The organism is Luteimonas sp. KH_071 (genome assembly GCF_057838005.1).
Genome location: NZ_CM174458.1, coordinates 2,900,030 through 2,957,700 on the forward strand (window position 1 = coordinate 2,900,030; position 57,671 = coordinate 2,957,700).

Annotated in this window: 49 protein-coding genes, 1 other RNA gene and 2 pseudogenes (2 of these 52 running past the window's edge); 24 read left to right on the plus strand and 28 right to left on the minus strand. The window is 66.8% G+C overall.

The window, feature by feature from the left end:
• The 8 genes from AC3IRM_RS13360 to AC3IRM_RS13395 form a co-directional block, all read right to left on the minus strand.
• On the minus strand, positions 1-363 hold the 5' portion of the coding sequence (locus tag AC3IRM_RS13360; protein WP_489203576.1) for a DUF4381 family protein. 102 nt of this gene lie to the left of the window's left edge; the window shows 363 of its 465 coding nt (coding positions 1-363); the start codon lies at positions 361-363; its stop codon lies beyond the left edge, outside the window.
• Positions 363-1,274 carry a DUF58 domain-containing protein gene (locus AC3IRM_RS13365; RefSeq protein WP_489203577.1) on the minus strand — a complete coding sequence of 304 codons (912 nt, stop codon included), beginning with the start codon at positions 1,272-1,274 and terminating at the stop codon, positions 363-365. Before AC3IRM_RS13365 ends, AC3IRM_RS13360 begins: the two co-directional genes overlap by 1 nt.
• Positions 1,271-2,263, minus strand: coding sequence for an AAA family ATPase (locus AC3IRM_RS13370; protein ID WP_489203578.1), 993 nt, complete (start codon positions 2,261-2,263; stop codon positions 1,271-1,273). Before AC3IRM_RS13370 ends, AC3IRM_RS13365 begins: the two co-directional genes overlap by 4 nt.
• Before the next feature lie 150 nt (positions 2,264-2,413).
• Complete coding sequence (locus tag AC3IRM_RS13375) at positions 2,414-4,315, minus strand: type IV pilus secretin PilQ (RefSeq protein WP_489203579.1); 1,902 nt, start codon at positions 4,313-4,315, stop codon at positions 2,414-2,416.
• Between the two features lie 14 nt (positions 4,316-4,329).
• Positions 4,330-4,848, minus strand: coding sequence for a pilus assembly protein PilP (locus AC3IRM_RS13380; protein WP_489203580.1), 519 nt, complete (start codon positions 4,846-4,848; stop codon positions 4,330-4,332).
• Between the two features lie 23 nt (positions 4,849-4,871).
• On the minus strand, positions 4,872-5,543 hold the full coding sequence (locus tag AC3IRM_RS13385) for a type IV pilus inner membrane component PilO (protein ID WP_489203581.1): 672 nt from the start codon (positions 5,541-5,543) through the stop codon (positions 4,872-4,874).
• On the minus strand, positions 5,540-6,190 hold the full coding sequence (locus tag AC3IRM_RS13390; RefSeq protein ID WP_489203582.1) for a PilN domain-containing protein: 651 nt from the start codon (positions 6,188-6,190) through the stop codon (positions 5,540-5,542). Before AC3IRM_RS13390 ends, AC3IRM_RS13385 begins: the two co-directional genes overlap by 4 nt.
• On the minus strand, positions 6,190-7,248 hold the full coding sequence (locus AC3IRM_RS13395) for a pilus assembly protein PilM (RefSeq protein WP_465073482.1): 1,059 nt from the start codon (positions 7,246-7,248) through the stop codon (positions 6,190-6,192). Before AC3IRM_RS13395 ends, AC3IRM_RS13390 begins: the two co-directional genes overlap by 1 nt.
• Positions 7,249-7,452: 204 nt before the next feature.
• On the opposite strand from AC3IRM_RS13395, the gene AC3IRM_RS13400 reads away from it, so the two are divergent.
• Both AC3IRM_RS13400 and AC3IRM_RS13405 read left to right on the plus strand, forming a co-directional pair.
• On the plus strand, positions 7,453-10,002 hold the full coding sequence (locus AC3IRM_RS13400) for a penicillin-binding protein 1A (RefSeq protein WP_489203583.1): 2,550 nt from the start codon (positions 7,453-7,455) through the stop codon (positions 10,000-10,002).
• Positions 10,003-10,147: 145 nt separating this feature from the next.
• The gene (locus AC3IRM_RS13405) at positions 10,148-10,780 is read left to right on the plus strand and encodes a hypothetical protein (protein ID WP_489203584.1); all 633 of its coding nucleotides are present in this window, start codon (positions 10,148-10,150) and stop codon (positions 10,778-10,780) included.
• A gap of 34 nt (positions 10,781-10,814) precedes the next feature.
• Here the strand turns inward: AC3IRM_RS13405 and AC3IRM_RS13410 are convergent, their stop codons facing one another.
• The 11 genes from AC3IRM_RS13410 to AC3IRM_RS13460 all read right to left on the minus strand — a co-directional run bounded on the left by AC3IRM_RS13410 (position 10,815) and on the right by AC3IRM_RS13460 (position 22,526).
• Positions 10,815-11,276: a hypothetical protein gene (locus tag AC3IRM_RS13410; protein ID WP_489203585.1), complete on the minus strand. Its 462-nt coding sequence runs from the start codon at positions 11,274-11,276 to the stop codon at positions 10,815-10,817.
• A 233-nt stretch (positions 11,277-11,509) separates the two neighbouring features.
• Positions 11,510-12,811, minus strand: coding sequence for a citrate synthase (locus AC3IRM_RS13415; protein WP_489203586.1), 1,302 nt, complete (start codon positions 12,809-12,811; stop codon positions 11,510-11,512).
• A gap of 263 nt (positions 12,812-13,074) precedes the next feature.
• Positions 13,075-13,326: a type B 50S ribosomal protein L31 gene (locus AC3IRM_RS13420; RefSeq protein ID WP_232134337.1), complete on the minus strand. Its 252-nt coding sequence runs from the start codon at positions 13,324-13,326 to the stop codon at positions 13,075-13,077.
• A gap of 82 nt (positions 13,327-13,408) precedes the next feature.
• Positions 13,409-14,344: a nucleoside hydrolase gene (locus AC3IRM_RS13425; RefSeq protein WP_489203587.1), complete on the minus strand. Its 936-nt coding sequence runs from the start codon at positions 14,342-14,344 to the stop codon at positions 13,409-13,411.
• A 400-nt stretch (positions 14,345-14,744) separates the two neighbouring features.
• Positions 14,745-15,350: a response regulator gene (locus AC3IRM_RS13430; RefSeq protein WP_489203588.1), complete on the minus strand. Its 606-nt coding sequence runs from the start codon at positions 15,348-15,350 to the stop codon at positions 14,745-14,747.
• 242 nt (positions 15,351-15,592) lie between these two features.
• Positions 15,593-17,701 (minus strand): ATP-dependent DNA helicase RecG, encoded by a 2,109-nt coding sequence (recG, locus tag AC3IRM_RS13435; protein ID WP_489203589.1) that lies wholly within the window; start codon positions 17,699-17,701, stop codon positions 15,593-15,595.
• Between the two features lie 16 nt (positions 17,702-17,717).
• Positions 17,718-18,101, minus strand: a complete 384-nt coding sequence (locus AC3IRM_RS13440) for a RidA family protein (protein ID WP_489203590.1) — start codon at positions 18,099-18,101, stop codon at positions 17,718-17,720.
• Between the two features lie 63 nt (positions 18,102-18,164).
• Positions 18,165-20,339, minus strand: coding sequence for a RelA/SpoT family protein (locus AC3IRM_RS13445; RefSeq protein ID WP_489203591.1), 2,175 nt, complete (start codon positions 20,337-20,339; stop codon positions 18,165-18,167).
• A gap of 152 nt (positions 20,340-20,491) precedes the next feature.
• Positions 20,492-20,794 carry a DNA-directed RNA polymerase subunit omega gene (gene rpoZ / locus AC3IRM_RS13450; RefSeq protein ID WP_159680144.1) on the minus strand — a complete coding sequence of 101 codons (303 nt, stop codon included), beginning with the start codon at positions 20,792-20,794 and terminating at the stop codon, positions 20,492-20,494.
• Between the two features lie 106 nt (positions 20,795-20,900).
• Positions 20,901-21,545, minus strand: a complete 645-nt coding sequence (gmk, locus tag AC3IRM_RS13455; protein WP_489205927.1) for a guanylate kinase — start codon at positions 21,543-21,545, stop codon at positions 20,901-20,903.
• 120 nt (positions 21,546-21,665) lie between these two features.
• Positions 21,666-22,526: a YicC/YloC family endoribonuclease gene (locus tag AC3IRM_RS13460; protein ID WP_489203592.1), complete on the minus strand. Its 861-nt coding sequence runs from the start codon at positions 22,524-22,526 to the stop codon at positions 21,666-21,668.
• Between the two features lie 107 nt (positions 22,527-22,633).
• Between AC3IRM_RS13460 and rph the strand changes: the two genes are divergently transcribed.
• The 7 genes from rph (at position 22,634) to pepQ (ending at position 30,425) form a co-directional block, all read left to right on the plus strand.
• Positions 22,634-23,362 carry a ribonuclease PH gene (gene rph, locus AC3IRM_RS13465; RefSeq protein WP_489203593.1) on the plus strand — a complete coding sequence of 243 codons (729 nt, stop codon included), beginning with the start codon at positions 22,634-22,636 and terminating at the stop codon, positions 23,360-23,362.
• Complete coding sequence (locus AC3IRM_RS13470) at positions 23,359-23,766, plus strand: VOC family protein (protein WP_489203594.1); 408 nt, start codon at positions 23,359-23,361, stop codon at positions 23,764-23,766. The genes rph and AC3IRM_RS13470 overlap by 4 nt, the downstream gene beginning before the upstream one ends.
• On the plus strand, positions 23,763-24,368 hold the full coding sequence (gene rdgB / locus AC3IRM_RS13475; protein ID WP_489203595.1) for an RdgB/HAM1 family non-canonical purine NTP pyrophosphatase: 606 nt from the start codon (positions 23,763-23,765) through the stop codon (positions 24,366-24,368). The genes AC3IRM_RS13470 and rdgB overlap by 4 nt, the downstream gene beginning before the upstream one ends.
• 54 nt (positions 24,369-24,422) lie before the next feature.
• Positions 24,423-25,580 carry a radical SAM family heme chaperone HemW gene (gene hemW, locus AC3IRM_RS13480; RefSeq protein ID WP_489203596.1) on the plus strand — a complete coding sequence of 386 codons (1,158 nt, stop codon included), beginning with the start codon at positions 24,423-24,425 and terminating at the stop codon, positions 25,578-25,580.
• 182 nt (positions 25,581-25,762) lie between these two features.
• Positions 25,763-28,033, plus strand: a complete 2,271-nt coding sequence (locus tag AC3IRM_RS13485) for a DUF1631 family protein (protein ID WP_489203597.1) — start codon at positions 25,763-25,765, stop codon at positions 28,031-28,033.
• Positions 28,030-28,374, plus strand: a complete 345-nt coding sequence (locus tag AC3IRM_RS13490; RefSeq protein WP_489203598.1) for a PilZ domain-containing protein — start codon at positions 28,030-28,032, stop codon at positions 28,372-28,374. Before AC3IRM_RS13485 ends, AC3IRM_RS13490 begins: the two co-directional genes overlap by 4 nt.
• A 698-nt stretch (positions 28,375-29,072) precedes the next feature.
• Complete coding sequence (gene pepQ, locus AC3IRM_RS13495; protein ID WP_489203599.1) at positions 29,073-30,425, plus strand: Xaa-Pro dipeptidase; 1,353 nt, start codon at positions 29,073-29,075, stop codon at positions 30,423-30,425.
• Positions 30,426-30,506: 81 nt separating this feature from the next.
• On the opposite strand, the gene AC3IRM_RS13500 is transcribed toward pepQ, so the two are convergent.
• Positions 30,507-31,832: an aminopeptidase P N-terminal domain-containing protein gene (locus AC3IRM_RS13500; protein ID WP_489203600.1), complete on the minus strand. Its 1,326-nt coding sequence runs from the start codon at positions 31,830-31,832 to the stop codon at positions 30,507-30,509.
• Between the two features lies 1 nt (position 31,833).
• Positions 31,834-32,322, minus strand: coding sequence for a UPF0149 family protein (locus AC3IRM_RS13505; RefSeq protein ID WP_489205928.1), 489 nt, complete (start codon positions 32,320-32,322; stop codon positions 31,834-31,836).
• Positions 32,323-32,512: 190 nt separating this feature from the next.
• Here AC3IRM_RS13505 and AC3IRM_RS13510 point away from each other — a divergent pair, with 190 nt between their 5' ends.
• From AC3IRM_RS13510 to rpiA, 7 genes are all read left to right on the plus strand, one after another.
• Entirely contained in the window at positions 32,513-34,723 is a 2,211-nt protein-coding gene (locus AC3IRM_RS13510; RefSeq protein ID WP_489203601.1) for a putative bifunctional diguanylate cyclase/phosphodiesterase, read from the plus strand.
• Positions 34,724-34,754: 31 nt separating this feature from the next.
• On the plus strand, positions 34,755-34,976 hold the full coding sequence (locus tag AC3IRM_RS13515; RefSeq protein WP_489203602.1) for a TIGR02449 family protein: 222 nt from the start codon (positions 34,755-34,757) through the stop codon (positions 34,974-34,976).
• Entirely contained in the window at positions 34,973-35,272 is a 300-nt protein-coding gene (locus AC3IRM_RS13520) for a cell division protein ZapA (protein ID WP_489203603.1), read from the plus strand. The genes AC3IRM_RS13515 and AC3IRM_RS13520 overlap by 4 nt, the downstream gene beginning before the upstream one ends.
• A gap of 112 nt (positions 35,273-35,384) precedes the next feature.
• A non-coding RNA gene (gene ssrS / locus AC3IRM_RS13525) (6S RNA) lies at positions 35,385-35,569 on the plus strand.
• 55 nt (positions 35,570-35,624) lie between these two features.
• Positions 35,625-36,206 (plus strand): 5-formyltetrahydrofolate cyclo-ligase, encoded by a 582-nt coding sequence (locus AC3IRM_RS13530; RefSeq protein WP_489203604.1) that lies wholly within the window; start codon positions 35,625-35,627, stop codon positions 36,204-36,206.
• 10 nt (positions 36,207-36,216) lie between these two features.
• Entirely contained in the window at positions 36,217-36,696 is a 480-nt protein-coding gene (locus AC3IRM_RS13535) for an EVE domain-containing protein (RefSeq protein WP_489203605.1), read from the plus strand.
• Complete coding sequence (gene rpiA / locus AC3IRM_RS13540) at positions 36,693-37,343, plus strand: ribose-5-phosphate isomerase RpiA (protein ID WP_489203606.1); 651 nt, start codon at positions 36,693-36,695, stop codon at positions 37,341-37,343. The genes AC3IRM_RS13535 and rpiA overlap by 4 nt, the downstream gene beginning before the upstream one ends.
• Positions 37,344-37,547: 204 nt before the next feature.
• Here rpiA and rpoD read toward each other — a convergent pair whose 3' ends face one another.
• The 5 genes from rpoD to sucC all read right to left on the minus strand — a co-directional run bounded on the left by rpoD (position 37,548) and on the right by sucC (position 44,170).
• Positions 37,548-39,428 carry an RNA polymerase sigma factor RpoD gene (rpoD, locus tag AC3IRM_RS13545; protein WP_489203607.1) on the minus strand — a complete coding sequence of 627 codons (1,881 nt, stop codon included), beginning with the start codon at positions 39,426-39,428 and terminating at the stop codon, positions 37,548-37,550.
• A gap of 54 nt (positions 39,429-39,482) precedes the next feature.
• The gene (gene dtd, locus AC3IRM_RS13550) at positions 39,483-39,920 is read right to left on the minus strand and encodes a D-aminoacyl-tRNA deacylase (RefSeq protein WP_489203608.1); all 438 of its coding nucleotides are present in this window, start codon (positions 39,918-39,920) and stop codon (positions 39,483-39,485) included.
• 246 nt (positions 39,921-40,166) lie between these two features.
• The gene (locus tag AC3IRM_RS13555) at positions 40,167-41,804 is read right to left on the minus strand and encodes an NAD+ synthase (RefSeq protein WP_489203609.1); all 1,638 of its coding nucleotides are present in this window, start codon (positions 41,802-41,804) and stop codon (positions 40,167-40,169) included.
• A gap of 154 nt (positions 41,805-41,958) precedes the next feature.
• A complete protein-coding gene (gene sucD / locus AC3IRM_RS13560; RefSeq protein WP_180545043.1) occupies positions 41,959-42,831 on the minus strand; it encodes a succinate--CoA ligase subunit alpha in 873 nt (290 codons plus the stop codon).
• A 178-nt stretch (positions 42,832-43,009) separates the two neighbouring features.
• Positions 43,010-44,170, minus strand: coding sequence for an ADP-forming succinate--CoA ligase subunit beta (gene sucC, locus AC3IRM_RS13565; protein WP_489203610.1), 1,161 nt, complete (start codon positions 44,168-44,170; stop codon positions 43,010-43,012).
• Between the two features lie 173 nt (positions 44,171-44,343).
• Here sucC and AC3IRM_RS13570 point away from each other — a divergent pair, with 173 nt between their 5' ends.
• The 8 genes and pseudogenes from AC3IRM_RS13570 (at position 44,344) to coaE (ending at position 53,485) form a co-directional block, all read left to right on the plus strand.
• A complete protein-coding gene (locus tag AC3IRM_RS13570) occupies positions 44,344-45,966 on the plus strand; it encodes a sensor histidine kinase (protein ID WP_489203611.1) in 1,623 nt (540 codons plus the stop codon).
• Positions 45,967-46,237: 271 nt separating this feature from the next.
• Positions 46,238-47,381 (plus strand): annotated as a pseudogene (locus AC3IRM_RS13575) (sigma-54-dependent transcriptional regulator); the annotation flags it as partial.
• A 122-nt stretch (positions 47,382-47,503) separates the two neighbouring features.
• Positions 47,504-47,668, plus strand: a pseudogene (locus tag AC3IRM_RS13580) (helix-turn-helix domain-containing protein); the annotation flags it as partial.
• 387 nt (positions 47,669-48,055) lie between these two features.
• Positions 48,056-48,484, plus strand: coding sequence for a pilin (locus tag AC3IRM_RS13585; RefSeq protein ID WP_489203612.1), 429 nt, complete (start codon positions 48,056-48,058; stop codon positions 48,482-48,484).
• Positions 48,485-48,739: 255 nt separating this feature from the next.
• Complete coding sequence (gene pilB / locus AC3IRM_RS13590; protein ID WP_489203613.1) at positions 48,740-50,464, plus strand: type IV-A pilus assembly ATPase PilB; 1,725 nt, start codon at positions 48,740-48,742, stop codon at positions 50,462-50,464.
• Between the two features lie 226 nt (positions 50,465-50,690).
• The gene (locus tag AC3IRM_RS13595; protein WP_489203614.1) at positions 50,691-51,965 is read left to right on the plus strand and encodes a type II secretion system F family protein; all 1,275 of its coding nucleotides are present in this window, start codon (positions 50,691-50,693) and stop codon (positions 51,963-51,965) included.
• Positions 51,966-51,993: 28 nt separating this feature from the next.
• Positions 51,994-52,857: a prepilin peptidase gene (locus AC3IRM_RS13600; protein WP_489203616.1), complete on the plus strand. Its 864-nt coding sequence runs from the start codon at positions 51,994-51,996 to the stop codon at positions 52,855-52,857.
• A 13-nt stretch (positions 52,858-52,870) separates the two neighbouring features.
• On the plus strand, positions 52,871-53,485 hold the full coding sequence (gene coaE / locus AC3IRM_RS13605) for a dephospho-CoA kinase (protein WP_489203617.1): 615 nt from the start codon (positions 52,871-52,873) through the stop codon (positions 53,483-53,485).
• Positions 53,486-53,573: 88 nt separating this feature from the next.
• Here the strand turns inward: coaE and AC3IRM_RS13610 are convergent, their stop codons facing one another.
• On the minus strand, positions 53,574-54,518 hold the full coding sequence (locus tag AC3IRM_RS13610; protein WP_489203618.1) for a Nudix family hydrolase: 945 nt from the start codon (positions 54,516-54,518) through the stop codon (positions 53,574-53,576).
• Between the two features lie 513 nt (positions 54,519-55,031).
• Positions 55,032-57,671: the 3' portion of a preprotein translocase subunit SecA gene (secA, locus tag AC3IRM_RS13615; RefSeq protein WP_489203619.1), read on the minus strand. The gene runs 114 nt beyond the window's last position; only the last 2,640 of its 2,754 coding nucleotides appear in the window; its start codon lies beyond the right edge, outside the window; its stop codon occupies positions 55,032-55,034.

Below are 57,671 nucleotides of genomic sequence, written 5' to 3' on the forward strand. Positions count from 1 at the left end.
CTGCAACGCGGCGCCCACGCCGGTGGTGAATGGCGCTCCGGGCAGACCGGTGTCGAGGAACGACATCCAGTCTTCGCCTTGCAGACGATCCGCATCGGGACGATGACGACGCGCCGCGCGGCGCAGCAACGACGACATCGCGGCGATCCGGCCCGCCGCATCCGGCGCCGCAGCGACCTCTGCGTCGAACAGTCGCCGCCAGCGTCGCCGCTGCCATGCGCGGAACAGACGCCAGCCCACGACGGCGCACACCAGCACCAGGAGCGCGGCCGCCAGCCACCACCAGCCGACCGCCGGTGGCCACCACGAGGGCGCGGGCGGCTGGTGGATGTCGCGCAACACGAGGTCGGGCATGGCGGCCATCAGACCATCCGTCCACGCGCGAACGCCGGGAGCCAGGCATCGCTCGGTGCTGCGCTGGAGAGCGACTCGACACCGATGCGCGCACGCCGCAGATGTTCGATGGCGTCATCGCGCGGCGCATCGAAGGTGTCGCGCCAGCGCTCGCGCTGCGTGCCGACCGACAGGTCGAGATCGACCCGTCCGTCCGCGTTCGCGAAGCCCAGGCGTCCACGCGGTGGCACGCGTTCGAGCGGATCGTCGAGCAGCACGACCAGCGCATCACAGTGCGCTCCGACCGCCGCCCAGTCACGGGCCGGCACCGTTGTGACGCTGCCGGCATCCGCCAGCACCAGCAGCCGCGAACCGGGCCGCAACAAGCGCCGCGCGTGGTCCATCGCGACACCCAGTCCGGCATCGCCGTCCGGCGGTGCCGCATACCAGCGCGTGAGCGCATGCAACACCCGCAACGCGCCGCGTGTGCCACCGGCGGGCGGCACCGGCGCCTCGATGACCGAACCACGCAAGGCCGCGATGCGATCGCCATCGGCAGCCGCCGTCCACGCGGCGATCGCGCCTGCGCGTGCGGCCTGGGTGGATTTGAAGCGCACCCGCGTGCCGAAGTAGAGCGCTGCGGCCGTGTCGGCGACGATCAACGTCAGCCGCTCGCGCTCGCGCTGGAAGGTCTTGGTGTGCGGCCGTCCGGTCCGCGCGGTCACGCGCCAGTCGATATGCCTCGCATCGTCGCCCGCCACGTAGTCGCGTGACTCCGCATATTCCATCCCCTGCCCGCGCTGCGGCGACGGCGCCAGCGCACGCGCGCCGCTGCGCGCACGACGTACCACGCCACGCTGGCGTGCGAGGGGACGCAACGCGACGAGTTCCGCCAGTGAGGGACGGACGCCTCGCGCGGCTTCCGCGTCGGCCGGATTCACGGCAGCGGCACCCGCTCGAGCAGAGCCTGCACCAGACGCTCGCCGTCCCACCCCTCGGCCGTCGCTTCATAACTCGGCAGCACCCGATGGCGGAGTACATCAGGTGCGACCGCGCGTACGTCGTCGGGCGTCACGAAATCGCGTCCGGCGAGCCATGCGGTCGCACGTGCGCACCGTTCCAGCGCGATCGAGCCACGCGGGCTGGCGCCCCAGGCGATGCGGGCCGCCAGCGCAGGGTCGTAGCGGCCCGCGTCGCGTGACGCCAATACCAGTTCGACGAGATAGCGCTCGACCGCAGGCGCCACGTGCATTGCCAAAACCGCACGGCGCGCATCGAACAGCTGTGCCAGCGGCATGCGCTCGACCGTCGTCGATACGTCGTCGAGGTGCGCCAGCGCGCGATCACGCGCGAGTTGGAGAATACGGGTCTCGGTCTCCGCCTCGGGATAGCCCACGCGCACGTGCATCAGAAACCGGTCCAGCTGCGCCTCGGGCAGTGGAAAAGTGCCTTCCTGCTCGATCGGATTCTGGGTCGCCATGACCAGGAACAGGTCCGGAAGCCGATAGGTCTGCCGACCCACCGTCACCTGCCGCTCGCCCATCGCCTCAAGAAGCGCGGACTGCACCTTTGCCGGCGCCCGGTTGATCTCGTCGGCCAGCAGCAGCGGATGGAAGATCGGGCCGGCCTGGAACTCGAAACGCCCGTCCTGCGGCCGCCAGATCTCGGTACCGGTCAGATCCGCGGGCAACAGGTCGGGCGTGAACTGCACCCGCGCGAAGTCGGCGTCCAAACGAGCCGCCAATGCCCGCACCGCTGTCGTCTTCGCCAGCCCTGGCGCGCCCTCGACGAGCAGATGTCCATCGGCCAGCAACGCCACGAGCAGCCGCTCGACCAGAGCCGACTGCCCGATGATCTCATCCGACAACGCGTCGCGCAGCGCCACGAACCGCGTATGCAGGTCGCCCGCTGTTCCTTCATCCAGATTCATCGCCATTCTCGATCAGCGGCGCCCGTCGCGCAGAGGCCAGTTTGACCGGAACCCGCGCCGGTGGTTCACAACGCCAGCCAAACCGATGTTCCCGAAACGCGAACGGGGCCCGAAGGCCCCGTCGCTCTAGCACTTTTCCAGGTCAATCGATCAATTGATCGGGCGTTGCGCCACTCGCATGACCTTGGGGGTCACGAAAATCAGGAGCTCGGCCTTTTCCCTGGATCGACCACGACTCTTGAAGAGGTTGCCGATGATGGGCAGATCGCCCAGGAAAGGCACCTTGGACAGCGAGGCGCGATCGGCGAACTCGTACACACCGCCGATCGCAACCGTCTGGCCGTCATCGATCAGCACTGCGGTTGTGACGTTGCGCTTGCTGATCAGCGGCACGGTGCCGATGCCCGGATAGTTGACCTCACCCGTCACTTCGTCCTTCTTGATGTCCATTGCCAGGAAGACACGTCCGTCGTTGGTGATCGTCGGTGTCACCTTGAGTTCGAGCAAGACATCCTTGAACTCCACCGTCGGAATGCTGTTGCTCTGTCCGCCCGTGATGGTCAGATAGCCGATTTCCTGTCCCTGGCTGATCACAGCTTCACGCTGATTGCTGGTCACGACGCGAGGATTGGAGATCACCTCTCCGCGCTGCTCGGTTTGCAACGCCTGCAGTTCGACCGCCCAGTTGATCGTATTGCCGAGAATCGTGAACGCGAGCGAGGGGCCCGATTCGATCGGAAGATCGACGTTCAGACCAAGCGGCGCAAGCGGCCCACCGTCCTCGGTCGTACCCAAAGCACCGCCGATGTTGACGCGCTGCTTGCTGGCGCTGACTCCGAACCGGGCGCCAAGGTCACGCGCAAACGATTCGTTGGCAATGACGATCCGGGCTTCGATCACGACCTGGTCAACCGGCTTATCCAGCATGTTGACGAGTCGCTTCACCTCGGCCACTCGATTCGGAATATCAATGACGAGTAGCGTATTGGTCCGACGATCGAAGCTCAGACTGCCACGCGAGGACAGGAAACCACGCTGCTGAGACGCTCCGCCCGCTGCACCGGCGCCACCGCCGCTGCCCGACCCGCTCTTGCTCTCTTCGGTCAGCAGCTTCGCGATGTCTTCCGCATTGCCGTAGCTGATCGGGATGTACTCGGTGGTCATCTCCGCGCGCTCTTCGATCGCCAGGCGCGCGTCTTCCTTGGCCTGCTCGAACGCGGCGATCTCGCTCTGAGGCGCAACCCAGACCACATTGCCGCTGCGGCGCTTGTCCAAGGATTTGGCCTGCAGGACGATGTCCAGGGCCTGGTCCCACGGCACGTTCTGCAGGCGCAGGGTCACGTTGCCGGTCACGCTGTCGCTGGCGACGATGTTGAGGTTCGATTCGTCGGCGATCAGCTGCAGTACCGTGCGCACCGGCACGTCCTGGAAGTTGAACGTCACGGGCGCACCGCTGTAGGCGCGGACTTCCGACACGGTGGCCGAAGCAGCCTGGCCCATCGTCGCGGCCGTCGTCGCTGCGCCCACTGCACGCTCGGAGCCTGGGGCAGCTGTGCGCGGGATGATCTCGACGATGTAGTCGCGACCGCTCTGATAGGCCATCGGCTCGAAATCGCCGCGGGCACTGAGAACCACCTGCGAACCTTCCGCACCCTGACGGGCATCGATACGCTGCACCGGCGTCGCAAAATCCGTCACGTTGAGCGGACGCTGCAACGAGGCCGGCAGTGTTGCGCTGCCGAGGTTGATGACGACGTTGCCCCCCTGTGTGCGCAGATCGGGCGCGGCGCCATCGCCATCGAAACGCAGCACCAGCTTGCCGGACCCGCCGTCACCGCGCCGGAAGTCGATATCCGTCACAGCAACTGCGCCAGCCGGCTGTACGCCGGAGACGGATGCCTGCAACAGCGGCAGCATCGACGCATGCGTCGGTGCCTGCGCTGCGTGGGCGCCGCTGAACGTCGCCACCAGTCCTATGGCAAGACCGAGCGCGCCGGCACGCACCGTTTTCATCCGGCCCGACTGCAGGCTCCCCGCATTGCTCACGGTCATGTTGCTTCCCCTCATCATTGTTCGTTCAGCGCGAGCGAAGCCGGACGTTCCAACCAGCCGCCGGCGCCATCGGGCACGAGCTCGACGAGCTCGATGCGATTTTCATTGACCGAAGTGACGCGGCCATCGTTCTGTCCCAGGTAGTTACCCGGGGTAATGCGGTAGGTCACCTTGTCCGGCGCGAGCACCAGCCCGACGATGCGTCCGCCGGTGCCGATCGTCCCCACCATCGACATGCTGTCGAGCGGATATTGCTCGGTGATCTCTTTGCGACGATTCGAATCCGGTCGCGGACCGCTGCCGCCGCTGTCATCGGTAAAGGCATTGCTGAAGGGATCGCGGATGCCCTGGGCGGAGTATTCGAAGGTCTCGAACTGCTGCATCACCGGCAGCGGCTCGAGCGCGGGCGCAGGTCGCTGCTTGACCTCTTCTGCCCACACTTCGAGGTTGGGGGCATCCCCAGGCTCGCTGGTCACTCCTCGGCCGCAACCGGCAACCACCAGTGCCATGGCCAGCAGCGTGAAACCGCGCATGACTGTACCCGTCTGTACGACCATCACGGCGTGCCCTCCGTCGCCTGCGCGTCCTGGACCTGGGCCGCGGTCTCATCCTCGTCGAGATAGCGATAGGTCTTCACGGTGCCCGAAAGCTCGAGACTGGAGTTGGGTCCGATGGCCGCCAGCCCGTCGGCGGCTCCAGCGCGGGGCTTCAGCGAGATGTCGTGCATCGTCATGATCACCACGCGCGGCAACGATGCCACTCCACTCACGAACGCGCCGAACTGGTGGTAGGTGCCTACCATGCGCAGCGCGATCGGTTGCTCGGCGTAGAACTCGCGCGGCACTTCCTCTCCCGGCTTGAAGAGATCGTTCTGGATCCCCGTCGCGATCGCGGTCTGCGAGATGTCGACGATCAGGTCGGGCATCTCGGTCTTGCTCGGCAGCTGACGCAACATCTGCTGCAACTGCTGCTCCATCTGCGCCAGCTGCTGCTTGAGCGGCTCGAGATTCGCGGCCTTCCCCTGCTTGGTCTCGAAGTCCGCGCGCAGCGTCGCCTCCTGCGATTCCAGCCCCGTCAGCTCGTCGCCCTTCTCGCGGGTGATGACGTACCACAGCAGGAAAAAGATCAGCAGCCCCACCAGGATGCAAGCGCCGATCTTGTATTCGCGCGGCCACGAACCGGTGTTGTTGATGTCCAGCTCGCGGAGCGACACCTTCTTCTTGCTCACGACGCGGCTCCTTCTGCAGTGGGTGCGGCGACCGGCACCGTCTCCGGCACGGCATCGACCGGCGCAGACGGATCGGCGGCCTCTGCTGCCGCGGCTTCCTTGGCGGCCGGCGTCGACAGCTGCACACTCAAAGTGAAGGCATACGGCAGGCCCGGCACACCGTCCTGCGCTTCGATCACCGAAAGCTGCGGGCTGGTCATCCAGCCGGAGCCATCGAGCGAACGCATGTAGGTGCTCACGCGCGCATTGGATTGCGAGCGCCCTTCAAGCGTCAGCGTCTGACCTTCCTGCTTGAGCGAGGTGAGCAGCACACCGTCGGGAATCGTCCGCACGAGCTGGTCGAACAGGTGGACCATCTGCGAGCGGTTGCCCTGCAGTTCCTCGATCACAGCCTTGCGGGCCAGCAGGCGCGCGCGCTGCGACTCCAGTGCGTCGATCTCGGTGATCTGCGTGTCCACGGCGGCAATCTGCTGCTGCAGAAAAGCATTGCGTTCGTTCTGGCCGTCGATCTGCGCGTTGTAGTACATGTTCACAAGAAACCACAGCGCCACGCCGGCCGCCGCGGCGATGCCGACCATCACGCCGAATTCCTTCTGCCGCTGCTTGCGCCGCTCGGCGCGCCACGGAAGGAGATTGATCCTGGACATCAGTCGAAGCTCCTCAGCGCGAGGCCGCAGGCAATCATCAGTGCGGGGGCGTCCTGGGCGAGCGCATGTGCCTGCACGCGTGGTCCGAGCGTCATCTGCGCCAGCGGATTGGCGAGCACCGTCTGCACGCCCAATTGCTCTTCGACCATGTCGGCCACGCCGGGGATCGACGCGCAACCGCCGGCCAGCACCACCTGGTCGACGCGGTTGAAATCGCTACCTGCGTAGAAGAACTGCAGCAGTCGACTGACCTGCTGGACCATGGCTTCCTTGAAGGGCTCGAGCACTTCGACCTCATAGCTCTCGGGCAGACCACCCTGGCGCTTCGCCAAACCGGCCTCTTCGTAGCTCAGTCCGTAGCGCCGCATGACTTCGTCGGTGAGCTGCTTGCCACCGAACACCTGCTCTCGCGAATACAGACTGCGCCCGTTACGGAGCACGTTGAGCGTGGTCATGGTCGCGCCGACATCGACCAGCGCGACCACGCCGTCGACCGGCATGCTCAACGTGCCGGCGATCATCGCGAACGCGTTCTCGACCGCGAAGGCCTCTACATCGATCACCTTGGCGGTCAGGCCACCCAGCTCGAGTGCGGAGGCGCGCAGTTCGACGTTCTCCGAACGCGAGGCCGCGAGCAGCACCTGCACCATCTCGGCATTGCCCGGCATCGGCCCGAGTACCTCGAAGTCGAGGTTCACTTCCTCGATCGGATACGGGATGTAGTTGACCGCCTCGAGTTCAACCTGCGATTCCAGGTCGTCCTCGTCAAGGTCGGCCGGCATCGGGATCGTCTTGGTGATCACCGCTGAGCCGGCAACCGCGGCCGATGCGTGCTTGGCCTTGGTGCCCGAGCGCGACACCGCACGGCGAATCGCTTCGCCAACGGCCTCGACCTCGACGATGTTCTTCTCGACCACCGCGTTGGGCGGCAACGGCTCGACCGCGTAGTGTTCCACGCGGTAGCGATTGCCCTGGCGCGACAGCTGCAACAGCTTGACCGCAGTCGAGCTGATGTCGACGCCGATGACCGGCACCTGACTTTTTGTGATGAGCCCCACGGAATATCCCCTTTGCCACGGGCGTTTAGCCACGCCTCGTGTCCCGGCGCATTAAATAGCGGACTTTCCGGGTATTGGCAACACGCGTCGTCGATTCCGGGAAGCTGAACCGCCGACGGACGTAGCCGGCACCCTCGGCCTGCAAGCTGCGTTCCACACGGACGCACCGGCGCCTCGTGGACACCTCCCCTATACTTTGCCGCCATGAGCCCAGCCCCCACTTCGACGCCCAAGCCCCGCCCGTCCCGCCTTCGCCGCCTGCTGCGCTGGACCTTCGTCCTCGCCCTTGCGCTCGGCATTCTCGGTGCGATCACCGGCGGCATCCTGTACGCGGCAGTGGCATCCAAACTGCCCGACGTCGATTCGCTACGCGACATCGAAATGCAGGAGCCGATGTATGTCTATGCGCGGGACGGCCGGCTGATTGCCCTGTTCGGCGAGACGCGCCGATACCCGGTCGACATCGAAGACGTGCCCGACCGTCTGAAGCAGGCGTTCCTCGCAACCGAGGACGCGCGCTTCTACGAACATGGCGGCATCGACTACCGTGGCGTTGCACGCGCGTTGTGGCTGCTGGCTACGACCAGCGACCGCCGCGTGCCCGGTGGCTCGACCATCACCCAGCAGGTCGCACGCCAGTTCTTCCTGAGCTCGGAATACAGCTTCACGCGAAAGTTCGCCGAGATGCTGCTCGCACGGAAGATGGAGCAGAACCTGACGAAGGACGAGATCTTCGAGCTCTACCTCAACAAGAGCTTCTTCGGCAATCGCGCCTATGGCGTGGCCGCGGCGGCCGAGTTCTATTACGGCAAGTCGCTGGCCGAGCTCGACCTTGACGAGATGGCCTCGCTTGCGGCAATCCCGAAGTTCCCGTCGAGCGGCAACCCGCTCAGCAACCCGGAGCGCGCGAAAGAGCGTCGCGACGTTTATGTGCTCGCACGCATGCAGGAACTGGGCTTCATCAGCGCGCAGGAAGCCTCTGCCGCCCGCGCGGTCGAGATGCATGCGAGTCCGCACGAACGTCCGATCGAGGTCTTCGCGCCATACGTGGCGGAAATGGTGCGGCTGGAGATGATCGCCCGCTACGGTGGCGATGTCCTGACGCGCGGTTACCACGTCACCACGACGATCGACCCCACGCTGCAGGCGGGCGCCGAGTTGGCGGTCCGCAGCGGGCTGACCACCTACGACCGTCGCCATGGCTGGGTGAAGCCGGCAGACACCTTCGAGCTGGCGGCCGGCGAAGACACCGCAACCACGGCGCGCCGGCTGCGCGGCATCCCTCCGCAGGGCGGCATGTTGCCGGCCATCGTCGTCCGCAGCGGTGAAGGCACCGCCGATGTCGTACTCGCCGATGGCAGCGCTGTGACGCTCGACGCCGCGGCCAGCCGCTGGACCGGCAAGAATCCGGCCGCGCTGCTCACGCGCGGTGATCTGACCCGCGTGCGTCGCGTCGAGACCGCCGCCAAGGCGCCCGCGGACAGCGCGCCGGACGCTTTGCCGCCCCCGGTCATCACGTGGCAGCTCGAACAGTTGCCGCGCGCGCAGGCGACGCTGGTCTCGATGGAGCCCGATGATGGAGCCGTGCGCGCACTGATCGGTGGTTTCAGCTTCGCGGGCAGCAACTTCAACCGCGCCACGCAGTCGCGTCGTCAGCCGGGTTCGAGCTTCAAGCCCTTCATCTTCGCAGCTTCGTTCGAGAAGGGTTTCAATCCAGCGTCGATCGTGCTCGACGCGCCGGTGCTGTTCCGCATGCGCCGCGGACAGGACTGGCGCCCGCAGAATTCGGACGGACGCTTCGTCGGTCCGATGCGGCTGCGCGAGGCGCTGGTGCAGTCGCGCAACCTGGTGGCGGTGCGCCTGCTCGATGCGATCGGCGTCGATTACGCGCGCCGCTACATCAGTCATTTCGGATTCGAGGAATCGCAACTGCCACCGAATCTGTCGATCTCGCTCGGCACACCGTCGCTGACACCGCTCGACGTAACGCGCGGCTACGCGGTGTTTTCAAACGGCGGCTTCCGCGTGACGCCGTGGTTCATTGACGAGGTCCGTGACCGCGAGGGCACGCTCGTGTTCAAGGAGAACCCGGCCCGCGCGTGCCGCGGTTGCGATGCCGGCGGTGCGCCAGGACAGCCGTCGACGCCCGGGCATGTCGTGGACGGTTTCAATCTCGGCCCGGCCGCGGAACCGCGTGAGGTCACGGCCGCCCCGGCCGAGGCGCCGCCACCGCCCGAGCCGCGCGCGGATGGCGCAGCGCCGGTGATGGCGCCGCGCGCAATCGACGAGCGCGTGGCCTATCAGATGGTCTCGATGATGCGGGACGTCGTGCGTCGGGGCACCGGCACTGCCGCGCGGGCGCTCGAACGCGAGGACGTCGGCGGCAAGACCGGTTCGACCAACGACCATCGCGACGCCTGGTTCTCCGGGTTCGGCGGCAATCTGGTGACCTCGGTCTGGGTCGGGCGCGACGACAACCGCTCGCTCGGCTTCCGCGAATACGGCGGACGCGCTGCCCTGCCCATCTGGATCGATTTCATGCGCGTCGCGCTCGACGGTGTACCCGAAGCCACCAATGAACCGCCGGAAGGCATGGTCCGGGTTGCAGTCACGGCAGGCGGACGCCTGCTGCCCAGCGCATCGGAAGGCGGCATCATCGAATACGTCAAGGCCGAAGATCTGGACCGCATGGAGTCCGAGATCGATCTGCGGATCGACGACGTACCGGCAGAGGAAGCGTTTGACATCTTCTGAGGCAACCCGCACGTGGGCCGACGCGCCATGCGCCGTCGGCCTTGATCCGGAATCATCCGACAGCTGAAGCGCGTCGCGCGATGTCTTGACCCGTCACGACGCGGGCGTACAGTCGAGTGCAGGTGATCGAGCACAGGGGACGCGCATGCATCGCGCACGTCAGCACGCGGCAACACAGACCCGCGAACGCCGCCATCGCCTTGCGCACGAGGCCGCCCGGCTCATGGCCGAAGGCGGAATACGCGACTTCCATGCCGCCAAGCTCAAGGCTGCGAGCCGGCTCGGCATCCACGACGACGCGTCGCTGCCACGCAATCGGGAGATCGAGGATGCACTGCGCGAATACCAGCGGTTGTTCGTGGGCGCGCGCCAGACCGACGCCGTGCGCCAACGCCGAGACGCGGCATTGCGCGCTATGGGCTTTTTCGAGCGGTTCTCCCCGCGACTCGTCGGCCCCGTACTTGAAGGAACCGCGGATGCGCATTCCGCGGTGACGCTGCATGTGCATACCGACGATACGGGCGGCCTTGCCCGTTTTCTCGACGATCACGGCATTCCGGCCGAGAGCCGGATGCGCCGGTTGCGACTGGACCGCCAACGGATGGGTGATTTCGACGTGTGGGTATTCTCGGCCGAAGACCTGACGTTTGATCTGACTGTGTTGCCGGAGGCGAGCCTGCGGCAGGCGCCGCTGTCGATCATGGACGACAAACCGATGCGCCGAGCGTCGCGATCACAACTCGAACAGCTGATCGCACTGGAGCACGAAGCCGATTGAGCGTGGCGGGCCATCATTGCGATGGCACACGCACTCATTCCATGACGATCTGTGCGCCCTGCCCCGTACCGAATACCCGCGCACGGGCACCGACCTGCAGGCCGTCCGCGCTTGCGGCGCGGATCGCCGACTCGCTGCCGTCGTCGAACCGGATCATCACCATGTAGGCGGTCACGGTCTGACCGCCTGTCGCCGGTGCCGTCGTGGCACCCTCCACGACGTCGCGGGCGGCGCCACTGGCGACTTCATAGGCTTCGTAGGAATACTCGCCGGTGACCCGGGACGCTGCACGCCCGGCCATCCGACCCAGTGCGCGGCCGAAGGCGCCGCCGGTCTGGGACGGCTTCGCCTGCTGCTGGGCGGATGCCGCGACCTGCATCGGACTGATACCCGTGATCAGACCGCTCCGGAACGACATCTCCTGTGCAGCCACGTGTGCACCCGCAAGCACGGCTGCGCAGGTCAGCAGCGCCGCCAACATCCATCGCATCTTCATCCGACTTCCCCTTCGCGTGAGTCAAGCGCCGGGCGGCCCGTGAGGCACGGGACGCGGAGGGGCGCGTGTCGGGGCAGTCTGCGGAAGCTGCGCAGAATCGACAGCCGGGAAGCGCCCGCAGCGAACGTCGGGAATCTCCGACAAGCGCTGGCGAATTCCGGAAACGACAAGGGCGGCCCGAAGACCGCCCTGTCGTGGGTTGCCGGGTCGGAGGACCCGGCGTGCCGGATGAATCAGCGCTGCTCGGCGCCCTTGTAATCACGCACGTCGTAGCCGGTGTAGATCTGGCGCGGACGGCCGATCTTGGCTTCCGGATCGACCTGCTGCTCGAGCCAGTGCGCAACCCAGCCGGCGGTGCGGCCGATCGCGAACATGACGGTGAACATCTCGGTCGGGATGTTGAGCGCCTTGTAGATGATGCCGCTGTAGAAATCGACGTTCGGGTAGAGCTTGCGCTCGACGAAGTAGTCGTCCTTCAGCGCCGCCTCTTCGAGCTTCATCGCGACATCGAGCAACGGATCGTTGATGCCCAGCTCGCCGAGCACCTTGTGGGTCATCTCGCGGATGATCTTCGCGCGCGGGTCGAAGTTCTTGTAGACGCGATGGCCGAAGCCCATCAGACGGAACGGGTCGTTCTTGTCCTTCGCGCGCAACACCGCCTTCTCGACGTTGTCGGCCGTGCCGATTTCGGCCAGCTGCTTGAGCACCGCCTCGTTGGCGCCGCCATGCGCGGGGCCCCACAGCGCGGTGATACCGGCGGCGACGGACGCGTACGGATTCGCGCCGGTCGAACCGACCAGACGCACGGTCGACGTCGACGCGTTCTGCTCGTGATCGGCGTGCAGGATGAACAGCAGGTCCATCGCCTTGGCGACGACCGGGTTGAGCTCCAGTGGCTCGCTCGGCACTTCGAACATCATGTGCAGGAAGCGGTCGACGTAGTTCAGGCTGTTGCGCGGGTAGCGGATCGGCTGGCCGATCGAGTAGCGGTACGCGGCGGCGGCCAGCGTCGGCACCTTGGCGATCAGGCGGATCGCGGCGAGGCGGCGCTGCTCGGGATCCTGCAGATCAAGGGTGTCGTGGTAGAACGCCGACATCGACGCGACCGACGCGGCGAGCATCGCCATCGGGTGCGCATCATGACGGAAACCCTGCAGGAAGCTCTTCAGCGACTCGTGCATCATCGTGTGATGCGTGACTTCGTGTTCGAACTTCGCGAATTCGTCGGCGGTCGGCAGTTCGCCGGCCTGCAGCAGATACGCGACTTCGAGGAAGCTCGATTTCTCGGCCAGTTGGTCGATCGGGTAGCCGCGGTACAGCAGCACGCCTTCGTCGCCGTCGATGTAGGTGATCGCGGACTTGCAGCTGGCGGTGGCGGTGAAGCCTGAGTCGTAGGTGAAGCAGCCGGTTTCCTTGGGCAGCTTCGAGATGTCGATGCAGGGATTGCCGAGCGTGCCGTGCAGAACGGGCAGCGTCACCGTTTTGCCGGCGGCATCGAGCGTGACCTGGTCGAGCTTGGCGTTGGATTCAGACACTCTGGAGGCTCCTCATTTCTCCGGACGGCGACGCCATCCGGCCTGGCGGGCGGCGCATGCCGCAACGCGTCAATTATCGCATAGCGACTCCATGCGCGCCGGTATGCATGCATTGCACGAAGGTCGAAGATGGCGAAGCTCGCCGCGACATGACTGCGGCGGCGACAAGCGGAGAGCCGGAATGCAGACGGCCGCCCAAGGGCGGCCGCTGAGTCGTCGGAAGGTGCCCGCCGCTTTCGCAGCACGCACCGCTCCACACGCGCTTACTTGGCGTAGCGCCTGCGGAACTTGTCGACGCGACCGCTGGTGTCGATGATCTTGTTCTGGCCGGTATAGAACGGATGCGTGGCCGAAGAGACTTCGATCTTGATCAGCGGGTATTCGTTACCGTCCTCCCACTGGATCTTTTCCTTCGCCGTGGCGGCGAGGGTCGAGCGTGTCAGGAACTTGAAACCGTCGGACGTGACGTCCTGGAAGACGACTTCGCGGTATTCGGGATGGATGTCGGCCTTCATGGCGGCACCAAAGTTGCGCAAGGGAAGAGCGGCATTTTAACCATCGACCGGACCCCGGCGCAAGTCGCCGGTCGATCCATGGTCAACCGGCCAGCACACGACGGATCCGGGCGTGAAATCTTCCGGTGTCGTAGCGCATCAGGATGCGGGCGTTGTCGGGGCGGCCGAGCTGGCGGTTCCAGTCCACGATCGTCGTGCCCCGGGCCGGGCCATGGTCGAGCACCACGTCGAGCGGACGCTCGACGACCTCCAGCGCCGCGCCAGGCTCAAGCACCCAGGCCATCGCCAGTGCATCGGCCGAATGCCAGTCGTCACCGCGACGGTCCGCAGACCACTCGCGGGTTTTGCGCGAGATGGCCTCGTAGAACCGGCCGATCTCGCCGCCCGTCTGCATCCAGCCGAGGACCGCATCGTGCGGCAGGCCATGGGCGACGGTGGCCTTCCAGTCGGAGAGGTCGAACACCGGGAACGCATCGAACACGATCTTCGCGGCCTCGGGATCGAAGTAGGCGTTGAACTCAGCGCTCGGCGTGATGTTGCCATGGCCGGTCACCGCACCCGACATCGCCACGAAACGCGCGACGCGCGATGGCAGTGTCGGGTCGAGCTTGAGCGCCAGCGCGACATTGGTCAGCGGCCCCAGCGCAACCAGTACCAGGCGCCCTGCGTGGAGATGGGAAAGGCGCAGGATCGCCAGCGCGGCATGCTCGCCCTGGGCGCCGCGCAACGCCGGCGTGTAGCCGATGTCGCCGAACCCGTCATTGCCATGCACGTAGGCGGCATCGGGAGCGGCGTGAAGCAACGGCGACGGGCTGCCCGCGAATACGGGCACATGGCTGTGGCCGGCCACTTCGCACAACTTCAGCGCATTGGCGACGGTGTGGTCGAGGCCAACGTTACCGGCGGCGATGGTCAGGCCGACGATGTCGTGCGCGTCGTCGCCGAAAGCCAGCAGCAGTGCCAGGGCGTCGTCGACGCCAGGATCGGTATCGATCAGGAGGGGAATTTTATCGGTCATGCCGCATTATCACCCGACCCACCTACAGCGACGTGGAGCCCGCGGGCCTTCCGGCCTCCTGTGCGGTATGCAGTGACGCTGTGCAATGCGAGTCTCGCGACTTCGGCCAGGCCACGTCCCCGGCATCGGATACCGGCACTGACCCGGCTGCAACGGACGGCCGCAGCGGCTCCGGGCGGGCAGACTGAACACTGTCGGCCCAGAGCCGGCCACATCAGCCCGACTCGCCCGCCCATGCGCAGAGGATGCTTTTCCGCCAGCACGCGCGTCCAACGCTCGTGCACTCGATAGCCAGGCGGGTCACCGTGCACGACAGCGCGGGCTCCCGCTTCCGTCGACCGCGTTTCGGTGCGTCTTCCCACCCCCGCGCCATCTCCAGGCGAAAACCAATCGCGGATTGTCAGGGCGTCAACCCGTGGTCGCGCGCATAGGCATACAGCTGGCTGTGGTTGTCGACGCCCAGCTTGTGCATGGCGTCGTTCTTCTGGCGACTGATGGTCTTGACGCTGCGCGAGAGGCGTACTGCGATCTCGCTGACGGTCAGTCCACCCACAAACAGGCGCACGACCTCGGCTTCATGCGGCGAAATACGCTTCTGCGGCCCATCGACGCCGCCGGCGCGGTCGAGCGCGGCGCGTACCGCGTGACAGAAATGGATCCGTCCTTTCGCGACATTCCGGATCGCAACGAGCAGTTCGCTGCGTGCGGAACTCTTGTCCACCAGCGCGCGGACCCCGGCGTCCACCATTGCCCGCAGCATCGCAGCGTTGTCCAGATCGGTCAGCACAATGATCGGCAGAACGGGGAACTGTCGCCGGAGCGTCAGCAGGAGCGGCAACCCATCGCAGTCGCGGCGCTGCGGACCGCGCATGGAGAAGTCGGTGACCAGCAGATCGCCGGGGCGGGACGCATCGAGCAGCTTGAGAAGTGCCGCACCATTGGCCGCCTCCCCTGCGACCTCGAGCGATCCCTCCGCGCGCTCGATCTCCGCACGGACGCCCGCCAACGTAAACGGGTGGTCGTCCGCGATGAAGATGCCGTGGTGCGTCCATCATCCCTCCCTGGGTGACGTGGCTGGATCGCGCTCCAGCCATGCGTAAGTCTCAGAATTACCCAGAAATCTGTATATGAATGCGCCTGAGAAATGCGGCATCTGTCCCGACGGTCAGGAAACCCCGCACGGTAATTCGTCGACATGATGAACCGACGAAACGACTCCAGGTCCGCCTGCAGCGAGCACGGGCAGAGTCATGCGGCCGCATAACGCGTTGCGCCGCCGATCCAGCGGGCGACCACACGCTCTGCAACATCGGGCGCGTGAACCAGCAAGGCCTCTGCAATGCGATGGATGTCCGGCAGCAAGTCGGCATCGCGTGCCAGGTCCGCCAGCCTGAACTCGGCGAGGCCGGTCTGGCGCGTGCCGAGCAGCTCGCCCGGGCCCCGCAGCGCCAGATCTTTTTCAGCGATGACGAAACCATCGCTGGTGGTGCGCATCGTCTCCAGGCGCTCGCGCGCCATCCGTGACAGGGGTGCCTGATAGAGCAGTACGCAACTCGATGCGGCGCTGCCACGCCCCACGCGACCACGTAGCTGGTGCAACTGCGCAAGACCCAAGCGCTCCGCGTTCTCGATCACCATCAACGAGGCATTGGGCACATCGACCCCGACCTCGATGACGGTCGTCGCCACCAGCAGATCGATGTCGCCCTGCTTGAACGCGCGCATCGCGTCCTGCTTGGCCGTGGGCTTCAATCGCCCGTGCACAAGCGCCACCCGCAACTCCGGCAGCGCGCTCGACAGCAACTCGAAGGTGGTCTGCGCGGCCTGCGCGACGACTTCGTCCGAATCGTCGATCAGCGTGCATACCCAATAGGCCTGACGGCCGTCGGCGCAGGCGTGGCGGATCCGCTCGACCAGTGCCGGTCGTCGCTCGCTGCTGAGCACGACCGTCTGCACCGGCGTACGACCGGGCGGCAGTTCGTCGATCGCCGATACATCGAGATCGGCATAGGCAGACATCGCCAGGGTGCGGGGGATCGGTGTCGCGGTCATCACCAGTTGGTGCGGCACGCGGTCGCCGCCCGCGCCTTTGTCGCGCAGCGCCAGGCGCTGGTGCACACCGAAGCGGTGTTGCTCGTCGATGATCGCGAGCGCCAGATCATGGAAGGCGACGCTCGTCTGCATCAGCGCGTGCGTGCCGACCACCAGCGGCGCCGCGCCCGATGCGATGTCCGACAGCACTGCCGCCCGCGCACGGCCGGTGACCTTGCCGGCAAGCCAGGCGACGCGTACGCCGAGCGGCTCGAACCAGGCGCGCAGGTTCTGCGCATGTTGCTCGGCCAGCAGTTCGGTCGGGGCCATCAGTGCGGCCTGCTGGCCAGCGTCGATCGCGGTTGCGGCGGCGAGCGCCGCCACCACTGTCTTGCCGCTGCCGACATCGCCCTGTACCAGCCGCAGCATCGGCCTGCGTCGTGCGAGATCGGCCAGCAGTTCACGGAGCACGCGCGACTGCGCGCCAGTCAATGCGAACGGCAGCGAGGCCTGGAGCGCGGCCGCGATCGGACCTGGCCGCAGAGGCGGCGCGCGGTGCGCCTGGAGCGCGATGCGCTGTCGTCGCAGGCTGAGGTGGTGGGCCAGCATCTCCTCCAGCACCAGCCGCCGCTGCGCCGGATGGCGGCCTGATGCCAGCATCGCGATATCCGCATCGTGAGGTGGCCGATGGACGTAGAGCAGCGCGTCGCGCAAGGTCGGCATCCCCAGCGCGGCGAGCGCATCGCCCGGCAACAGTTCGAGCGCGTCGTCGCCGGGCAGACGGTCGAGCGCCTGTCCGACCAGTCGACGCAGAACCTGCGGACCCACGCCGTCGATCGCGGGATAGACCGGATCCAGGCGATCGTCGAGCACGGTCAGCGCATCGTCGTCGAGCACGCGATAACTCGGGTGCACGATCTCCAGGCCGTGTTGTCCGGGCCGCGGCGTCCCGAAGCAGCACAGGCGCGTGCCCACGGCGAGCTGCGCGACCTGCGCAGCGCGGAAATGGAAGAAGCGCAGCACCAGCGTGCCGCCGGAGTCGTCGCCGATCGCCACACGCAGCATCGGCCGGCGCCGGAAGCCCTTCTCGATCGCCTCGACCGTGCCCTCGACCTGCGCCGGCACGCCGCCGCGCAGGTGGCGGATCGGCGTGAGGTGCGTACGGTCCTCATATTGCCGCGGCAGATGCAACCAGAGGTCACCGATCGTCGCCAGGCCGCGCGCGACAAGCTTGTCAGCGACCTTCGGCCCGACGCCCGACAACACGGACACCGGCGTCTGGCCTGCGTCGGCGAGCGTCGGCGCGTGCGTGGCTGACCGGCTCATGCGGGACCGGTGGACCTCAGCCGAGCACCATGACCGCATCGACCTCGAAGCGCGCGCCCTTCGGAAGGGCCGGCACTTCGATGGTGGAACGCGCGGGGTACGGCGATTCGAAATATTCCGCCATCACCGCGTTGACTTGCGCGAACTCGCCCAGATCGGTGACGTACAGACCGACGCGCACGATGTCATCGAGACTGCCACCCGCCGCAGTGGCGACGGCCTTGAGGTTGTCGAACGCGCGCCGCGCCTGCGCGGTGATGTCGCCCGCGACGATCTCGCCCGTGGCCGGATCGAGCGGGATCTGCCCCGAGAAATACACGGTGTCGCCGGCGCGGACAGCCTGCGAATACGGGCCGATCGCGGCAGGCGCATCGGACGTGGAAATGGGCGTGCGGGGCATCGTGGAACTCCGGCAGCAGGAAAGCCCGCATTCTAGCGGGCGCGCGCATGGCCGCGGTTCGGATTACATCCGCTGCACACCGTGCACAACCGGCAGGCGACGTGTCCGTCGGATCACTTCGGCCAGATGTTTGCGTCCCTTGACCTCGATCGAGAAGCGGATCGCCGCGATCGTGCTGTCGCGCTCCAGGTATTCCACGCCGTCGATGTTGGAATGCACGCGCGCGATCGCCGCGGCCACCTGGGCCAGCACGCCCGGATGGTTCTCCACCTCGATGCGCAGCGCCACGTTGTAGTCGCCGACGACTTCGCGATCCCAGTCGATCGCGACCCAGCGCTCGGGCGATTTGCGGAACTCGGCCACATTCGGGCAATCGACGCGATGCACGACGATGCCGCGGCCGGTGGTGTGGTAGCCCATGATGTCGTCGCCGGGAATCGGCATGCAGCAGTTGGCGAAGGTGATGACGCCACGTTCGTCACCGCGGATACGGATCGTCTCGCCGGCACGCGCAATCCGCTCGGTCGGCACGCCGCCATCGTGCTGCGCCAGCGCAATGGCGACCTGCGCCGGCATCCAGTTGCCCAGCGCGATGTCGGCCATGAGTTCTTCGAGACGCGGATACTTCGCTTCGACCAGATACGCATCGAGACGCTCCTGCGGCAGACGGTCGAGCGAGGTGCCCAGCATCTCCAGTGCGCGATCGAGCATGCGGTGCCCGAGCTGCACCGCATCTTCGTGCTGCAGATGCTTGAGCTGGGCTCGGATCGCGGTCCGGGCCTTGCCGGTGACCACGAACTCGAGCCACTGCGGGCGCGGCATCGACGACTTGGCGGTGACGATCTCCACGCGCTGGCCACTGGCGAGTACCGTGCGCAGCGGCACCAGTTTTCCGTCGACACGCGCGGCGACTGCCCGGTTGCCGATGTCGGTATGCACCGCGTACGCGAAGTCCAGCGCGGTCGAATTGCGCGGCAGCGACATGATGTCGCCCTTGGGCGTGAACAGGTAGACCTCGTCGGGGAACAGGTCCACCTTGACGTTCTCGAGGAACTCCAGCGACGAACCCGTCGCGCGCTGCGATTCGAGCAGGCCCGCAATCCAGGTATGCGCCCGCGATTGCGCGCTGTTCGGGCCTTCGCCGCCGTGCTTGTACGCCCAGTGCGCGGCGATGCCGCGCTCGGCGATGAGCTCCATCTCTTCGGTGCGGATCTGCACTTCGATCGGCGCGCCGTAGGGACCGAACAGCACCGTGTGCAGCGACTGGTAACCGTTGGCCTTGGGGATCGCGATGAAATCGCGGAAGCGCCCGTCGAGCGGCTTGAACACCGAATGCGCGATGCCCAGCGCGTGGTAACAGTCGGCCGCGTTGCCGACGATGATCCGGTAACCGAACACGTCCATGACCTGGGTGAAGGTTTTTCCCTCGCCCTGCATCTTGTTGTAGATGCTCCACGGCGACTTCACCCGCCCCACCAGCCGGTATTGCAGGCCCGCGCTGGTGAGTCGCTGCGCGAGCTGCGCCTCGATGCTCGCCAGTGCCTCGCGACGCACCAGCGGCTGGTTGCGGATGCGCTTTTCCAGGATCGTGTGCCGCATCGGATGCAGCGCATGGAAGCCGAGATCCTGCAGTTCGGCCTTGATCTTGTTCATGCCCAGGCGCTGGGCGATCGGCGCGTAGATGTCGAGCGTTTCGCGCGCGATGCGCTCGCGCGACGGACCCGGCTGCGCACCCAGCGTGCGCATGTTGTGCAGGCGGTCGGCGAGCTTGATCAGGATCACGCGCAGGTCGCGCGCCATCGCCAGCATCATCTTGCGGAAACTTTCCGCATCCGCTTCCTGACGACTGCCGAAGTTGAGCTTGTCGAGCTTGGTGACGCCTTCCACCAGCTCCGCGACGGTCTCGCCGAATGCCGACGCCAGCGCCTCGCGCGTCAGCGGCGTGTCCTCGATGGTGTCGTGCAGGATCGCCGCGACCAGGGTCTCGATGTCGACCTTCTGCTCGGCCAGCACCACCGCCACCGCGACCGGGTGGGTGATGTAGGGCTCGCCGGACTTGCGCATCTGGCCCGAGTGCGCGGCCGCGCCGACCGACCAGGCCCGCCGCAACTGCACGCGCTGCTCGTCGGGCAGGTACTGCGCTGCCCGCTCGAGCACACGCATGTACTCGGGCACCGCATCGTCCGCGGGGACGTCGGGCGGTGCGAACGCGGTGTCGGCGGGTACGGCGGCTGTCATCCACGAAGCCTACGGGCACGGTCGGGGTTTTGGAACCATATCGACGCCGCCCGACGTCCGGCTCCGGCGTCGCCCCAAACGCAACGACCCCGCCGGGGCGGGGTCGTCGGTGAGGCTGTCGGGCGCCGCGCTTCAGCGGCGCGGCCGGCGGATCAGAGATCGTCGCCCTTGCCCATGTCCTCGTCGGCCACGACTTCGGCAGCGGCCCATTCCAGCGCCTCGCGCTCCTTGCGCTCGCGCTCGGACTTGTCGACGGCTTCGATGAAGGGCTGATCGATGCGGCGCGCGGCGATTTCGCGCAGCGCCAGCACGGTCGGCTTGTCGTCGTTCTCGCTGTTGTCGAGCTGCGATTCGACGCCGTTGGCGAGCTGGCGGGCGCGGCGGGCGGCCAACATGACCAGCTCGAAGCGGTTGTCGACGACTTCCAGGCAATCTTCTACGGTGATGCGGGCCATACGGGCTCCCGGCGACCGGAGCGGCCGCGCGAATTGACGAAAAAGGGTCGCGTATCGTAGCGCCGGGCCCATGCCGACGCAAGCGTCGACTATATAAATCAAACATTTAGCGCGCGTCCTGCGCCATTTCGGCCGCCTCTTCGCGCAGCAGGCGTGCGATCAGTGCGGCGTGGCGCTCGGCCTGGCGTTCGCGGCGCAGCCGGCTCGCGCGGAAGATCGCGCACATCTCGGCCACGGCGGTGTCGAAATCCTCGTTGACCACGACGTAATCGAACTCGTCGTAGTGCGACATCTCTTCCTGGGCCGCGGCCAGGCGCTGGGCCATCACCGCTTCGCTGTCCTGGCCGCGCTTGCGCATGCGCTGGTCCAGCGCTTCGCGCGACGGCGGCAGGATGAAAACGCTCACGGCTTCGGGCACCTTGTCGCGCACCTGGCGCGCGCCCTGCCAGTCGATCTCCAGCAGCACGTCCTTGCCGGCGGCGAGCTGCGGTTCGACCGACTGGCGCGCGGTGCCCTTCCAGTCGCCATGCACCTGCGCATACTCGAAGAAGTCGCCGGCATCGATCATCTGCTGGAACACGTCCTTGCCGACGAAGTGGTAGTGCTCGGCATGCCGCTCACCGGGACGCGCGAGGCGCGAGGTGAACGAGATCGACAGGGCGATGTCCGGATCGCGCGCCAGACAGGCGTTGACGATGCTGGATTTTCCGGCGCCCGACGGCGCGGCGACGATGAACAGCGTGCCGCGCATCGGCGGCGTATCCGCGGCATGATGGGATTCGGGGGTCACGCCCGTCTCCAGCGCTCGAAAGGCCGCGCATCGTACCGCTTTACGCGGCGCCACGCCGGCGGCTGGCCGGCACGCGCGGCATCACTCGATGTTCTGGACCTGCTCGCGGATCTGGTCGATCAGCACTTTCAGTTCGATCGCCGCCTGCGAGCTGCGGCGGTCGACCGATTTGGAGCCCAGCGTATTGGCCTCGCGGTTGAACTCCTGCAGCAGGAAATCCAGTCGCCGCCCCTGCGGCTCGCGCTGGGTCAGCACGCGACGGATTTCGACGACGTGGCTGTCGAGGCGATCGAGTTCCTCGTCCACGTCGAGCTTCTGCAGCCACAACACCAGTTCCTGCTCCATGCGGCCGGGCTCGACCGGATGCGGCAGGTCGTCCAGCCGCGCCTGCAGCTTGGCGCGCTGCGCCTCGCCGATCTGCGGCATCAGCACGCGGATTTCGGCGGCGATCGCGGCGATGCCGTCGACGCGCTCGAGAATTGCAGCGACCAGCTTGCCGCCCTCGCGCTCGCGGGCGGCGACGAAATCTTCGAGCACGGTATCGAGCAGTGCCAGCACTTCGACCTGCAGCGCCGCCGGATCGACACCGCGCGATTGCAGCACGCCGGGGAACTGCAGCAGTTCGGTCAGGCTCGCGCGCAATTCCGGGAACCCGCCGCGCAGATCCTGGGCAAGATTCTGCAGCTGGGTCAGCAACGCCTGGTTGAGCTGCAGTTCGCCGCCGCCGTCAGTGCTGCGCAGACGCAGGCCCAGATCGACCTTGCCGCGCGAGACCTTCGTCGCGATCCGCTCGCGCAGTGCGGGCTCGGCCGCTCGCATCTCTTCAGGCATCCGCGTACCGAGCTCGAGGAAACGGTGGTTCACCGCACGCAGTTCGCAGGCCAGCGTGCCCCACTCGGTGCTGCGCTCGCCTGAAGCGAAGGCGGTCATGCTGCGGATCATCGGCACATTCACTGCGGAAAACGGCGGACGAGTATGCCACCGCCCGCCGGGGCGGTGCCGGCGCCACTGCTAGAATCCAGGCCCGCTTTCCCCCTTCCAGGCTTCCCATGTCCGACTTCACCCGTCCCAGCGGCCGCGCTGCCGATCAACTGCGCGCCGTGCGCTTCGAGCGCGGCTTCACGCGCCACGCCGAGGGCTCGGTACTGGTGAGCTTCGGCGACACCCGCGTGTTGTGCACGGCCAGCGTTGAGAACCGCGTGCCGGGCTTTCTGCGCGGCAAGGGCGAGGGCTGGGTGACCGCCGAGTACGGCATGCTGCCGCGCGCCACCAACACCCGCAACGATCGTGAAGCCTCGCGCGGCAAGCAGGGCGGCCGCACGCTGGAAATCCAGCGCCTGATCGGCCGCAGCCTGCGCGCCTGCGTGGACCGCAAGGCGCTCGGCGAGCGCACGATCACCCTCGACTGCGATGTGCTGCAGGCCGATGGCGGCACGCGCACCGCCGCGATCACCGGCGCCTATGTCGCGCTGGTGGATGCGATCGGCGTACTGCGCGCGCGCCGCGAGATCACCCGCGACCCGGTGCACGGCGCGATCGCGGCCGTCTCGGTCGGCATCTATCGCGGCGTGCCGGTGCTCGATCTCGACTATGCCGAAGACAGCGACTGCGACACCGACATGAATGTCGTGATGAACGACGGCGGCGGCTTCATCGAAGTCCAGGGCACCGCCGAAGGCCACGCGTTCCGTCGCACCGAGATGGACGCGATGATGCAGCTGGCCGAAACCGGCGTCGCCCAGCTTGTCGCACTGCAGCGCGAAGCGCTCGCGGGATGACATCCGGACGCGCGAAGCGGCGCATCGCGCTGACCACGCTGCTGGTGGCAGATTACGACGCCGCCATCGCGTGGTACACGCGTGCGCTGGGCTTCCGGGTGTTCGAGGATCGTCCGCTTGGCGGCGGCAAGCGCTGGGTCCGGATCGGCCCCGGCGATGCCGACGACGCATCGCTGCTGCTCGCGCAGCCGGCCAATGCGGCGCAGCGCGCGCGCATCGGCGACCAGACCGGCGGCCGCGTCGACCATTTTCTCTACACCGATGACTTCAAACGCGACCACGCGACGATGACCGCGGCCGGCGTGACCTTCCTCGAAGCGCCGCGGGTCGAGCCCTACGGCACCGTCGCCGTGTTCGTCGATCTCTACGGCACCAAGTGGGATCTGCTGGAGCCAGTCGAATGAAGACCCTCGTCCTGGCCAGCGGCAATGCCGGCAAGCTTCTCGAACTGCGCGCAATGCTCGCGGATCTGCCGCTGACGATCGTGCCGCAGCGCGAACTCGGCGTGGACGATGTGCCCGAGACCGGCACCACGTTTGTCGAGAACGCGTTGATCAAGGCGCGGCACGCCTCGAAGGTCACCGGCCTGCCGGCGCTGTCCGACGACTCGGGCCTGATCGTGGATGCGCTCGGCGGCGCGCCCGGACTCTACAGCGCGCGCTACGCCGGCAGCCCGACCGACGATGCCGCCAACAACACCAAGCTGCTGCAGGCACTCGACGGACTGCCGGAGGCGCAACGCAGCGCGCGCTTCTATGCGGTGATCGTGCTGCTGCGCCACGCCGACGATCCGCAGCCGCTGATCGCCGAAGGCCGCTGGGAAGGCCGCATCCTCGATGCGCCGCGCGGCCACAACGGCTTCGGCTACAACCCGGTGTTCCTCGATCCCGCGCAGGGTCTGACCGCTGCCGAAATGGAACCCGAGCGAAAGAACCGCATCAGCCACCGCGCACTGGCGCTGCAGGCGCTGCGCGACCGGCTGGCGCTGTCCGGCCTGCTCGCCTGAGCAATCGCCACATGCGCGCTTGCGCCTGTCCTACGCCGACCTGACCTCTTCCCGATGCTGATCCCGCCACCCCTGTCGCTGTACGTGCACCTGCCCTGGTGCGTGCGCAAATGCCCGTACTGTGATTTCAACTCGCACGAGTTCAGGGGCGGCACGCCGCCGTTCGACACCTACGTCGATGCGCTGCTGGCCGATCTCGACCAGGATCTGCCGCTGGTCTGGGGCCGCACCGTGCACAGCGTGTTCTTCGGCGGCGGTACGCCGAGCCTGTTCCCGGCCGATGCGATCGAACGCATCCTGCAGGGCGCGTCTTCGCGGCTGCGCTTCGCGCCCCAGGCCGAGATCACGCTGGAGACGAACCCCGGCACCGCCGAGCACGGCCGTTTCGAGGATTACCGGCGCGCCGGCGTGAACCGGATCAGCTTCGGCATCCAGACCTTCGATGACGCCACGCTCAGGAAACTCGGCCGCATCCACGACAGCGCGCAGGCGGCTGCCGCCGTCGCGTTGGCGCGCAACGCCGGCTTCGACAATTTCAATCTCGACCTGATGTACGCCCTGCCCGACCAAACGCTGGCAATGGCCGAGGCCGATGTACTGCGCGCGATCGCCCTCGCGCCGACGCATATCTCGCACTACCAGCTCACGCTGGAACCCAACACGGTGTTCGCCGCGCGCCCGCCGACCGGCATTCCCGACGACGATCTCGCCTGGGACATGCAGGAGCACTGCCAGGCGCTGCTGGCCGATGCCGGCTATGCGCAGTACGAAGTCTCCGCCTACGCGCGCGCGGGTCGGCAGTGCGCACACAACCTCAACTACTGGCGCTTCGGCGACTACCTCGGCATCGGCGCCGGCGCGCACGGCAAGCTCACGCTGGGCAGCGAGCAGACGATCCTGCGCCGCTGGAAAGCCAAGCATCCGGTGGCGTGGCTCGCGGGCGCCGGCACACCCGCCGGCATCGGCGGGGACGAACGCATCGCGCCGGCGCGTCGCCCGTTCGAGTTCATGCTCAACGCGCTGCGGCTGGTCGACGGCTTCACGCTGTCCGCCTTCGAGGCCTCGACCGGCATGACAGCCGCGCAGATCGACGCGCCGCTTGCGGTCGCGATTGATCGGGGCTGGCTGCAACGCGACGGCGACCGTCTCCTGCCGACCGAGCTGGGCCGCCGCTTCACCAACGACGTCGTCTCCCTGTTTCTCGAAGACTGAAGCCCGCGCGCAGGCCTCTGCCGCACCGCAACAGGCAGCTGGCCGCTGCACGCCCGATCCTGCGTTGATGCGCATTGGAAGCCTCGCCCGCGCGCCGTCGGCTGCCCGTATTCAAGTCACTGTGGTGAAGGCCTCGCGCGCATGTTAAAGAGTGCGATCTCATGCTCAGCCCGGCAACCGGAATGCCTGCGACCGCACACGTCCCCCAACCGCCCCGCTCGCTCGCGGCGGCCGGCCTGCCGCCGCGCGTGCGCCGCACGCTCGAGCGTGCGCTTTCGCTGGTCTCGACCGAACTCGACGGCGGCCTCTCCAACCTCGTGTCCGAGTTCGAGCAGGAGGTGTTCCGGCTTGCCGACCATGCGCGCAATCCGGGTCTGGAATCGGGCTACATGGCCACGCTGCGCGCGTTCCGCGCCAATCGCGCCGACCTCGTGCCGCGGTTCCTGCTCGCGCTTGAAGGCTCGATCGCGGCAGTGCGCACGCCCGCACCGCCACCGCCGCCGGCGCCGCTGGACATCGGCTCCTTCGGTCCACTGAGCCTGGTCGAGGACACGGTCATGGACGAGGGCACGGTGCTGCGCGAGATCGCCAGTCGCCAGGAAGGCCGCGCAAACCTGTCGCTGCATCTGCTGGGCCAGCGCTTCGGCGTGCTCGCCGCCGCGCCTGCGTTCGATGCCGAACGCCTGCCGCTGGGTCCGCAGTGTCTGTGTCGTGCGATCGCGTCCGCTGCCCGGGCACTGGAGATCGAACACGACGCGCGTCTGTTGCTCTACCGCATGTTCGATCGTGTCGTGATGCCCGGCTATGCCCGCGTTCTGGAGCGGCTGGACGCGCAACTCGCCGACGATGGCATCCTCCCCGCGCTGACCTTCGTGCCGATGCGCGCGCGGGCCGAGCCCGTCGACACCAAGGAAGCACACCCCATGGCACGGACTGCCGACACACTCGAGATTCCGCGCCCGCAGGTGGACGACGCGCAGCGTCCCTACACGGCCTGGGGCGAGCCCGAGGCCGCTGACGACGGGGCGGACGACGCGCAGTCACATGAGGTCGCCTACGCACGCCTGCAGGCGCTGATGTCCGGCCGGCGCGAGCTGCTGCGCAAGTTCCAGCCGCGTGGTGACGCGCCGCTGCCGCGGCGCCAGCTGGCCACCAGCGAGGTGTCGGACGCGCTGCGCCAGCTTCAGCACCAGCCCCCGCAGAGCGGCGGACGCAGCCTGGTCGAGATCAAGCGTTCGCTGCTGGCGCAGGCGCGTCAGCGCAGTGGAGAGGGCGCGAGCCTGGCGCCGGAAGACGAGGACGCATTCGAACTGCTCGGCATGCTCTACGGGCATATCGAACAGGAAATCCGCAGTGAGGCCCCGGCGGCGCCATTGGTGCGCGAACTGCAGATCCCGGTGCTGCGTGCGGCCCTGCAGGACCACTCCTTCTTCACCCGCCAGCGTCACCCGGCGCGACAGTTGCTCAACACCGTCGCCGAAAGCGCGGCCAACTGGCACGACGACACCGCTTTCGATCCCCGCGTACAGGCTGCGCTGCGCGCCGCAGTCGCCTTCGTGGTCGGCAACTACGAAGGCGACATGGCCGTGTTCGCCGAAGGCAATGCACGTGTCCAGGCGCAGCTGCAGACCCAGGCACGCACCGCGGAACTGCAGGAACGTCGCCACGTCGAGGCCGCACGCGGCCGCGAGAAAATGGTGGCGGCGCGTGCACGCGCCGACGAACTGATGCAGGGCATCGTCGGCGACCGCCGCCTGCCCCGGTTTTCGCGTGCGCTGCTCGACCAGGCCTGGGCCGACGTGCTCACGCTGACCCTGCTGCGTCACGGCGAAACCTCGCAAGAGGCCGACCACCAGCTGGCAATGACGCGTCGGATCGTCGAGGCATCGCTCGATACCGTGCCCTGCGCCGACGAGGCCTTGCAGTCGGACGTCGAATCCGCACTCGGACAGGTCGGCTACCACGGCGAAGAGGCGACGGTGATCGCCAAGCGCCTGACCAGCCATCGCAGCGACGAAGACGATGCCGCATCCCGCACCGAGCTGGCGATGAAGCTCAAGGCGCGCGCACGCCTGGGCGAAGAAGCCGGCACCGCGCGTCGCGAAAAGCCACCCGCGCGCACGCCGGAAGAACAGGCGCAGTACGACCACCTGCGCACATTGCCGTTCGGCACATGGATCGAATTCACCACCAACCAGCAGGGCGACATCGTGCGCCGGCGCATGTCCTGGTACAGCCCGATCACCGACCACGTGCTGTTCGTCAACCAGCGCGGCCAGCGCGCCGGTGAACAGTCGCTCGACGCCGTCGCGCGCCTGATGGCCACCGGCAATGCCCGCGTGGTCACCGCCGACCGCGGTCATCTGGTCGACCGTGCCTGGCAGGCCGCGATGGGCGCCCTGCGCAGCTTCGCCGGACGCAGCGACCACCGCGCACCGGAGGCGACCGCATGAACCAGGAATTCCGCCGTGCGAAGCGCCGCAAGGCACCCGACGTCATTCTGGTGACGGACGCGATGACCGCCCGCGTTGTCGGCCGTGTCGGCAACCTGTCGGAGACCGGCATGCTGCTGATCGCCAGCGAACCCTTCGTCGAAGACGCGCTGTACCAGTTCACCTTTACTTTGCCTGATGCGCCTGACGCACCGGTCGAGATCGGCGCGCATCTGCTGTGGCTCGACGAGGCCACCCTGGCCGGCGCCAGCTGGGCGGGTTTCCGCTTCATCGCGACCACACCGTCGTTGGCGCATCGGCTGCAGGGGTGGGTCAACGCGCCGGGGAGTCATTACGCCTGACGTTCGGCGTCTGCTTTTGATCGTCGAGACGCCGCACGGAGACTTGCAGACCCGGAGGGCGCCGCACCGGACGTGCGGCGTTTTCCGAACGAGGCAGGATGTCGAGTCGGAAAATCCCGTTGCACACGAAGCCGCGGGCTTCGGACGTGTCGGGGGAGACGTTTTTCTTTGGTTCCGTTTCTTCGACTCGCATCTGCGATGCTCGCCCCTTCGGGGCCGGCTTTGCCGTTCGCACTGCGTGCGTGGGCGTCAACCAAAAGAAATGAACTCGGCCGCGTCAGCGGACGAAAGCGTTTGATATACGCCTGTGCGTTTGCATTTGACAGGAGAAGCCAACGTCAAACGCTTCCACTCGCCTTGCGGCGAGCGGGTTCATTTCTTTTGCTGGCCCAAAAGAAACCGAACCAAAGAAAAGGGCCAGCCCCGACGAAGCTCACCCGGCGTGTCACTTGTTCCGGGATTTTCCGACTCGCCATCCTGGCTCGGTCGAAAAACGCCGCACATCCTTGTGCGGCGCCCTACGGGTCTGCAGTCAGCGGGACGACGTCGCGACCTCGCCCAGCAAAAGCAAAAATCCCAGCCAGCGGCCACGCGGCTTACCCCCGGCCACGAGCACATGCACTCGACGAGCGCGCAGAACACCACCCCTGCGTCGATACGGCAGAATAGACCGATCCACTCGTCGCCCCGGGATCAAGATGTCCACGCCTGCACCGTCCGCCGCCAATCTCTACGCCGACCACCTCGCGACGCTGCAGGCGCGCGCCGCGACCGCGCTCGAGCGCGCCGGTCTGGACCACCTCGTCATTCCCAGCGGCACGCTGCACTACCAGGTGTTCGACGACCGCGATTACCCCTACGCGGTGAATCCGCAGTTCAAGGCGTGGGTGCCATTGACGCGCAATCCGGGTAGCTGGCTGGTGATCACACCCGGCGCGCGACCGAAGCTGGTCTATCTGCAGCCGCGCGACTACTGGCATGTCGTGCCCGAAGCGCCGTCCGGATACTGGGTTGAACACTTCGACATCGTCGTGATCCGCAAGCCCGAAGACGCGCAGCAGCATCTGCCCAAGAATGCGGCGCGTTGCGCGATCCTGGGTGAGCCGCAGAGTGCGTTGGGGCATTACGGCGCCTACAAGCCGAACAATCCGCAGGCGGTCGTCGACCATCTCGACTACCACCGCGCGTTCAAGACGCCTTACGAATTGTCGATGCTGCGCGAGGCCTCGCGTCGCGCGGTGCGCGCGCATACGGCGGCCGAGCGTGCGTTCCGCGCCGGCGCCAGCGAGTTCGGTATCCATCTGGCGTATTGCCAGGCGGCCGGCCAGGACGCGAACGAACTGCCCTACGGCAACATCGTCGCGCTCAACGAACACGCGGCGGTGCTGCACTACACCGAACTCGGCCGCCTGCCGCCCGATCCGGTGCGCAGCTTCCTGATCGACGCCGGCGCCGGCCATGCCGGTTACGCCGCCGACATCACCCGGACCTACGCCACCGATACCGGCAGCGAGTTCCAGGCGATGATCGACGCGGTCGATGCCGCGCAGCAGGCGATGGTCGCGCAGGTGCGCAGCGGCGCGGACTACAAGCAACTGCATCTCGACGCGCACCTCGCCCTCGCCGGCGTGCTGCGCGATTTCGGTCTGATCAAGGTGTCGCCGGAAGCCGCCCTCGCGACCGGCGTCAGCGCCGCGTTCTTCCCGCACGGCCTCGGCCACGGCATCGGCCTGCAGGTCCACGACGTAGCCGGATTCGCGGCTTCGGAGACCGGCGGCATCATCGCCAAGCCGGACGGCCATCCGTTTCTCCGCCTGACCCGCGTGCTGGAGCCGGGCATGGTCGTGACCATCGAGCCGGGTGTGTACATCGTCGACATGCTGCTCGAGGACCTGAAGGCCGCCGGACATGGCGACAGCATCGACTGGGATCGCGTCGACACCTTCCGCCCCTATGGCGGCATCCGCATCGAGGACGATGTGGTCTGCACCGACGACGCGCCCGAAAACCTCACGCGCAATGCGTGGGCGGCAGAGACCGCGGCGGCCTGATCACGACGGACACCTCAAAGCGCCCGCCGACACCCGAAGACGCAGCGCGCGCCATACGCGCTGCGGACAGGACACGCGCGCTCACCTGCGCGCCATGAATTCCTCGATCTCGTCGGCCGTGCGTGCCAGGCCCGTCGTCAGTACTTCGTGGCCGGTCTTCGTGACCAGCACGTCGTCCTCCGTGCGGATGCCGATGCCGCGCCATTTCGCATCCACCGTCGTGTCGTCGGCAGACACGTACAGGCCGGGCTCGATCGTGAACACCATGCCGGGCTCGAGCAGACGCGACTCGCCTTCGATGCGGTAATCGCCGACGTCGTGCACGTCGAGGCCGATCCAGTGTCCGGTCTTGTGGCGATAGAAGCGCTTGTAGCTGCCGTCGGCGATACGGGCGGCGAGCTTGCCCTTCAGCAGTCCGAGGCGCAGCAGGCCTTCTGTCAGCGCTTCGACCGCCGCATCGTGGCCGGCTTCGTAAGCGACGCCCGGCCGCGCCTGGGCAAGCGCGGCCTGCTGCGCGGATTCGACGACTTCGTGCAGCGCGCGCTGCGCAGGCGAGAAGCGGCCGTTGACCGGGAACGTGCGGGTGATGTCGGCGGCGTAACCGCGATACTCGGCGCCGGCATCGATCAGCACCAGATCACCGTCGCGCGCCTGCGCATTGTTGGCGCGGTAGTGCAGCACACAGGCGTTGGCGCCGGCGCCAACGATGCTCTCGTACGCGGAACTCGCATCGTGGCGACGGAACTCGTATTCGAGTTCGGCCTGCAGCGCGTACTCGTGGATGCCCGGGCGCGCCGCGCGCATCGCCGCGGCATGGGCGTCGACGCTGATCTTCGCCGCGCGCCGCATCAGCTTGAGCTCGCCGGCATCCTTGAACAGGCGCATCTCGTCGAGCAGATGTCCCAGCTCCAGAAATTCGTGCGGCGGCTGGGCGCCGACGCGCACCTGCGCGCGCACGCGGTTGAGCCAGCCGATCAGCTGCAGGTCGAACTCGGTGTCGCGGCCGAAGTGGTAGTAGACCCGCGTGCGGCCTTCGAGAAGCCCGGGGAGAATCTCGTCGAGATCGTCGATCGGATAGGCGTCGTCCATGCCGAGCGCTTCGATCGCGCCTTCCGGACCTACGCGCGGACCGTCCCAGCCTTCCCGCTCCGGATCCCGCTCGCGGCAGAACAGCAATGCTTCGCCGTGCTTGCGCCCCGGCACCAGCACGAGCACCGCGTCGGGTTCGGCGAAGCCGGTGAGATACCAGAGATCGGAATCCTGGCGGTAGGCATGATGGGTGTCGCGGCTGCGGACACGCTCGGGTGCACTCGCCAGCACCAGGATCGCGTTGTCGCCCGCCAGCCGCATCAGCTGGCGCCGCCGTTTCTGGTAAGTGGCCGCAGTGATGCCGGTCGCGCCCGCCACGTCAGTTCAGCCGGTTGCGGTGACGCGGCCCCAATGCGGCGTCGCCGTGCAGCAGGAGCACCGCGACGCGCACGAATTCCTCGATCTCGGCGAGCGCATCTTCCTCGACCGCGTCGTCCTCACCGTCCGCGTCGGGCTGTGCCGCGGCCAGACGCGCCAGATCGGCCAGCGCTTCCTTGCCTTCTTCCGACAGCGAAGAACGTTCACCGGACGCCAGGCCGAAACCACCGAGAAAGCCGCGACACCAGTCGAACAGCGCGGCGCTGCGCACCGACAGGGGCGCCGCGTCTTCGGGCATCAACAGCGCAAACGCGAAATCGCGGTCCTCGAGCTGATGGGCAGTCGCCACGCGGAGGCGGTCGAGCGCGCTGCCGGCCGCGGGTGCGGGCAACGCAGCGTCCGCCAGCACCGGCGCCAGCCAGGCGGCCACATCGTGACCACCACCGGCCAGCCAGCCGCTGAGACCGCCATGCAACTCGCTGCCCGGCATCGCCAGCTGCAGATGGCGGATCTCGGCGTCGATTTCAGCAAGGCTCGGCAGGGTTTCGGACACGATCGGCGCTCTTGAAGGGGTGCGTCAGTGTACCAACGGCGCACGCGCCATCGCCGCCGCCGCTTGTTGCGGCGGCGAACGCGTGCCTACACTCGCGTTCGCCGACCCCGGCACGGAGTGCCGACGCGTGATCGAACCCAGCCAGCTGCACGTGCCCGGCGCCGCGGTGCTGATCGCGTTGCTGGTTCTGCTGGTGGTGATGGTGGTGCGCCGTCGCAGCAGCGAACACGCCTACATCGCGGAGATCAACGACCACAGCGACAGGCTCCAGCTCGCCTTGTGGGCGACCGGTGAGCGCTACTGGGATTACAACGTCCGCAGCGGGCAACTGCGGCGCCTGCTCGACGATGCGTCACATGGCCAAGGCCGGATGCTCGAGCACAGTCTGCCGGTCGATGCCCTCGTACACCCCGACGACATGGCGCTCGCGCGCGAGACGCTGCGCCGCTATCTCGATGGCGATTCCGGCCGCTTCCAGGCACAGCTGCGGGTCGCCGACGGCGCTGGCGGCTGGGCCTGGGTGCGCGTGCGGGGCCGCGCGGTCGAGCGCGACGAGACCGGCAACGTGCTGCGCATCGCCGGCACCGCGCTCAACATCTCGGCAACCCGCGAAGCCGAGCGCGAGCGGCAGATCGCGGCCACCATCCTGCGCAGCATGGCCGAGGCGGTGGCGGTACTGGACGCGGACTTCCGCTACGTCTCGGTCAACCCGGCGTTCCTGCGCATGACCGGCTATGCGGAAGCGGAGATCCTCGGACGCAGCGCGTCCCTGCTCGACAGCGACCAGAACGACAGCGCGTTCTACCGGCGCATCCGCATGCAGGCCGGTGAGCAGGGCCACTGGAGCGGCGAGCTCTGGCAACGTCGCAAGGATGGAGAAGAACTGCTGGCCGCGCTGGAACTGCGCACGGTGCGAGACGCCGATGACGCCAGCGTGCTGCACGTGTGCGTGTTCAACGACATCACCCAGCAGAAGCGCACCGAGCAGGAACTGCGCTACCTCGCGAACTTCGACACCCTGACCGGGTTGCCGAACCGCTCGCTGCTGTCGGAGCGCCTGTCGCGCGCGATCGTGAAGGCGCATCGCGAGGACACGCGGCTGGCCCTGCTGTTCCTCGACCTGGACCGTTTCAAGGACGTCAACGATTCGCTTGGCCACGCCGCGGGCGACCGCATCCTGCGTGCGGCCGCGACCCGGCTGCAACAGACGGTCGGCGTGCAGCACACCGTGGCGCGCCTGGGAGGCGACGAATTCACTGTACTGCTCGAAGGCCTCGACCGACCCGACGATGCCGAACATATGGCGCGCGAGATCATCAACGCGTTCGAAGCGCCATTGCTGATCGACGATCGCCGGGAAGTCTCGATCTCGCCGTCGATCGGCATCAGCCTCTACCCCGACCACGCCCAGGTGCCCACCGAGCTGCTGAAGCAGGCCGACACCGCGATGTACCAGGCCAAGGCCGCCGGGCGCCGCACGTTCATGCGCTACAACGACAACATGGACCTCGCGGTGCGCCAGCGCGCGACGATCTCCGGCGCGTTGCGCAAGGTGCTCGACCGCGGTGAACTGCGCCTCGTGTTCCAGCCCCGCCTGTCGCTGTCGCCACCGCGCATTACCGGCGTCGAGGCGCTGCTGCGCTGGTCGAGCCCGGAACACGGCGACATCCCGCCGGCCGAGTTCGTGCCGATCGCGGAGGAAAGCGGACTGATCCTGGAGATCGGCGAATGGGTGCTGCGCGAGGCCTGCCTGGTGCTGCAGCGCTGGCGCCAGCACGGCATGGACGATCTCAACGTCTCGGTCAACGTCTCGGTGCTGCAACTGCTGCGCGGCGATTTCGTCGGTGTCGTCGGGCGCGTGCTCGACGACGTCGGCATCCCGCCGCATCTGCTCGAACTCGAGCTCACCGAGAGCGTGCTGATGGCCAATGCGGAACAGACCGCGGAACGCCTGCAGGCATTCCGCTCCCTCGGCGTATCGCTGGCGATCGACGACTTCGGCACCGGTTATTCGTCGCTCGCCTATCTCAAGCGGCTGCCGATCACCACGATCAAGATCGACAAGGCCTTCGTCGACGGCCTGCCCCACGACGCCGAGGACGCGGCGATCACGCCGACCATCGTCGCCATGGCGCACTCGCTGGGCCTGCGCGTGGTGGCGGAGGGCGTCGAAACCGAAGCCCAGATGCGCTTCCTCGCCGAACGTGGCTGCGACGAGATCCAGGGCTTCTGGCTCTCGCCGCCACTCGATGCGCTGCAGTGCCTGGCCTTCATGCGCAACTGGCGCCCGGATGGACTGCTCCTGGCGCCCCGCGCCCCGCAGACCGTGCTGCCTTGACCGCCACCGGCGCGCTGCCTATGGTGCGGCAATGACCGAACCCGACGTCATCGCCGAGTTGCACAGACTGACATCCCGTCTCGACGCGCTGATCGAGCGCGTGCGCATCCTCAGCGACGAGAACCGCAGCCTGCGCCAGCAGCAGGAATCCATCGTCGGCGAGCGCGCGCAACTGCTGTCGAAGAACGAGCAGGCACGTTCGCGGGTCGAAGCGATGATCGCGCGCCTCAAGTCCCTGGAGCAGCACACATGAGCGCGACAGAAGCCGTCAGCGTCCGCGTGCTGGACCGCGAGTACACCGTGGGTGTCACGCCCGACGAACGCGACAGCCTGATGGCGGCGGCAAAGCTGCTCGACACACGCATGCGCGAGATCCGCGGCGCCAACCGCATGGCCGCTGTCGATCGCATCGCGATCCTCGCGGCCCTGAATCTCGCGCACGAACTGCAGCAGCTCGGTGACGGCCAGTCGCATGGCTCCAAGGAAGTCGCCGATTCGCTGGCCTCGCTGCACCGCAAGCTGGACGTGCTGGACGCCGAACAGCGCTGAGCCGGTCGCGTCTTCGCGACGCCTCCACGCAACTGAATCCCAGCGGCCGCCCACCACGTCGCGACCGACGAACGGAACACGACCTGCGGATCGATTGGCTATACTGCGTGTGCGTTCTCTGCCGTGTTCGACAGCGTGCAAAACATTCGCCTTGTCCCTTAATAACGACACCGGGGACGTCAGGAAACCGGGAGTGCCAGTCCGCCCCCGAGCGGAAAGCCCAAAGGAATCCCAGCGTTCCCACTTGAACCCCGGGTTCAAGGTCGTTTCGCCTGCATCGGCATCGGCGGAGAACGTATTTTTTGAGTCCGCCTGCCGCGTCGCCGGCACTTCCGACGACGAGCCCGGCCGCATGACCGACCGCACCGCCCTCCGCCGACGCCTGCGCGACCAGCGCCGCGCCCTGCCTGCGCCCGCCCGCATCGCCGCCGCCGAGGGACTCGCCGCCCAACTGTTCTCGCTGCCCGCGCTGCCCGCGACGGGCTATGTGGCCGGCTACTGGGCCAGCGATGGCGAGATCGGCCTGCATGTCTTCCAGATGCGTTTGCCCGCCGGGCTGATCTACTGCCTGCCGGTGCTGCACGACGACGTGCTGCGTTTCGCGCCCTGGCGCGCCGGCGATCCGCTGGTCACCAACCGCTTCGGCATTCCCGAACCCGACGTCGAACCGGCCTCCGCGCTCGACGCGAGCGCGATGGGGCTGGTCGTCGCGCCGCTGGTCGGTTTCGATGCGTGCGGCAATCGGCTGGGCATGGGCGGCGGCTGGTACGACCGCAGCTTCGGTTTCCGCCGCGCGCAGTCCGCGCCACCGTTGCTGGTGGGCGCCGCGTTCGCACTGCAGCAGGTCGATGCGCTCGACCCCGCACAGTGGGATGTGCCGCTCGACGCGATCTGTACCGAATCAAACACTCTCCACCCGCCCACAGACGCCTGACCGAGACGCGATGAGCACCCGCAAGCGCTACTGGCTGATGAAGTCCGAGCCCGAGGACTTCTCGATCGACGACCTGGCCCGCGTCGGCACGGAGCCCTGGACGGGCGTGCGCAACTACCAGGCGCGCAATTTCATGCGCGACGGCATGCAGGTCGGAGACGGCGTGCTGTTCTATCACTCGAACACCGATGTGCCGGGCATCTACGGCATCGCCGAGGTCGCATCCACCGCGTATCCGGACCCGAGCCAGTTCAAGAAGTCATCGAAGTACTTCGATGAGAAAGCCACCGAAGAAAACCCGCGCTGGTTCCTCGTCGATGTCGGCTACGTGCGCACGCTGGTCCACCCAATCTCGCTGGCGGAGATCCGCGAGCACAGCGCAGACCTCGGTGAGGAGTTCGCGCTGATCCGCAAGGGCGCGCGCCTGTCGGTGCTGCCGGTCACGTCCGCGCAGTGGAAACTGCTGTTGTCCCTGGAGAAGAAGCGATGAGCGAAGGCAAGCGCCTGGCCGCCGAGAAGGCGATCGAATACGTGGAAGACGGCATGATCGTCGGTGTCGGCACCGGTTCGACCGTCGCCTACTTCATCGACGCGCTGTCGCGCATCAAGCACCGTATCGACGGCGCAGTGTCGAGCTCGGACCAGAGCACCGAACGCCTGCGCAGCCACGGCATCGACGTGCTCGATCTCAACGCCACCGGCCCGCTGGCGCTGTACGTCGACGGCGCCGACGAATGCGACCCCGGCAGGCACCTGATCAAGGGCGGCGGCGCGGCGCTGACGCGCGAGAAGATCATCGCCGAGGCCAGCAAGCAGTTCATCTGCATCATCGATCCCGCGAAGCAGGTCCCCGTGCTGGGCACGTTCCCCCTGCCGATCGAAGTGATCCCGATGGCGCGCAGCCTCGTCGCCCGCACGATTCTGGAGACGACCGGCGGCCAGCCGGTCTGGCGCGAAGGCGTGAAGACCGACAACGGCAACTGGGTGCTCGACATCCACGGCCTGGCGATCACCGACCCGGTGGCGCTGGAGGCGCAGCTCAACCAGATACCCGGCGTGGTCAGCGTTGGCCTGTTCGCCCGCCGCAAGGCCGATGTTGTGATCGTGGGGACGGCGACGCCGACGGTCATCAGCTGATTCGACCGGATGGCGCTGCCTGGACACCCATCTGCAGGGGCGCGTTTGCGCGCGAAGAAAAAACCGCAACAGGCAATCGCGCGCAAGCGCGCTCCTACAAAGACGGGTGAGAACAGGGAGAGCCGCCAGACGTTCGCCCCGGACATGCCCCAATAAAAAAGCCCGCCTTCCGGCGGGCTTTTTCGTATCACGTGCAGCCTGGACTCACTCGACGTCGAGGAAGCTCCGCAGCTGCTCGCTGCGCGAGGGGTGACGCAGCTTGCGCAGCGCCTTGGCCTCGATCTGGCGGATGCGCTCGCGGGTGACGTCGAACTGCTTGCCGACTTCCTCGAGGGTGTGGTCGGTGTTCATGTCGATGCCGAAGCGCATGCGCAGCACCTTGGCCTCGCGCGGGGTCAGGCCGGCGAGCACGTCGCGGACCGTCTCCATGAGGTTGGTGTTGGTGGTCGCGTCGATCGGGGACTCCACATTGGTGTCCTCGATGAAGTCGCCCAGGTGCGAGTCCTCGTCGTCGCCGATCGGGGTCTCCATGGAGATCGGTTCCTTCGCGATCTTCATGACCTTGCGGATTTTGTCTTCCGGCATGTCCATTTCCTTGGCCAACTCCTCCGGCGTGGCCTCGCGGCCGTACTGCTGGAGCATCTGGCGGGAAATGCGGTTGAGCTTGTTGATCGTCTCGATCATGTGCACGGGGATACGGATCGTGCGCGCCTGGTCGGCGATAGAACGCGTGATCGCCTGGCGGATCCACCACGTGGCATAGGTCGAGAACTTGAAGCCGCGACGGTGCTCGAACTTGTCCACGGCCTTCATCAGGCCGATGTTGCCTTCCTGGATCAGGTCGAGGAACTGCAGGCCGCGGTTGGTGTACTTCTTGGCGATCGAGATCACCAGGCGCAGGTTGGCCTCGACCATTTCCTTCTTGGCCTTGCGGGCCTTGGCCTCGCCGTAGGCCATCGCGCGGTTGATCTCCTTGAGATCGCCCAGTGTCACGCCCATCGCCTTCTCGATCGCGAGCGTGGCTTCCTGCTCGGCGACGATCTGGTCGCGCACGTCCTTCAGGCCGGACGACCACTTCTGCTTGCGCTTGATCATCTCGTCCGCCCAGCCCGTATTGGTCTGGTTGCCGTCCCACGCGCGGATGAAATCCTTGCGCGGCATCTTGGCGACGCGGGTGGACAGATCGAGGATGCGACGCTCGTGGTCCTTCAGCTCGGACACGACCTCGCGCAGCTTGCGGACCAGCAGATCCGTCAGCGGCAGCGGCAGCTTGAAGGTCATGAAGACCTCGGCCATCTCGGCGCGCAGCTTGATCGACGACTTCGCGGTCGCACCGTGCTTGGCGTAGGACTTCTGGAACTTGTTGAACAGGTCGGCCATCAGGTCCATGCGACGCAGGACTTCTTCCGGGTCCGGGCCGGTCGGGCCGGTGCTCTCTTCCTCGTCCGAGGAATCGTCGGAATCGTCGTCGTCGCTGTCGGCTTCTTCCACCGCTTCGACCACCGCCGGCGCGTTGCCCGCGGCCGCTTCTTCCTCGGCCGCCAGCTCTTCGAGCAACTGGTCGTTGAAGCCGGCCACGACTTCGGCCAGGCGCTTCTTGCCGCCCTTGTGCAGTTCATATTCTTCGAGCAGCAGCTGCACCGACCACGGGAAGCTGGCCACCGAGGTCATCATCTGGTTCAGACCTTCCTCGATGCGCTTCGCGATCGCGATCTCGCCTTCGCGGGTCAGCAGCTCGACCGTGCCCATCTCGCGCATGTACATGCGCACCGGGTCGGTGGTGCGACCACCTTCGGTATCGAGCGAGGTCAGCGCGGCCGCGGCTTCTTCCGCGGCAGTCTCGTCGACTTCGCGGTTGCCACCGGATTCGCCGGCCAGCAGCAGCGTTTCCGCATCGGGCGCCACTTCATGGACAGCGATGCCCATGCCGTTGATCATGCCGATGATGTCTTCGATCTGCTCCGGATCGACCATGTCGTCGGGCAGGTGGTCGTTGACCTCGGCATAGGTCAGATAGCCCTGCTCCAGACCCTTGCTGATCAGGATCTTGATGTCGGACTGCTGGGCGGGACGTTCATTCGCCATGTGGCGCACCGTCTGAAAAGTGAACCCGTAATTATACCACCAGCGGGGCCGGGATCATGCCCTGAGCAGGAAGGTGACCGGGCCATCGTTGACCAGGCTGACTTCCATATGGGCACCGAAGCGGCCGGTTTCCACCCCCGGATGGCGCGACCTGCAGGCCGCGACCAGCCGGTCGAAGGTCCGTTCAGCCTCTTCCGGCACCGCCGCGGTACTGAAGCCGGGCCGATTGCCCGAACGGGTGTCGGCCGCCAGCGTGAACTGGCTGACCAGCAGCAGGCCGCCGCCCGTCTGGGAAAGCGACAGATTCATGCGGCCGGCATCGTCCGAAAAGACCCGATAGGCGAACAGCCGATCGGCCATGCGCGCGACCTGGGCCTCGCCGTCGCCCGGCTCGATGCCGACGAACGCGAGCAGGCCGGGGCCGGTCTGGCCGACGATGTCGCCGTCGACGCGGACGGCGGCTGCGCTGACGCGCTGGATCAGAGCAAGCATGGGGAACCAGACACGAGACGCCGTTTGAAGCCCTTCCCCGCGGGCGGGAGAGGGTTGGGTGGGGGCAAGCCGTCAGCCCCCGCAGACACCTGAAACAAGCGCTGAGACATCAGCCGCCGACCATTCCGTCCGCAACCGGTGGCATCGCCCCCATTCCAACCGTCCCCCGCAAGCGGGGGAAGGCGCCAGTCACGCGATCGGCGGTATCCCGCACAAGACCAACCGGCTGTGCCGCACGGACACCCGTCATCCTTCATACCGGTTGCTGATCGGATACCGCCGCTCGCGACCGAACGCGCGCCGCGAGATCTTCGGCCCCGGCGCAGCCTGGTGACGCTTCCACTCGCTGATGCGCACCAGCCGCAGCACGCGGTCGACGGTCGCCGCATCGAAGCCGGCCGCGACGATCTCGTCGCGCGATTCCTCCTGGTCCACGAAGCGCCGCAGGATCGCGTCGAGCACGTCGTAGGGCGGCAGTGAATCCTGGTCGAGCTGGTTGTCGCGCAATTCGGCCGAGGGCGGCCGGGCGATCACCGCGGGCGGAATCACCGGTGCGCCGCCGACGGTGTTGCGCCACTTCGACAGGCCGAAGACCTCGGTCTTGTAGAGGTCCTTGATCGGCGCGTAGCCGCCGCACATGTCGCCGTAGATCGTCGCGTAGCCCACGGCGTACTCGCTCTTGTTGCCTGTGGTGAGCAGCAGGCCGCCGTGCTTGTTCGACAGCGCCATCATGATCGCGCCGCGGGTGCGCGACTGCAGGTTTTCCTCGGCGATGTCGCCGTCCTTGCCCTCGAACGCTTCGGCCAACGTGTCGAGGAAGCCCTGGAACGGCAGTTCGATCGGAATCGTCAGCATGCGCACGCCGAGCGCCTCGCACTGCTCGGCCGCGAGGTCGTTGCTCAGCCCGGCGGTGAAGCGCGAGGGCATGCGCACCGCGGTGACGTTCTCCGCGCCCAGCGCGTCGACCGCCATCGCCAGCACCACCGACGAATCGATGCCGCCCGACAGGCCGACCCAGGCTTTCGAAAACCCGTTCTTGCCACAGTAGTCGCGCGTGCCGCGCACCACCGCGCGCCAGGCGAGCGCATCGATACTTTCGTCTCCGTCGTCGACCCAGACCACCGGCGAGAACGCGCGCTTGTCAGGGTCGAAGTCCACCACCAGCCACTGGTCGTCGAATGCGATCGCCGCGGGGTGCACCGTGCCGTCGGCATCGGCGACGACCGACGCGCCATCGAACACCAGCGCATCCTGTCCGCCGACGACGTTGACGTAGGCCAGCGCGACGCCGCTCTCGCGGGTGCGCTCGGCCAGCAGCGCGTCACGCTGGCGATGCTTACCACGCTCGTACGGCGATGCATTCGGCACGACGACCACGGCCGCGCCTGCCGCTGCGGTATCGGCCAGCGGCTCGGGGAACCACAGGTCCTCGCAGACGAGTACGCCGACCGGCACGCCGCCGACATCGACCACGCAGGGCTCGCCATCGGGGTCGACGTGGAAATAGCGGCGCTCGTCGAACACGTTGTAGTTCGGCAGTTCGCGCTTGCGATAGGTGCGCTCGAGCTTGCCGTCGCGCAGCACGCTGGCCGAGTTGTAGAGCACGCTGCCTGCCGATTCCGGCCAGCCCACCACCGCGACGATGCCCCGCACATCCTTGGCGATCTGCATCAGCGCTGCTTCGCAGTCGATGAGGAACGAAGGCCGCATCAGCAGGTCCTCGGGCGGATAGCCGCTGATCGCGAGCTCCGGAAAAACCACCACGTGCGCTCCGAACTCGTCGCGTGCGGCCGCGATCATCTCCGCGATGCGCTCGGCGTTGCGGCCGACATCGCCGACCGGAAAGTCGAACTGGGCGAGTGCGATACGCAGAGGATCGGTCATGTCGGCAGGCACGCGGTCGGGGCCGTCCATCATAGCGGCCGTGTCGACGCAGACCGCGTACCAGTTCGTGCGGGCACAGCGCGCGACGTCGAGATCACGCCACAAAAAAAGGCCGCCCGGAGGCGGCCTTTCGAATCACCCGGCGAGGGGCGAATTACTTCACGAGCGCGGCGATCGCTTCGCCCAGGTCGCCCGGCGAACGGACGGTCTTCACGCCCGCCGCTTCCATCGCCTTGAACTTGCCTTCCGCCGTGCCCGAACCGCCCGAGGCGATCGCACCGGCATGGCCCATGCGCTTGCCCGGAGGGGCCGAGGCGCCGGCGATGAAGCCCACGACCGGCTTCTTGACGTGCGCCTTGATGTACTCGGCGCCCGCTTCCTCGGCGTCGCCACCGATCTCGCCGACCATGATGATGCCCAGCGTCTGCGGGTCTTCGTTGAACAGCTTGAGGCAGTCGACGAAGTTCAGGCCGTTGATCGGGTCGCCGCCGATGCCGATGACGGTCGACTGGCCGAGGCCCGCCGCGGTGGTCTGCTTGACCGCTTCATAGGTCAGCGTGCCCGAGCGCGAGACGATGCCGATCTTGCCCGGCATGTGGATGTGGCCCGGCATGATGCCGATCTTGCACTCGCCCGGCGTGATCACGCCCGGGCAGTTCGGACCCACCAGGGTCACGTCCGGATGCGACTTGAGCACGTTCTTGACGCGCAGCATGTCGAGCACCGGAATGCCCTCGGTGATACAGACGATGACCTTGATGCCGGCCGCAGCCGCTTCGAGGATCGCGTCGGCCGCGAACGGCGGCGGCACGTAGATCACCGACGCATCGGCGCCGGTGGCCTCGACCGCTTCGCGCACGGTGTTGAACACCGGCAGGTCGATGTGCGTGGTGCCACCCTTGCCCGGCGTGACGCCGCCGACGACCTGGGTGCCGTATTCCACCATCTGGGTGGCGTGGAAGGTGCCCTGCTGGCCGGTGAAGCCCTGCACGATCACCTTGGTGTTCTTGTTGATCAAAACGGACATTCGTTTGAGTCCTTCGCTATCTATGGGTTGTACGGCTTCGGGCCGGCGCAGCGTTCCGTGATGCGGAACGCCGCTTGCGCCACCTCTCCAGAACCCCCGCATCGCCGCTGGCGATGCCGCCCCCTTGACTCAAGGGGGCTGTGGACTCCGGAAGGCCTTGCCCGCAGCCGTCGAAAAATCAGGCGGCGGCGGCGACGGCCTTCTTGGCGCCGTCGTTGATGTCGTCGGCCGCGGTGATCGCCAGACCCGACTCGGCCAGCAGCTTCTTGCCCGCTTCGACGTTCGTGCCCTCGAGGCGCACGATCACCGGCACCTTGACGTCCACTTCCTTGACCGCGGCGATGATGCCTTCGGCAATCATGTCGCAGCGGACGATGCCGCCGAAGATGTTGACGAAGATCGCCTTCACCTTGTCGCTCGACAGGATGAGCTTGAACGCTTCGGTCACGCGCTCCTTGGTCGCGCCGCCGCCCACGTCGAGGAAGTTCGCCGGCGAACCGCCGTTGAGTGCGATCACGTCCATCGTCGCCATCGCCAGGCCCGCGCCGTTGACCATGCAGCCGATGTTGCCGTCCATGGTCACGTAGTTCAGGTCGTGCTGGCTGGCACGCGCCTCGGCCTCGTCTTCCTGCGTGGCGTCACGCATCGCCGCCAGATCCTTGTGACGGAACGTGGCGTTGTCGTCGGAGTCGACCTTGCCGTCGAGGGCGTAGAGGTCGCCGTTGTCGAGGATCGCCAGCGGGTTGAGTTCGACCAGCGCCAGGTCCTTCTCGTTGAACAGGGTATACAGGCCGCCCATGATCTTGGCGAGCTGGTTGGCCTGCTTGGCGGTCAGGCCGATCTTGAAGCCGATCTCGCGGCCCTGGTAGGGCTGGAAACCTTCGACGAAGCTGACGTTGAGGCTTTCGATCTTCTCCGGCGTCTCGGCGGCCACTTGCTCGATGTCCACGCCACCCTCGCTCGAGACGATGTAGGTGATCGACTGCGTGCCGCGGTCGACCAGCACCGACAGATACAGTTCCTTGGCGATCTCGCCGGCTTCGGTGACCAGCACCAGATTGACCGGCAGTTCAACGCCAGCGGTCTGATAGGTGGCCATCTTGGTGCCGAGCATCTTGGAGGCAGCGGCCTTCACGTCGTCGGTGGTCTTGCAGAACTTCACGCCGCCGGCCTTGCCGCGGCCGCCCGCGTGGATCTGGGCCTTGACCATCCAGGGGCCATCGCCCAGGGACTTCGCTACTTCGACTGCTTCGTCGGCGGTGGACGCGACGCGCCCGGCCGGCACGGGGATGCCGTAATCGGCAAACAACTGCTTCGCCTGGTATTCGTGGAAGTTCATGTGGGGTCCGTACGGGAAGGAAAAAGACACCGCCGACGGGCGGCGCAGGACGCGCGGCGGGTCGACGGGGTCCGCTATTCTCGCCCATGCGGCGGCGGCGGGCAAAACCGCCCCACCCGAGCGGTCCGGGCTGACGCCTATACTCGGCCGTCCGGCTCCGATGGAACGCGCCCGTGCCCCTGCTTGCAGCTTCCACGCTGACACCGTCGCTGCTGCAGCGGGAACTCTCGCTGTTCGCGCTGTACCGGGTGCTGGAGGCCGCCCTGCTCGCGCTGCTGGTCTTCAGCCCTTGGGGCGAGACCCTCGGCGCCATGATCGATGCGCCGGTCGCGATCTCGGTCGCCATCGGCTATCTGATCGCCTCGGTCGGACTGTGGTGGCATGCGCGGCGCACCAGGGCCGACTTTCCCAGCCATGCGGTGGTCGGCGTACTCGTCGACATCGCGGTCGCCACCCTGATCACCCACGCGATTCCGGAAGTCGCGCCCGGCATCGCGATGCTGCTGCTGTTCAACATCGGCGCCGCATCGCTGTTCGTCACCCTGCGCACCAGCCTGCTGATCGCCGCGGCCGCCGCGCTGGCGCTGCTGATCGAACGCCTGTCCGGCCTGTTCGGCACCGGCACGTTCGACCGCCCGTTCGCCGAGATGCTGATGTTCGGGCTGGGTTTCTTCGCCGCCGCGTCGCTGACCCGCCAGCTCGGCAAGCAGGTGCGCGACACGCAGGCGCTGGCAGACCGGCGCGGGGCCGAGGCCGCGAACCTCGCCGAGATCAACGAACTGATCATCCGCCGCATGCAGACCGGCGTGTTGCTGGTCGACAGCAGCGGACACATCCGCCTGACCAACGAAGCCGCCATGCTGCTGATCGGGGAAAGCGAGACACCCGGCGAAGACGGTCTGCACGGCCGCACGCTGTCACAACTCGCGCCGCCACTGGCGATGCGCCTAGCCGAGTGGCTGCGCAGCGGCAGCGTCGACAGTGCGCCGCTCAACCTGCGCGAGCATACCGACGTGATGCCGCGCTTCGTGCGCCTGCTGGCCGAGAGCGACAGCACGCTCGTGTTCCTCGACGACACCTCGCTGGTCTCGCGCCGCGCCGAATCGCTGACCCTGGCCACCATGGGCCGGTTCTCCGCCAGCCTCGCGCACGAGATCCGCAACCCGCTCGCCGCGATCAGCTACGCCACCCAGCTGATGGAGGAATCGGACCAGATCGGCGAGGCCGACCGGCGCCTGCTGCAGATCATCCACCAGCAATGTATGCGCACCAACGGCATCGTCGAAAGCGTGCTGGGCCTCGCCCGCCGCGAACGCGCGCGGCCGGAACATGTGGATCTCGTCGCCGTGGCCCATGGCTTCGTGCAGGACTACCGGATGATCGTCACCGACGAGAACGCCGAACTGAAGATCAGCTGCGACCAGCCCACGCTGCGCGCGATCTTCGACCCGCGCCACCTGCAGCAGGTGCTCACCGCCCTCGTCAACAACGCCGTGCGATACGGCCGCATGCCCGGCGAGCCGGCGCGTATCACCCTGCGCCTCGAACAGGCCGGCGAATGCCCCACGCTCAGCGTGCTCGACCGTGGTCCCGGCATTCCCGAAGCCGTCGCCTCGCAGCTGTTCCGCCCGTTCTTCACCACCTCCGAAAGCGGCACGGGCCTGGGGCTCTACATTGCGCACGAGCTGTGCCGGGCGAACGAGGCCCATCTGGAATATGTCGCCGTCCCCGGCGGCGGCGCGTGCTTCCGGGTCACCCTGGCGGCGCGGCAGACGCTGTTGCGAAAGGCGGCCTGATCGGCGCTGCAGAAGCGCTGAGCCTGGGACCTGCAAACGCCTCTGACGCATCTATCTACAGATCGGGTTGCCGACCGAACCACCCTCGCCCGCGGCGGCGCTGTTACGACACCGCACTCAGCCCACCTGCGCGCTCCCTGTTCGAATGCCGCCTCCACACAGCGGCGCAACTGTACCTCCACACCGCGCGTCGACAGCGCGTGACTCTCGTGGCCTTTGACAGAATCTGTCACTATGCGTCACACCTGAGTCCCGGTTGTGTGGCGAATCGATGAGCGAAACTCGCAGCGTCCTGATCGTCGATGACGAACACGATATTCGTGAACTGCTGGTCCTCACATTGAGCCGCATGGGGCTGCGTACCGAAACCGCGCCCAGCCTGGCGGTCGCGCGCGAACTGCTGGCCGCCTCGACCTATGATCTCTGCCTGACCGACATGCGCCTGCCGGACGGGTCGGGTCTGGATCTCGTGGGCGAGATCACTACCCGTTTCCCCGGCACCCCGGTTGCCGTGATCACCGCGTATGGCAACGTCGCGGCTGCGGTCGAAGCGCTGAAAGCGGGTGCCTTCGATTTCGTCAGCAAGCCGGTCGACATCCATGTGCTGCGCGGCCTGGTCCGGCAGGCCCTGGAACTGGGCGAGCGCGCCAAACGCGAGACCGAAGAACACAGCAGCCGCCTGCTCGGCACGTCAGACGTGATGGTCACGCTGCGCAACACGATCGCCAAGGTCGCCCGCAGCCAGGCGCCCGTCTTCATCCAGGGCGAATCCGGCACCGGCAAGGAACTCGTCGCCCGCACGATCCACGCGCAAGGCGCGCGCGCGAGCAGTCCCTTCGTGCCGGTCAACTGCGGCGCCATTCCGAGCGAACTGATGGAGAGCGAGTTCTTCGGCCACAAGAAGGGCAGCTTCACCGGCGCGCACAGCGACAAGCCGGGCCTGTTCCAGGCTGCGGACGGCGGCACGCTGTTCCTCGACGAGATCGCCGAGCTGCCGCTGGCGATGCAGGTCAAGCTGCTGCGCGCGATCCAGGAAAAGTCGATCCGCCCGGTCGGCGCCGCGGCCGAGATCCAGGTCGACGTGCGCATCCTGTCGGCCACCCACAAGGATCTGGCGCAGCTGGTCAACGACGGCCGCTTCCGCCACGACCTCTACTACCGCATCAATGTCATCGGCCTGCAGGTGCCGCCGCTGCGCGAGCGCACGGGCGATCTGCCGCTGCTGTCGGGCGCGATCCTGCAGCGCCTCGCCCAGGCCATGCACCGCGCCGCGCCCACCCTGGCGCCGGACGCCGTCGCCGCGCTCGAAGCCTATGGATTTGCCGGCAATGTCCGCGAACTCGAGAACATCCTCGAGCGCGCCCTGGCCATGGCCGACAACGACCACATCACCGCCGCCGACCTGCACCTGCCCGTCGCCCGCGGCGCCCAGCAGACCGCGCAACCGCAGCAGCCCTCGCCCTTCATCACCGGCACGCACCAGGCCCTGCCGCCCAGCGCCGCACCGCCGCGCGACCCGCGCACGCTCAGTCCCTACGACACCGCCAGTTCGGCGCTGCCGTCCTTCATCGAAGACATCGAGCGCGCCGCCATCCAGCAGGCGCTGCAGGAAAACCGCTACAACAAGACCCGCACCGCCGCCGCACTGGGCATCACGTTCCGGGCGCTGCGGTACAAGCTGAAGAAGCTCGGCATCGATTGATGCCGCTTCAATGCCGCGCGGCGCGTGATGCACCGCGGGCGTAGGCGGCACGCCCCGGCTGTCCACGGCGCGCACACCCGGGCAGCCGGCCCGGGCGCAGGAAAAGCGGATCGTTGCCGGAATAGCGTGCGGTGACCCGCTGCCCTCCAGCGACCCCGGGCACCAGTTCGACACAACGCGTCACCTTGTGACGCGATCGCGCACGATCCGTTCCCGCGCATGCCCGGCATCCGTGTCCATCGACACAATCCGGCGCCAATCAAGGGCGGGAAAGTTGGCACGCCTTATGCGTCATCCCCATCGCACGTGCAGGTCGCACGGCTGCCCACGGATCGGCACCAGCCGGCCACGCGGCACGTGGAATCAATCACTCCTAGGGGATACACCATGAAGAAGATGCAGAAGGGCTTCACCCTCATCGAACTGATGATCGTTGTGGCGATCATCGCCATCCTCGCGGCCATCGCGCTGCCGGCTTACCAGGATTACACCGTCCGCGCCCGCACCACTGAAGGCCTTGCGGCTGCGTCTGCAGCCAAGCTGACCGTTGTGGAAAATGCATCGAACGGCCTGCCGCTCGCCCAGGGCTATAACGCTACGCAGCCTGCGACACGCAACGTCGCAGCTAACGGCGTTGCGATCAGCACCACTGGCGTCATTACGGTCGCTCTGACGCCTGCCGCAGGTGGCGGCTCCCTTACGATGACGCCCGTGCCTGCTCTGGTCGCTGGCACTGTTCCGAATGGGCCGATCAATTGGAACTGCACCGGCACCAATACGAACAAGGCCCGCCTCCCGGCCGAGTGCCGCGGTTAATTAGAGATAGGCGTTGAAGTGCAGAGCCCCGGTTTAGCCGGGGCTTTTTTTTGTTTCCTATTTCAATTCAAACTTCTGGGACTTTAAGACTCGCCTACTGACGGTGCTTGACGGGAATCGCGTTTCGACAGGGTTTCTCACGGCGGGCAGGCTCGCGCGCATCGTATCCCGTGCTACTGACCGCTTGGCAGAGACCATAGCAACGGCGAACTGTTGAAGTAGAGTGGCCTTCCAACGCACAAGCACAAGCACTTCATGAATACACTCGCGAGTCCCAACCTTGTCGGCATCACTGGTATCGCCCGCCGCCTCGTTCTTGACGGCGCCTTGGATGAGGCAGCGGCGCGCGAGGCGCTGGAAAAGGCGACGGCACTGCGCAAGCAGATCTCGGCCTATCTGCGCGAACAAAAGTTGGTGACCGCTTCGCAGATGGCCGCCGCGATTTCAATCGAATTCGGCATGCCGGTCTTCGACCCGGCGGTGATGGATCCCCATGCCAGTGCGGTCAAGCTGGTCAGCGAGGAGCTGCTGGGCAAGCACGGGGTGCTGCCGCTGTTCAAACGTGGCAACCGCTTGTTTGTGGGCACTGCCGATCCGACCAATACGCATGCACTGGACGAGATCAAGTTCCACACCAATCTCACGGTTGAGCCGATCCTGGTCGACGAGGAGAGCATCCGTCGCACCCTGGAAATCTGGCTGCAATCGTCGGACAGTTTCGGCGACGCGCTCGACGACGGCGACGGACTGGATGCGCTCGATGTCGGCACCGATGACGATCCGGGCAAGATGGAGAACGCGGTCGACGGCAAGGACGACACGCCGGTCGTCAAGTTCGTCAACAAGGTGCTGGTGGACGCGATCAAACGCGGCGCGTCCGACATCCATTTCGAGCCATATGAAACCGACTACCGGGTGCGCCTCCGCATCGACGGCATCCTCAAGCAGGTCGCGAAGATGCCGGTCAAGCTCAACGGCCGCATCACCGCGCGTCTGAAGGTCATGGCGCAACTCGACATCGCCGAAAAGCGCATCCCGCAGGACGGCCGCATCAAGCTCAACCTGTCCAAGACCAAGCAGATCGACTTCCGCGTCAGCACCCTGCCCACTTTGTTCGGCGAAAAGGTGGTGCTGCGTATCCTCGATGCCAGCGCGGCCAAGCTGGGCATCGACAAGCTGGGCTACGAGCCCGACCAGCAGGCGCTATTCCTGGAGGCCATCCACAAGCCCTACGGCATGGTGCTGGTGACCGGCCCGACCGGCTCGGGTAAAACCGTCTCGCTGTACACGGCCCTCGGCATCCTCAACGACGAGACCCGCAACATCTCGACGGCAGAGGATCCGGTGGAAATCCGCCTGCCGGGCGTCAACCAGGTACAGCAGAACAACAAGCGCGGCATGACCTTTGCCGCGGCGCTGCGCTCGTTCCTGCGCCAGGACCCGGACATCATCATGGTCGGCGAGATTCGCGACCTGGAAACCGCGGAGATCGCGATCAAGGCCGCGCAGACGGGCCACATGGTGCTGTCGACGCTGCATACCAACGATGCGCCGCAGACCATCGCCCGCCTGATGAACATGGGCATCGCGCCCTACAACATCACCAGTTCGGTCACGCTGGTGATCGCCCAGCGCCTGGCGCGCCGGCTGTGCCCGCGCTGCAAGCGCAGGGTGGAGCTGCCCGACCATGCGCTGCTGGCCGAGGGATATACCGAAGACCAGGTGCGCGCAGGCATCGAGCTCTACGAGGCGGTGGGCTGCGACGAATGCACCAACGGCTACAAGGGTCGCGTGGGCGTGTACCAGGTGATGCCGATGAGCGAGCAGATCCAGGAGATCATCCTGCAGGGCGGCAACGCGATCCAAATCGCCGAAGTTGCAGCACGCGCAGGCGTGAACGATCTGCGCAAGTCGGCACTCGAGAAAGCGCGGCAGGGATTGACGAGCCTGGCGGAGATCAACCGCGTCACTAAGGACTGAGCCCTGGGACAAGACGCCCTGCGTTCGCGCGTTGCGGCAACGCGATTGACGCCGCTTCGCGTGCAGGCGCGCTCTGAAAGATCGCGCTCGCCCGCCTGACATTTGAAGCCCGAATGCGGAATGCGGCAACCGGTCACGACCCGGCCTGCCACTTTGCCCGCCAAGCCGCTACCATGCGGCCATCTGCCCGGCTGGGGAAAGCCGGTTCATCTGGGGGAACACCCGCATGTCTGCCACCCGCACCGTCGCCCGCAAGACCGTCGGCAACAAGCCCGCGCTACCTGTCCGCGAGGGCGTGACCCTGGACACCTTCATCTGGGAAGGCACCGACAAGCGCGGCGTCAAGATGAAGGGCGAGCAGCAGTCGAAGAACGTCAACATGTTGCGCGCCGAGCTGCGCCGGCAGGGGATCCAGCCGGGGGTCATCAAGACCAAAGGCAAGCCGCTGTTCGGCGCTGCCGGCAAGAAGATCACTCCGCGCGATATTGCGATCTTCAGCCGGCAGTTCGCCACGATGATCAAGTCCGGCGTGCCGGTGGTGCAGGCGCTGGAGATCGTGGCCAACGGCAACAAGAACCCGCGCATGGCGAAGATGCTCAATGCGATGCGTCTGGACATCGAGGGCGGCTCTTCCATCAACGAAGCGATGTCCAAGCATCCGGTGCAGTTCGACGAGCTGTTCCAGAACTTGGTCCGCGCCGGCGAGTCGGCCGGCGTGCTCGAAACCGTGCTCGACACCATCGCCACATACAAGGAAAACACCGAGAAACTGAAAGGAAAGATCAAGAAGGCGCTGTTTTATCCAATTGCGGTTGTCGCGGTCGCCATCATCGTTAGCGCAATCCTGCTGATCTTCGTCGTGCCGCAGTTCGAAGCGGTGTTCGCCGACTTCGGCGCGGAACTTCCAGCTTTTACACAGTTGATCGTAGGCGCTAGCAAGTTCATGGTGTCGTATTGGTGGCTGATGTTGTTCGTTGTAGTTGGCGGCGTCGCAGGATTTCTGTTTGCATATCGACGGTCTGTACCTCTACAACACGGCGTCGACAAGCTGCTTCTCAAGTTGCCGGTAATCGGTCAGCTTCTTCACAACGCTGCGGTCGCACGCTTCGCTCGTACGCTTGCCACCACTTTCAAGGCCGGCGTGCCGCTTGTGGAGGCGCTGGATACAGTCTCGGGCGCTACCGGAAGTACGGTTTACGAGAAGGCTGTACTGCGGATGCGCGATGACGTGTCCGTCGGCTACCAGGTCAACATGGCGATGAAGCAGGTGAACCTGTTTCCGCACATGGTGGTGCAGATGACGGCGATCGGCGAAGAGGCGGGCGCGCTCGACACCATGCTGTTCAAGGTGGCCGAGTTCTACGAGGAGGAGGTCAATAATGCGGTCGATGCATTGAGCAGCCTGCTCGAGCCCATGATCATGGTGTTCATCGGTGGTCTCGTCGGCGGCATGGTCATCGGCATGTATCTGCCGATCTTCAAATTGGCTTCGGTCGTCTGATGTGCCTCGTTCGCTGGTGATCCGCTAGATGGCTTTTCTCGATCAGAACCCAGAGCTGGGCTTTCCGCTCGCCGCAGGCTTCGGCCTGCTGGTGGGCAGCTTCCTCAATGTCGTGATCCTGCGGCTGCCGCGGCGCATGGAGTGGCAGTGGAAGCGTGATTCACGCGAGATCCTGGGCGAGCCGGAGCTGTACGATCCGCCGCCGCCCGGGATCGTGGTCGAGCGGTCGCATTGCCCGCATTGCGGCCATCAGCTGTCGTGGTACGAGAACATCCCGGTCCTGAGCTGGCTTGCGCTGCGTGGCAAGTGCCGCAGCTGCAAGACGCCGATCTCGATGCAGTATCCCGCGGTCGAGCTGCTGACGATGCTGTTGTTCGTGGCCTGCGTGTGGCGCTTCGGTTTCGGCTGGCAGGGCTTCGGCGCGCTGGTGCTCACCGGGTTCCTGGTCGCGGCCTCGGGCATCGATGTGCGGACCCAGCTGTTGCCCGACTCACTGACATTGCCGCTGATGTGGCTGGGATTGATCGCGAGTCTCGACAACCTCTACATGCCCGCAAAACCTGCCCTGCTGGGCGCGGTGGTGGGCTACGCGAGCCTGTGGACGGTGTGGTGGCTGTTCAAGCAGGCCACCGGCAAGGAAGGCATGGGCCATGGCGACTTCAAGCTGCTGGCCGCACTAGGCGCGTGGTGTGGGCTGAGCGGCCTGTTGCCGATCATCCTGCTGTCGGCCGTGGCCGGCGCGATCATCGGCTCGATCATGCTGGCCGTGCAGGGCCGCGACCGCTCGACGCCGATTCCGTTCGGGCCATATCTCGCCATCGCGGGCTGGGTGACCTTCATGTGGGGTCACGACCTGGTCGAACGCTACAAGCAGTTCGCCGGCCTCGGCTGACCCCTGCCTCGCGATGCGCGCGTTGATCATCGGCCTGACCGGCGGCATCGCCTCGGGCAAGACGGCAGCCACACAGGCATTCGAGCGACGCGGGATCGTGGTCGCCGATGCCGATCTGGCGGCGCGCGACGCGGTCGCGCCCGGCAGTGCGGGCCTCGCGGCGGTCGTCGAAGCCTTCGGCACCGACGCCCTGTCCGACGACGGCAGCCTGGATCGCGCTGCGATGCGCCGCCGGATCTTCGAAGATCCCGACGCACGCCTGCGACTGGAAGCAATCATCCATCCCCGCGTGCGCGAAGCCCTGCGCGTGGCCTGCGAGGCGGCGCCCGGACCCTACGCGGTCGCCGCGATCCCACTGCTGACCGAAGGCGGCCGAGCCGCGTATCCGTGGCTGCACCGGGTGCTGGTGATCGACGTGCCGCGTGAGCTTCAGCTGGCGCGGCTGCTGGCGCGCGACGGCATCGATGCCGCGCTTGCCGAGCGGATGGTGGCCGCGCAGGCCACGCGTGCGGCGCGCCTGGCGATTGCGGACGACGTGATCGTCAACGACGGCACGCTGGAGGCCCTGGACGCGGCCGTGGGCGCGCTGGATGCGCGGTATCGCGGAATGGCAGACCCGGCCCGGTAAGCCTCGCCTGCGGTGGCGTCGATCGATCCGACAGGCGCCCTGCCCCGTTCAATCACATCGCTGATGCGTCGATGTGAGCCCTCGCCTTTCAGGGCGACCACAGGCTCCCGATTGCAGCGATGCCCTGGGCCCCATGGCGGCGGGCCTCGGGAATGTCGGCGGGTGCCATGCCACCGAGTGCGTAGATCGGCAGCGCCGTGGTCTCGCGCAGTCGCGCGAACGCGTCCCAGCCGATGCCCGGCATGCCGGGATGACTGGCAGTCTCGGCGACGGGACCCAGCACGACGAAGTCGCAGCCCAGACGTGCGGCGTGCGAGAGCTCTTCCGCGTTGTGGCAGGACGCGGCCAGCACCGTGCCCTCGGGGACGGGACGCGCCGCGAGTGCCTGCAACGCGTCCGACCGGAGATGGACACCGACGCCGGCGGCACGTGCAGCGTCGACCGGACCGTTGAACAGCAGCTGCGCGTCGTACCTGCGACAGCGCGTCGCCGCGAGCTGCAGCAATGCGGACTGGCGATCGGGCGGCACATCGGGCAACCGCAGCTGGATTCGCCGGATGCCACGGCGCAGGGCGCTCTCGAACGCCTGCAGCCATGGCGCATCGTCCGCACCGGGTGGCGGCGTCACCAGATACCGATCCGGTGTCTGCAATGCGGCGACGACCGGCAGGTCCGCGGGCGGCATCGAATAGCGACCCAGCTTGTCCGGCGCGACCCAGGTCAATGCCTGCCCTTCGCGACCCTTGGGCACGCCTTCCCAATGCGTGACATGACGGACATCGAGCCGCAGGCGCTTGCCCGGGTAGCGCTGGGGCACGGTCATCAGCGGCGAACCGACGGTGACGCGGATGCCGAGTTCCTCGTCCAGTTCGCGGATCAGCGCAGCTTCCGGCGTCTCGCCCGCTTCGCGCTTGCCGCCGGGAAATTCCCAGAGCCCAGGCATGTCGCGGTTGGGCGTACGCCGCGACAGCAGGATCCGGCCACGCTTGTCGGTAATGACGCCGGCGACGACTTCGATGACGCGTTCGCTCATGCCGCTCGGCGCTCCGGACAGGGCCGTCAGGTTAGGCGGGGTGCGGGCGGTTTGCCAGCCATCGCGATGGTCAGGTTCGCACCCGCTGCGCTGGTGCAGCGCGAGTGCCCCGCCCCTCTGGGCAGGCTCGGTGAGAGGGCATGTCTCGCGAGAACGCAGGCCCCGCCCGACGCGCGTTGCGCATCAATCTTTTCGGCGGGAGCGGTGCGATGACTGCAGCCACTGGACGACCGCTCAGCCGCCCTGCGCTTCGAGGGCGCCGGGCACCTCTCGCTCTGCGGTGAGGCGGCACGCTTGCGAGGATCCACCGGCTCGCGTGACTACGAACGCCCTCGCGCTGGCACGAGGGCCCGGGCGTTGAGCGGGCCTGGGGTGAGGGCGCTCGTCACGGCGCGAATGACACCCACGGACCGCCCCGCCCTCAGCCGACCGCTCTGCGCGTCGACCCCGGATCAAGTCCGGGGCAGGCTCTCTCCCGGAGGGAGAGGTGCCGGGCGACAGACGATTCGGAAGTCAGCTCAGCTGCCCGTGGCAGTGCTTGAACTTCTTGCCGCTGCCGCACGGACACGGATCGTTGCGGCCCACCTTGTCGCCGTCGCGCACGATCGGCGCTTGTGGACCCTGCGAGGCAGCAGCCGCACGCACGTCTTCCGCTTCCTCGTCGGCGCCGTAGCCGCCCGCATCGGCGTGCTGGAATTGCGCCTGGTTGAGCTTGGCTTCCACCTGGCGACGCTCTTCGGCCTCCAGCGCGGCGATCTCGTCCTCGCTGCGCACGCGCACGCGCGCCAGCATCGTCACGACATCGTGCTTCACCTTGTCCAGCATTTCCGAGAACAGCTCGAAGGCTTCGCGCTTGTATTCCTGCTTCGGCTGCTTCTGCGCGTAGCCGCGCAGATGGATGCCCTGGCGCAGGTAGTCCATGCGGCCCAGGTGTTCCTTCCAGCCCTGGTCGAGCACGTTGAGCATGATGTGCTTCTCGAGCATGCGCATCGTCTCGTCGCCGAGCGAGGCTTCCTTGTCGGCGAACAGGCGGTCGACTTCCTTCTGGACGTGCTCGGCGATCTGCTCGGCATCCAGCTCGTCGCTGGACTTGGCCATGTCGACCAGCGGCAGGCGCAGGCCGAACTCGCGGTCGATCTCGGACTCGAGGCCCGGCAGATCCCACTGCTCGTCGATCGACTGAGGCGGCACGTAGCGGGCGACGATGCCGGCGATCACGTCGGCACGGATGCCGTCGACGTTGTCCTGGATGCTCTCGGCGTCCAGCAGTTCGTCGCGCTGGCCGTAGATCACCTTGCGCTGGTCGTTGTTGACGTCGTCGAAGTCGAGCAGGTTCTTGCGGATATCGAAGTTGTGCGCTTCGACCTTGCGCTGCGCGTTCGCGATCTGCTTGGTGACCAGCGGCGACTCGATGATGTCGTCTTCCTGCAGGCCCATGCGCGCCATGACCTTCTGCACCCAGTCGGCGGCGAAGATGCGCATCAGGTTGTCTTCGAGCGACAGATAGAAGCGGCTCGAACCCGGATCGCCCTGACGGCCCGAACGGCCGCGCAACTGGTTGTCGATACGGCGCGATTCGTGGCGTTCGGTGCCGATGATGTGCAGACCGCCAGCGGCCTTGACCGCATCGTGGCGCACCTGCCATTCGGCGCGGAGTTTCGCCTTCGTCGCCTCGTCGACCGGCGCGCCTGTCTCGGCTTCCAGCGTCGCCAGCTCGGTGTCGAGCGAACCGCCCAGCACGATGTCGGTACCGCGGCCGGCCATGTTGGTCGCGATGGTCACCGCGCCCGGACGACCGGCCTGGGCGATGATCGTCGCCTCGCGCTCGTGCTGCTTGGCGTTGAGCACTTCGTGATGGATGCCTTCCTTGCGCAGATGCTCGCTGAGCAGTTCCGACACCTCGATCGACGTCGTGCCGACCAGCACCGGCTGGCCGCGTTCGTTGGCCGCCTGGATCTCGCGCGCCACGGCGCGGTACTTGCCCGGGCGGTTGAGGAACACCGCATCGGGCGCGTCCTTGCGGATCATCGGGCGATGCGTCGGAATCACCACGACTTCGAGCGAATAGATGCTCTCGAATTCAAACGCTTCGGTATCCGCGGTACCGGTCATGCCCGAGAGCTTGCCGTACATGCGGAACAAGTTCTGGAAGGTGATGCTGGCGAGCGTCTGGTTCTCGCGCTGCACCGGCACGCCTTCCTTCGCTTCCACCGCCTGGTGCAGACCATCGGACCAGCGACGGCCCGGCAGGGTACGGCCGGTGAACTCGTCGACGATGATGACTTCGCCGTCGCGGATGATGTAGTGGTCGTCGCGCTGGTAGATCGCATGCGCGCGCAGGCCGGCATTGAGGTGATGCACCACGTGGATGTTCTGCGGCGCGTACAGGCTGTCCTCTTCGCCGAGGATGCCGGCCTTGCGCAGCAGTTCTTCCGCGTGTTCCTGGCCGGCTTCGGACAGGTGGACCTGCTTGCCCTTCTCGTCGACCCAGAAGTCGCCGTCGCCGTCCTCGGTTTCCTGACGCACCAGAGACGGCACGATCCGGTTGACCTTGATGTAGAGCTCCGGCGAATCGTCGGCCGGGCCGGAGATGATCAGCGGTGTGCGCGCTTCGTCGATCAGGATCGAGTCGACCTCGTCGATGATCGCGTAGTTGAGGCCGCGCTGGTACCGGTCGGCCTTCGACAGCGCCATGTTGTCGCGCAGGTAATCGAAGCCGAATTCGTTGTTGGTGCCGTAGGTGATGTCGGCGCGGTAGGCGTCGCGCTTGGCTTCGCCGTGCGGCATGCCCGGCCAGATCACGCCGACGGACAGGCCCAGCCAGTTGTAGAGCTTGCCCATCTGCGCGGCGTCGCGGCGGGCCAGATAATCGTTGACCGTGATGACGTGGACGCCCTTGCCCTCGAGTGCATTGAGGTAGGTCGGCAGCGTACCGACCAGGGTCTTGCCCTCACCGGTGCGCATCTCGGCGATCTTGCCCATGTGCAGCACCATGCCGCCGATCAGCTGCACGTCGTAGGGCCGCATGCCCAGCACGCGCCTGCTGGCCTCGCGGCACACCGCGAAGGCTTCGGGCAACACCTTGTCCAGCGTCTCGCCGTTGGCGACGCGCGCCTTGAACTCGGGGGTCTTGGCCTGCAGTTCGGCGTCCGA

Coding starts and splice junctions, on each gene's coding strand:
- AC3IRM_RS13370 (WP_489203578.1), bottom strand. CDS start 2,263: ATGAATCTGGATGAAGGAACAGCGGGCGACCTGCATACGCGGTTCGTG.
- AC3IRM_RS13375 (WP_489203579.1), bottom strand. CDS start 4,315: ATGACCGTGAGCAATGCGGGGAGCCTGCAGTCGGGCCGGATGAAAACG.
- AC3IRM_RS13380 (WP_489203580.1), bottom strand. CDS start 4,848: ATGCGCGGTTTCACGCTGCTGGCCATGGCACTGGTGGTTGCCGGTTGC.
- AC3IRM_RS13390 (WP_489203582.1), bottom strand. CDS start 6,190: ATGTCCAGGATCAATCTCCTTCCGTGGCGCGCCGAGCGGCGCAAGCAG.
- AC3IRM_RS13400 (WP_489203583.1), top strand. CDS start 7,453: ATGAGCCCAGCCCCCACTTCGACGCCCAAGCCCCGCCCGTCCCGCCTT.
- AC3IRM_RS13405 (WP_489203584.1), top strand. CDS start 10,148: ATGCATCGCGCACGTCAGCACGCGGCAACACAGACCCGCGAACGCCGC.
- AC3IRM_RS13410 (WP_489203585.1), bottom strand. CDS start 11,276: ATGAAGATGCGATGGATGTTGGCGGCGCTGCTGACCTGCGCAGCCGTG.
- AC3IRM_RS13420 (WP_232134337.1), bottom strand. CDS start 13,326: ATGAAGGCCGACATCCATCCCGAATACCGCGAAGTCGTCTTCCAGGAC.
- AC3IRM_RS13425 (WP_489203587.1), bottom strand. CDS start 14,344: ATGACCGATAAAATTCCCCTCCTGATCGATACCGATCCTGGCGTCGAC.
- recG (WP_489203589.1), bottom strand. CDS start 17,701: ATGAGCCGGTCAGCCACGCACGCGCCGACGCTCGCCGACGCAGGCCAG.
- AC3IRM_RS13440 (WP_489203590.1), bottom strand. CDS start 18,101: ATGCCCCGCACGCCCATTTCCACGTCCGATGCGCCTGCCGCGATCGGC.
- AC3IRM_RS13445 (WP_489203591.1), bottom strand. CDS start 20,339: ATGACAGCCGCCGTACCCGCCGACACCGCGTTCGCACCGCCCGACGTC.
- rpoZ (WP_159680144.1), bottom strand. CDS start 20,794: ATGGCCCGCATCACCGTAGAAGATTGCCTGGAAGTCGTCGACAACCGC.
- gmk (WP_489205927.1), bottom strand. CDS start 21,545: ATGCGCGGCACGCTGTTCATCGTCGCCGCGCCGTCGGGCGCCGGAAAA.
- AC3IRM_RS13460 (WP_489203592.1), bottom strand. CDS start 22,526: ATGATCCGCAGCATGACCGCCTTCGCTTCAGGCGAGCGCAGCACCGAG.
- rph (WP_489203593.1), top strand. CDS start 22,634: ATGTCCGACTTCACCCGTCCCAGCGGCCGCGCTGCCGATCAACTGCGC.
- AC3IRM_RS13470 (WP_489203594.1), top strand. CDS start 23,359: ATGACATCCGGACGCGCGAAGCGGCGCATCGCGCTGACCACGCTGCTG.
- rdgB (WP_489203595.1), top strand. CDS start 23,763: ATGAAGACCCTCGTCCTGGCCAGCGGCAATGCCGGCAAGCTTCTCGAA.
- hemW (WP_489203596.1), top strand. CDS start 24,423: ATGCTGATCCCGCCACCCCTGTCGCTGTACGTGCACCTGCCCTGGTGC.
- AC3IRM_RS13485 (WP_489203597.1), top strand. CDS start 25,763: ATGCCTGCGACCGCACACGTCCCCCAACCGCCCCGCTCGCTCGCGGCG.
- AC3IRM_RS13490 (WP_489203598.1), top strand. CDS start 28,030: ATGAACCAGGAATTCCGCCGTGCGAAGCGCCGCAAGGCACCCGACGTC.
- pepQ (WP_489203599.1), top strand. CDS start 29,073: ATGTCCACGCCTGCACCGTCCGCCGCCAATCTCTACGCCGACCACCTC.
- AC3IRM_RS13505 (WP_489205928.1), bottom strand. CDS start 32,322: ATGCCGGGCAGCGAGTTGCATGGCGGTCTCAGCGGCTGGCTGGCCGGT.
- AC3IRM_RS13515 (WP_489203602.1), top strand. CDS start 34,755: ATGACCGAACCCGACGTCATCGCCGAGTTGCACAGACTGACATCCCGT.
- AC3IRM_RS13520 (WP_489203603.1), top strand. CDS start 34,973: ATGAGCGCGACAGAAGCCGTCAGCGTCCGCGTGCTGGACCGCGAGTAC.
- AC3IRM_RS13530 (WP_489203604.1), top strand. CDS start 35,625: ATGACCGACCGCACCGCCCTCCGCCGACGCCTGCGCGACCAGCGCCGC.
- AC3IRM_RS13535 (WP_489203605.1), top strand. CDS start 36,217: ATGAGCACCCGCAAGCGCTACTGGCTGATGAAGTCCGAGCCCGAGGAC.
- rpiA (WP_489203606.1), top strand. CDS start 36,693: ATGAGCGAAGGCAAGCGCCTGGCCGCCGAGAAGGCGATCGAATACGTG.
- rpoD (WP_489203607.1), bottom strand. CDS start 39,428: ATGGCGAATGAACGTCCCGCCCAGCAGTCCGACATCAAGATCCTGATC.
- dtd (WP_489203608.1), bottom strand. CDS start 39,920: ATGCTTGCTCTGATCCAGCGCGTCAGCGCAGCCGCCGTCCGCGTCGAC.
- AC3IRM_RS13555 (WP_489203609.1), bottom strand. CDS start 41,804: ATGACCGATCCTCTGCGTATCGCACTCGCCCAGTTCGACTTTCCGGTC.
- sucD (WP_180545043.1), bottom strand. CDS start 42,831: ATGTCCGTTTTGATCAACAAGAACACCAAGGTGATCGTGCAGGGCTTC.
- sucC (WP_489203610.1), bottom strand. CDS start 44,170: ATGAACTTCCACGAATACCAGGCGAAGCAGTTGTTTGCCGATTACGGC.
- AC3IRM_RS13585 (WP_489203612.1), top strand. CDS start 48,056: ATGAAGAAGATGCAGAAGGGCTTCACCCTCATCGAACTGATGATCGTT.
- pilB (WP_489203613.1), top strand. CDS start 48,740: ATGAATACACTCGCGAGTCCCAACCTTGTCGGCATCACTGGTATCGCC.
- AC3IRM_RS13595 (WP_489203614.1), top strand. CDS start 50,691: ATGTCTGCCACCCGCACCGTCGCCCGCAAGACCGTCGGCAACAAGCCC.
- AC3IRM_RS13600 (WP_489203616.1), top strand. CDS start 51,994: ATGGCTTTTCTCGATCAGAACCCAGAGCTGGGCTTTCCGCTCGCCGCA.
- coaE (WP_489203617.1), top strand. CDS start 52,871: ATGCGCGCGTTGATCATCGGCCTGACCGGCGGCATCGCCTCGGGCAAG.
- AC3IRM_RS13610 (WP_489203618.1), bottom strand. CDS start 54,518: ATGAGCGAACGCGTCATCGAAGTCGTCGCCGGCGTCATTACCGACAAG.